This is a genomic window from Asticcacaulis tiandongensis (genome assembly GCF_006475605.1).
GTDB classification, from domain to species: domain Bacteria; phylum Pseudomonadota; class Alphaproteobacteria; order Caulobacterales; family Caulobacteraceae; genus Asticcacaulis; species Asticcacaulis tiandongensis.
The window spans coordinates 57,672-115,342 of the sequence record NZ_SSBC01000021.1 but is presented as its reverse complement, the minus strand read 5'-3'; the positions used below and the strand labels follow the sequence as shown (position 1 = coordinate 115,342).

The 57,671-nt window shown below is 55.8% G+C and carries 41 protein-coding genes (3 of these 41 running past the window's edge); 20 read left to right on the top strand and 21 right to left on the bottom strand.

The genetic code is table 11. The features are described 5' to 3' along the window. Positions 1-3 carry the 5' end (the start) of a SlyX family protein gene (locus E5201_RS13830; protein WP_140987039.1) on the bottom strand. Its footprint begins 1,281 nt before the window's first position, so only the first 3 of its 1,284 coding nucleotides appear in the window; it begins with the start codon at positions 1-3; the stop codon falls past the left edge of the window. Continuing rightward, positions 1-554 carry the 5' portion of a sigma-70 family RNA polymerase sigma factor gene (locus tag E5201_RS13825; RefSeq protein WP_140987038.1) on the bottom strand. 1 nt of this gene lie to the left of the window's left edge, so 554 of the gene's 555 nt are visible here — the first part of the coding sequence; it begins with the start codon at positions 552-554; the stop codon is cut by the window's left edge — 2 of its three bases fall inside, at positions 1-2. Before E5201_RS13825 ends, E5201_RS13830 begins: the two co-directional genes overlap by 4 nt. Positions 555-880: 326 nt before the next feature. After that, positions 881-2,506: a family 43 glycosylhydrolase gene (locus E5201_RS13820; protein ID WP_140987037.1), complete on the bottom strand. Its 1,626-nt coding sequence runs from the start codon at positions 2,504-2,506 to the stop codon at positions 881-883. Positions 2,507-2,552: 46 nt separating this feature from the next. Beyond that, positions 2,553-4,145: a GH39 family glycosyl hydrolase gene (locus tag E5201_RS13815; protein ID WP_140987036.1), complete on the bottom strand. Its 1,593-nt coding sequence runs from the start codon at positions 4,143-4,145 to the stop codon at positions 2,553-2,555. A gap of 267 nt (positions 4,146-4,412) precedes the next feature. Then, positions 4,413-7,487, bottom strand: a complete 3,075-nt coding sequence (locus E5201_RS13810) for a TonB-dependent receptor (RefSeq protein ID WP_140987035.1) — start codon at positions 7,485-7,487, stop codon at positions 4,413-4,415. A 130-nt stretch (positions 7,488-7,617) separates the two neighbouring features. Continuing rightward, positions 7,618-10,818, bottom strand: coding sequence for a TonB-dependent receptor (locus tag E5201_RS13805; protein WP_181404648.1), 3,201 nt, complete (start codon positions 10,816-10,818; stop codon positions 7,618-7,620). A 202-nt stretch (positions 10,819-11,020) separates the two neighbouring features. Next, positions 11,021-12,013 (bottom strand): FecR family protein, encoded by a 993-nt coding sequence (locus E5201_RS13800; protein ID WP_140987033.1) that lies wholly within the window; start codon positions 12,011-12,013, stop codon positions 11,021-11,023. Between the two features lie 12 nt (positions 12,014-12,025). After that, entirely contained in the window at positions 12,026-12,550 is a 525-nt protein-coding gene (locus E5201_RS13795) for an RNA polymerase sigma factor (protein WP_181404647.1), read from the bottom strand. Between the two features lie 256 nt (positions 12,551-12,806). Between E5201_RS13795 and E5201_RS13790 the strand changes: the two genes are divergently transcribed. The 6 genes from E5201_RS13790 (at position 12,807) to E5201_RS13770 (ending at position 23,289) form a co-directional block, all read left to right on the top strand. After that, positions 12,807-14,993: a putative bifunctional diguanylate cyclase/phosphodiesterase gene (locus E5201_RS13790; RefSeq protein WP_140987029.1), complete on the top strand. Its 2,187-nt coding sequence runs from the start codon at positions 12,807-12,809 to the stop codon at positions 14,991-14,993. Between the two features lie 413 nt (positions 14,994-15,406). Beyond that, entirely contained in the window at positions 15,407-15,547 is a 141-nt protein-coding gene (locus E5201_RS14825) for a hypothetical protein (RefSeq protein WP_181404646.1), read from the top strand. A gap of 20 nt (positions 15,548-15,567) precedes the next feature. Next, positions 15,568-16,620: an alpha/beta hydrolase gene (locus tag E5201_RS13785; protein ID WP_140987027.1), complete on the top strand. Its 1,053-nt coding sequence runs from the start codon at positions 15,568-15,570 to the stop codon at positions 16,618-16,620. A gap of 56 nt (positions 16,621-16,676) precedes the next feature. Further along, positions 16,677-18,590 carry an NPCBM/NEW2 domain-containing protein gene (locus E5201_RS13780; protein WP_140987025.1) on the top strand — a complete coding sequence of 638 codons (1,914 nt, stop codon included), beginning with the start codon at positions 16,677-16,679 and terminating at the stop codon, positions 18,588-18,590. Between the two features lie 77 nt (positions 18,591-18,667). Then, positions 18,668-20,626 carry a glycoside hydrolase family 43 protein gene (locus E5201_RS13775; RefSeq protein WP_246050805.1) on the top strand — a complete coding sequence of 653 codons (1,959 nt, stop codon included), beginning with the start codon at positions 18,668-18,670 and terminating at the stop codon, positions 20,624-20,626. Positions 20,627-20,973: 347 nt separating this feature from the next. After that, on the top strand, positions 20,974-23,289 hold the full coding sequence (locus E5201_RS13770; protein ID WP_140987023.1) for a glycoside hydrolase family 2 protein: 2,316 nt from the start codon (positions 20,974-20,976) through the stop codon (positions 23,287-23,289). 30 nt (positions 23,290-23,319) lie between these two features. Here E5201_RS13770 and E5201_RS13765 read toward each other — a convergent pair whose 3' ends face one another. From E5201_RS13765 to ada, 7 genes are all read right to left on the bottom strand, one after another. Further along, on the bottom strand, positions 23,320-24,846 hold the full coding sequence (locus E5201_RS13765) for a response regulator (RefSeq protein ID WP_140987021.1): 1,527 nt from the start codon (positions 24,844-24,846) through the stop codon (positions 23,320-23,322). Next, on the bottom strand, positions 24,839-26,641 hold the full coding sequence (locus E5201_RS13760; RefSeq protein ID WP_140987018.1) for an ATP-binding response regulator: 1,803 nt from the start codon (positions 26,639-26,641) through the stop codon (positions 24,839-24,841). Before E5201_RS13760 ends, E5201_RS13765 begins: the two co-directional genes overlap by 8 nt. Continuing rightward, entirely contained in the window at positions 26,638-27,639 is a 1,002-nt protein-coding gene (locus tag E5201_RS13755; RefSeq protein WP_140987016.1) for an ATP-binding SpoIIE family protein phosphatase, read from the bottom strand. The genes E5201_RS13760 and E5201_RS13755 overlap by 4 nt, the downstream gene beginning before the upstream one ends. Next, entirely contained in the window at positions 27,630-28,028 is a 399-nt protein-coding gene (locus E5201_RS13750; RefSeq protein WP_140987013.1) for an anti-sigma regulatory factor, read from the bottom strand. Before E5201_RS13750 ends, E5201_RS13755 begins: the two co-directional genes overlap by 10 nt. Then, on the bottom strand, positions 28,015-28,410 hold the full coding sequence (locus E5201_RS13745; protein WP_140987011.1) for an STAS domain-containing protein: 396 nt from the start codon (positions 28,408-28,410) through the stop codon (positions 28,015-28,017). The genes E5201_RS13750 and E5201_RS13745 overlap by 14 nt, the downstream gene beginning before the upstream one ends. Positions 28,411-28,420: 10 nt before the next feature. After that, positions 28,421-29,296: an STAS domain-containing protein gene (locus tag E5201_RS13740; protein WP_140987009.1), complete on the bottom strand. Its 876-nt coding sequence runs from the start codon at positions 29,294-29,296 to the stop codon at positions 28,421-28,423. Positions 29,297-29,424: 128 nt separating this feature from the next. Beyond that, a complete protein-coding gene (ada, locus tag E5201_RS13735) occupies positions 29,425-30,543 on the bottom strand; it encodes a bifunctional DNA-binding transcriptional regulator/O6-methylguanine-DNA methyltransferase Ada (protein ID WP_246050803.1) in 1,119 nt (372 codons plus the stop codon). A gap of 100 nt (positions 30,544-30,643) precedes the next feature. On the opposite strand from ada, the gene E5201_RS13730 reads away from it, so the two are divergent. Beyond that, a complete protein-coding gene (locus tag E5201_RS13730) occupies positions 30,644-31,273 on the top strand; it encodes a DNA-3-methyladenine glycosylase family protein (RefSeq protein ID WP_140987005.1) in 630 nt (209 codons plus the stop codon). Positions 31,274-31,282: 9 nt separating this feature from the next. Here E5201_RS13730 and E5201_RS13725 read toward each other — a convergent pair whose 3' ends face one another. Beyond that, on the bottom strand, positions 31,283-32,131 hold the full coding sequence (locus E5201_RS13725) for a DeoR/GlpR family DNA-binding transcription regulator (protein WP_140987003.1): 849 nt from the start codon (positions 32,129-32,131) through the stop codon (positions 31,283-31,285). Between the two features lie 147 nt (positions 32,132-32,278). Continuing rightward, positions 32,279-33,724: an FGGY-family carbohydrate kinase gene (locus E5201_RS13720; RefSeq protein ID WP_181404645.1), complete on the bottom strand. Its 1,446-nt coding sequence runs from the start codon at positions 33,722-33,724 to the stop codon at positions 32,279-32,281. Positions 33,725-33,890: 166 nt separating this feature from the next. On the opposite strand from E5201_RS13720, the gene E5201_RS13715 reads away from it, so the two are divergent. The 4 genes from E5201_RS13715 to E5201_RS13700 all read left to right on the top strand — a co-directional run bounded on the left by E5201_RS13715 (position 33,891) and on the right by E5201_RS13700 (position 39,659). Beyond that, positions 33,891-35,990 (top strand): bifunctional rhamnulose-1-phosphate aldolase/short-chain dehydrogenase, encoded by a 2,100-nt coding sequence (locus E5201_RS13715; RefSeq protein WP_140986999.1) that lies wholly within the window; start codon positions 33,891-33,893, stop codon positions 35,988-35,990. 94 nt (positions 35,991-36,084) lie between these two features. Continuing rightward, positions 36,085-37,410 carry an L-rhamnose catabolism isomerase gene (rhaI, locus tag E5201_RS13710; protein WP_140986997.1) on the top strand — a complete coding sequence of 442 codons (1,326 nt, stop codon included), beginning with the start codon at positions 36,085-36,087 and terminating at the stop codon, positions 37,408-37,410. A gap of 60 nt (positions 37,411-37,470) precedes the next feature. Next, positions 37,471-38,247: a DUF1961 family protein gene (locus tag E5201_RS13705; protein ID WP_140986995.1), complete on the top strand. Its 777-nt coding sequence runs from the start codon at positions 37,471-37,473 to the stop codon at positions 38,245-38,247. A 65-nt stretch (positions 38,248-38,312) separates the two neighbouring features. Then, complete coding sequence (locus tag E5201_RS13700; protein ID WP_140986993.1) at positions 38,313-39,659, top strand: oligogalacturonate lyase family protein; 1,347 nt, start codon at positions 38,313-38,315, stop codon at positions 39,657-39,659. 56 nt (positions 39,660-39,715) lie between these two features. Here the strand turns inward: E5201_RS13700 and rnk are convergent, their stop codons facing one another. Together rnk and E5201_RS13690 are read right to left on the bottom strand one after the other, a co-directional pair. Continuing rightward, positions 39,716-40,123 carry a nucleoside diphosphate kinase regulator gene (rnk, locus tag E5201_RS13695; RefSeq protein WP_140986990.1) on the bottom strand — a complete coding sequence of 136 codons (408 nt, stop codon included), beginning with the start codon at positions 40,121-40,123 and terminating at the stop codon, positions 39,716-39,718. 356 nt (positions 40,124-40,479) lie between these two features. Further along, positions 40,480-42,438: a rhamnogalacturonan lyase gene (locus E5201_RS13690; protein WP_140986988.1), complete on the bottom strand. Its 1,959-nt coding sequence runs from the start codon at positions 42,436-42,438 to the stop codon at positions 40,480-40,482. Between the two features lie 871 nt (positions 42,439-43,309). Here E5201_RS13690 and E5201_RS13685 point away from each other — a divergent pair. The 9 genes from E5201_RS13685 (at position 43,310) to E5201_RS13645 (ending at position 56,651) form a co-directional block, all read left to right on the top strand. After that, positions 43,310-46,987 carry a TonB-dependent receptor plug domain-containing protein gene (locus E5201_RS13685; RefSeq protein ID WP_140986986.1) on the top strand — a complete coding sequence of 1,226 codons (3,678 nt, stop codon included), beginning with the start codon at positions 43,310-43,312 and terminating at the stop codon, positions 46,985-46,987. A gap of 207 nt (positions 46,988-47,194) precedes the next feature. Further along, the gene (locus E5201_RS13680; RefSeq protein ID WP_140986984.1) at positions 47,195-49,918 is read left to right on the top strand and encodes an exo-rhamnogalacturonan lyase family protein; all 2,724 of its coding nucleotides are present in this window, start codon (positions 47,195-47,197) and stop codon (positions 49,916-49,918) included. Continuing rightward, entirely contained in the window at positions 49,915-51,078 is a 1,164-nt protein-coding gene (locus tag E5201_RS13675; protein WP_140986982.1) for an SGNH/GDSL hydrolase family protein, read from the top strand. The genes E5201_RS13680 and E5201_RS13675 overlap by 4 nt, the downstream gene beginning before the upstream one ends. A 191-nt stretch (positions 51,079-51,269) precedes the next feature. Next, positions 51,270-52,517 carry a polyhydroxyalkanoate depolymerase gene (locus E5201_RS13670; protein ID WP_140986980.1) on the top strand — a complete coding sequence of 416 codons (1,248 nt, stop codon included), beginning with the start codon at positions 51,270-51,272 and terminating at the stop codon, positions 52,515-52,517. After that, on the top strand, positions 52,507-53,253 hold the full coding sequence (locus tag E5201_RS13665) for a M48 family metallopeptidase (protein WP_140986978.1): 747 nt from the start codon (positions 52,507-52,509) through the stop codon (positions 53,251-53,253). The genes E5201_RS13670 and E5201_RS13665 overlap by 11 nt, the downstream gene beginning before the upstream one ends. A gap of 40 nt (positions 53,254-53,293) precedes the next feature. Continuing rightward, positions 53,294-54,562 (top strand): DUF2336 domain-containing protein, encoded by a 1,269-nt coding sequence (locus E5201_RS13660; protein ID WP_140986976.1) that lies wholly within the window; start codon positions 53,294-53,296, stop codon positions 54,560-54,562. Positions 54,563-54,864: 302 nt separating this feature from the next. Next, positions 54,865-55,296: a Ros/MucR family transcriptional regulator gene (locus E5201_RS13655; RefSeq protein WP_140986974.1), complete on the top strand. Its 432-nt coding sequence runs from the start codon at positions 54,865-54,867 to the stop codon at positions 55,294-55,296. A 191-nt stretch (positions 55,297-55,487) separates the two neighbouring features. Continuing rightward, positions 55,488-55,994, top strand: coding sequence for a motility/cell cycle regulatory protein MopJ (gene mopJ / locus E5201_RS13650; protein WP_140986972.1), 507 nt, complete (start codon positions 55,488-55,490; stop codon positions 55,992-55,994). A gap of 231 nt (positions 55,995-56,225) precedes the next feature. Then, positions 56,226-56,651 carry a helix-turn-helix domain-containing protein gene (locus E5201_RS13645; RefSeq protein ID WP_246050801.1) on the top strand — a complete coding sequence of 142 codons (426 nt, stop codon included), beginning with the start codon at positions 56,226-56,228 and terminating at the stop codon, positions 56,649-56,651. 10 nt (positions 56,652-56,661) lie between these two features. On the opposite strand, the gene E5201_RS13640 is transcribed toward E5201_RS13645, so the two are convergent. Continuing rightward, positions 56,662-57,072, bottom strand: coding sequence for a SufE family protein (locus tag E5201_RS13640; RefSeq protein ID WP_140986970.1), 411 nt, complete (start codon positions 57,070-57,072; stop codon positions 56,662-56,664). Positions 57,073-57,249: 177 nt separating this feature from the next. After that, positions 57,250-57,671, bottom strand: partial view of a sensor histidine kinase gene (locus tag E5201_RS13635; protein WP_140986968.1) — the 3' portion only. 358 nt of this gene lie beyond the right edge of the window; the window shows 422 of its 780 coding nt (coding positions 359-780); its start codon lies beyond the right edge, outside the window; its stop codon occupies positions 57,250-57,252.

Here is a 57,671-nt window from a genome sequence, read left to right as displayed (position 1 = left end):
CATTCGGCAGGTACCTCAATCAAAATACAGTTGGTCGGGTGAGCTTTGGTATTCGCAGACAGCTTTTCAGGATGGGGCGGGCCATAACCCAGTTCACTAAGCTGTTCGCGGGCGCGGTTGATGCGGCTTTTGAGTGTGCCCACAGGGCAATGGGCCGCCTGCGCCGCTTCCTGATAGGACAGGCCTCCAATGGCCGTCATTACCAGCGCACCACGCGTTTCCTCTGGTAAGCTGTCCAGCGCCGTCAGGGTATCTCTGGCTTCGAGAGACCATTCCTGAGAGGCGGCGACGGACTGTCTGGCGGCGCATTGTCCCTCGACATCCTGTATGGTGTCTTTTTGCCGGTGCCAGCGGCGGTAGGCGCAGTTCTGAGCGATGCGACACAGCCAGGCTTTCATATCCGTGCCGGCGACAAAGCTTCCGCTGTATCTCAGGGCCCTTGCCAGAGCCTCCTGAGTAAGATCATCGGCGTCGTTGGGACCCGCCAGCCTGATTGCAAACAGGCGCAAGTCGGGGATATTCGCCACAATGGCGTCATGGAACGCTGAGGACATGACGGTTCCTTCTGCGGGCAAACAAGGCCTGCAATGGCGGATCAAAGCCCGCTCTGTAATGCGTTGAAAAATCTAAAAATGAACTGAATTCAGGTTAACGCCTGAAGCGTTATGTCCTGCGCACGCAGACAATACTTACGCGATGAGCTGGTTTGATTTTACCTTGCTCATCAATATTTTGGCGGTAAAATGAGTATCAAACCCGCAGTAAGTATATTGTTGTTATAAAGGTTAACGTTGTAAATTATTGGCAAGGCCTGCGCATGATAGCGGAGCGCAAAAATCAGGGGTCGCAGGATGTACCCTGCGGCCCGTAATCTGTATGATCAGATCGCCTTATAGGTAAAGTCCGTCAGGCGCACCTGCCCTTGTCCGGCGCAGTAAATCCCGACCTTGAGGCTAAGGAAGCCGCCAAAGACATTATGGTGCATGCCTGAGACTTCCATGCGTGTAGGGTGTCTGATCCAGTTCTGCCCGTTGTCACTCGAATAGTGATAGGTGATGACATTGTCATCATTGGTCAGACGTACCCGAACGCGACGGGCTTCGATTTTTTGCCGGTTCCAGCCCTGATCCTCGGCATATTGCCAGGTTCGGGTTTCCTTGCCGTCAAAGCCAAGGCCGACAAAGGCCTTGGGGTTATAAAACAGCAGGATACCGGCATGGACATCCCCCTCAAGCTCAAGGGTGACCTCAACCTCATAGGCGCGGTCAGGTACGCCACAGGTCAGGGGAGAGCTATCGATTGGTGACGTGCCGCGACCGGTCAGGGTCAGGCTTTTGTTCACACGGGTTACACGTGACATCTCATCCGGCTTGGGGTCATGAAACGCCCACTGAATGCCGAAGCGATTGGTTGAGAAGTCGTCAGATAGCGCCTGTCCGTTGGGGCTGGTTTTGCCGCCCTTTGGTTTGGGCAGGGGGGCTGAGAGGTCGCCGCCCGTCGCCTTGAACCAGCCGTCCGGTGTCCATTCTATCGGTTCCAGCAAGGTCTGGCGACCCAGTGTCCGGTAGCCTTTTTCATAACCGTGATAGACCGTCCACCAGTCACCGGCGGGACCTTCGATAAGGGTGGCGTGGCCGCGTGACCACCACGGTTCATCCTCGCTCTCGGAACGTATCAGCGGGTTTTGCGGGTGATGCTCCCAAGGCCCGTGAATGGATTTGGAGCGGGCGGCAATGACCATATGTCCGGTCACCGGCCCGGCGGTTCCCCCTACGGCGGTCACAAGGTAGAAATATTCACCCCGCCGCAATAGCTTTGGACCTTCGGGAGCGAAGTTCTCGGTGATCCAGTGATCCGGATATAACCACGGGCTATAGGCGTCTTCCATCTGGCCATCGGTGGCCAGCCCGTCGTCTGTCAGGCGGATTTTACGGATACCATTGACGAACAGATAGCGCTTGCCGTCTTCACCGACCATATGGCCCGGATCAATGCTGCCCCTGATTTTCAGATCGACCGGATCGCTCCACGGGCCTTTGATGTCGTCGGCCCAGATGGCATAGATCGACCATTCGCCGCCATCTGGGGCCGCGGGAATATAGATGAAGTAACGATCATTGTGCTTGCAGATATCCACCGCCCAGATCGTCCCCAGCGGCTTGAACAGGGATGGCCCGACCGGTGCCCAGTTCACCAGATCGGTGGAATGCCAGATGATCAGCCCCGGATAGGAATAGAAGGACGAGAACGTCATATAGTAGTTCTCGCCGTCCTTGAGGATGGTCGGGTCAGGGTGGTCGCCCGGAACGATCGGGTTCTGGAAGAAGCCGTTACCCAGATCAGCCTTGCGCTGGCCTTCGATGCCCTTGCCCCATGTTATGTCTTCAGGCCTTATACAGGCTTGAGTAGGCGCGGGCGCTTTCGTCTGCGCCAGAGCGACACCCGGTGCGAGGGCGGCACCAGCCAGTGCCGACTGAAACAGGTGGCGACGTGAAAGTTTAGACATATTACGGCTTCCCCAGAACAGTTTTTATAAGTGTATCGATATCGGATCAGACCGGCTCAAGTCCGACCAGAACAATATCATTGCTATGCATATTCAGGCTGATTTCGACCGTTCCGCTGCGGCCGACCGTAAGGGTTTGCTCACGTTCAGGCAGATCGCGCGTCGCATTTTGCAGCGTTTTCAGTTGTGACGCATTCAGTTCGGCAGGCGAGCCCATTTCAATATACAGGCTATGGGCGTCATTGTTTTTATAACCGGTGCGGTTGATTTTCAGCCGGTGACGACCGGATGACAGGCCGTTCAGCTTTAGCTTGACCGGTGCAGAGGCGCTATTGGGCACCAGCTTGCTGAAGAAGGTGCCATTGCTGCGGCCCTTCTGATCGGGCAACTGAAAGTCCCAGACAACGGCGTTGACCCGGCCCTGATCGACAGCGGCCCAGACCTGCGTGTCGGATGTCGGGATCTCATTGCCTGTAAGTGCATTCAGGTATTTGTAGGTAAACCATGAAGCCTTACGGATACCATCTTTGGTCATCAGGCCGAAACCGCCGTGGAAAGGCGTGCTGGGCGGGCCGGGTTCTTCGAACAGGTCAGAATAGACCCAGTAGCTCATACCCTGCACCAGTCCCTGCGTGCCTCTCAGCTTGCTGATAATATAGGGGGCGGCCACATAGGAGTCGTGGCTGAGATCGCGGGGATTATAGCTGGTGCTCCATTCGGTGAAGAACAGCGGCAGGCCCGGCTTATGCGAGGCCTCAATCTCGTTACGCACCTTGCGCACATCGCCGATGATGGCGTCCGGGTTTTGCGACAGTTGCAAATCCATCTTGCCTTCTTCATCGAGGTAGCCGTAATCGACACCATAGGTATGGGTGGTGGCAAAATCGATGGGCGTGTTGGTCTGTTTGCAATAGGCCAGAAGCTCAGGGACCCATGCCGCACCGGCGGTCGAGGGGCCGCCGACGCGCAATTGCGGATCGATGGCTTTGATGGTGCGCGCGGTGACGCCATAGAGCGCGAAATAGGCTTCCTGATCGGCATATTGCCAGAAGCCGTCAAGATTGGGTTCGTTCCAGACCTCGAAATACCAGCTGCGTACCTCCTCAAGGCCGTAACGTCCGATCAGATGACGGGCAAAGGCGTCAATCAGTTGCTTCCACAGATCAAAGCGAGGGTGCGAGGTATTGCCTTTCCAGTAAAACAGGGTCTGTTCCGACGTCCGCATGACCGTTGGCGTGAAGCCCAGTTCGATGAACGGTTTGATGCCCATTTTCAGGAAGTTGTCGTAAAGATAATCGATCTTCGTCCAGTCATAGACCAGCTTGTTATCGACCATTTTCACGGTGCCCAGTTCATCGTGAAAGATGTCGTGGAAACGGATGTAGCGGAAGCCTAATTCCTTAGTGGCGGTGCGCAGTTGCGCCAGATTCGCCTCACGGATCGTAACGCCCGGATAGTCGGCCCCGACAGACAGATCAAAAAAGCGGTCAACGGGTTGCGTCGCCTGACGAATATCAAGATCCACCTGTCTTGGGGATCGGGTCTGGGCCAGGGCACCGGTGGCCAGAGCGCCGCTGGACAGGCCTGCGGCGCCAAGAGCGAGGGTTGAAACGACCGTGCGTCGGGATAGCAAATTCATGAAATTTCCCTGTATGTTGGAGCGCATCCGAACTGTTGTGTATTCGGGCGATCTGTGCCGCCTTCGACAACCATACATATGATTTAAAATCATACCAATCGATAATGTTAGCGGTATCTTTTTCGTTAGCGCATACAGAATATGCGGGTGGCGCGCGGTATTGGGGATGCTTTTTAAGGGGGGAAGTGTTGGGATCGTGCCGTCAGGTGGAATGTTCCGCGGCGCAAAAAAAATGTCGGTCTGATTAAAATCAGACCGACACAGATTTTAGTATTTATAGGATAATCCGAAGATTACCGTTCGACCGACGCGGGTCTCAAAGATTGTATCCTCACGCGTACTGTCGATATACAGGCGCTTTTGTTCATCGGTCAGATTCGACGCTTCGACGGTGAACTTAAGCTTGTCAGATACGGCATAGGAAGCGGAGCCATCCAGATAGAAGCTGGAATCATTCCCGTTCATATTGCCAACCCCACCCCCTTCAGGCGGGATATTGTACATGAACTTGTCGCGGTAAGACCCCGTGAAGCGCACGCTGAGCTTTTCATCTTCGTAATAGAGTGTCCCTGAGGCCGTCCGGCGCGATAGCCCCAGAAGGTCGTCAGTGGTGGTCAGGGTCGGGACACCGCCGCTGCTGGCCAGTACGTAGTCGATTTCGGAAGTAATGTAGGTGATGTTACCCAGGACCCCGAAATTGCTCCAGATACCCGGCAGGAAATCAAGCTCGGCCTGAAGGTTCAGCTCGATGCCGTGCAGAGGGCCACCCGGCGTATTGACCGGACGACTGACGGAGAAGAGTTCCGTCGGTGCCGCCCCGCCCGGAACATCCAGAAGCGAGTCAGGCAAGCCAAGCTGATTATATGGCACCTGTTCATTGACGGTCTGAATATAGGTGTCAATGTCCTTATAGAAATAGGCCACCGATACAACCGATCCCGGACGATAGTACCATTCAAGGGCCGCATCAAACGTCTTGGCGCGGAACGGTTCAATGAACGGATTATTTACGCCGCCGATACGGGTGACCGGATTGACGGTTGTGGTTGGAATCAGGACCCCGAGTTCAGGACGCGACATCACCTTGGCTGCGGATACACGGGCCAGCAGGTCGGGTGTCAGTTCAAACACCACATTGGCCGAGGGGAGCAGGTCATGATAGTCGCGCTCGACCTCGTTTTTCAGACCCACGCGCGCGTAGGCTGAACCGGCGGGGGCATTCACGGGAATATGCCCTACCGAATGCTGTTTCGTGTAGACGGAGCGAACGCCAAAATCACCACGGACCGGTACGGGTAACCAGCTGTCGAAATTGAATTCGGTCATGAGATAGGTGCTCTTGACCTCTTCACGCACCTCGTTGTGGCCAGCCCCACATTCGACACCACACCATTTGAAGTTGTCGTAACCGACAGCATCCATCCACTTACTATGGTCGATAGCGGCCCAGCTTGCCGGCGCACCACGTCCCCAAAGGTCGTCCATACCGGAAATCTGACGGGTCAGGCTGGCGAGAGAGGTGCCCGCAGGCAGAGCCTTGAGGGCATTTTGCCCTGTGACCGCATGATCAACCCAGTCGGCCTGAAAGTGGCTTACGCGATACTGGCCACCAAATTTCAGGGTGAAATTATCATTGAGACCATAGATGCCGTTAAGGGCGAAGGTGGTGTTTTTTGTCTCGTTACGACCGGGTTTGCCTGCGGTGTTAAACAGACCCAGTACCGTTCCGTCAGACAGGCCCGGAGAATAAGAGAAATTAGCCGGATTTGAGACATCCATGCCAAAATCTATGACCGGGGTGGAGCCGCCATCGCGGTAATCAATGCTGACATTATCTACGTCAATGGCATCCATGGATACGGTCAGACGCATGGGGCTGTCGTAGACGGACTCAGAGACGCCCAGATAGCCGTTAATTTCGAAGTTGTCGCTGAAACGGTGCCGCCCGTGCAGGTTAATCTGTTTGAATTCTGTTGAGAACACATCCAGCAGAGCTTCGGAACGTACGTCCACGCCATCGAACAGCCCGTAACGCAGCGAACCGTGCTCATTGAACTCAATCGCCCGCACGGAGGTCATGGGGGAGCCGTTATTGCCGATGTTCCGTGCAAAGGAAATACCGGCGATGTAGTTGTCGCGGCGTTCCACTTCATATTTGGAATAGAGGATATCGACTCCCAGTTCCGTATTCGAGCCTGGGCGCCATTGCAGGGAGAGGCTGCCGCCCATACGTTCTGTTTCCTGCTCGGAATTCAGGTAACGTGGAATACGTGGGAAATAGGCGCCGCTGCCGGGGCCACCCTGAACCCCCTGTGCGTTGGTGCTGCGAAGATTATAGATGGTGTTGAAGGCGGTAGCGTCCGAGGTGCGTGGATTGCCGGTCGAGCAATTTGTCGCCGTGGCCCCCTTGGACGCATAAGTGGTTTGATCGGGGCTGTTAACATAAAAGCCATCAGGCGTGGTCCAGCCAATGGGCGAACAGAAAGGAATGTTGCGCGTCTGGATATTACCACTGCCATCCAGAACCGGATTGCCGGCTGAGTCGCGCAAAATAGCCGGTGCCGAGTTTGTCGCGCCCGACACGAAGGTATGGGACGAGAAACCCACCTCACGAATATTACGCTTCTGATAGGTCAGGGTGCCGAGAATGCCGAATTGACCATCACCGAACTTTTTGGCTGCCAGCAGGGAGAGGCGTGGATCGGTGGATTTCGACAGTTCGTTATAAACGCCTTTGGCGGTGACGCTCAGTACCTGATCATCACGATAATCGAAGGCGCGCGGCGAACGCAGATCGACGGTTGCCCCTAATGAGCCTTCTTCGACATCAGCTGAACTGGTTTTGCGCGTTGTAAGCGACGAAAAAATTTCTGACGGGAAGACGTTGAAATCAAAGCCGCGACCACTGTTGCCTGCGCCATAGATGTCCGAAGCGCCCGTCTGAGCCGCGCCTTCCATGCCGTTCAGGCGCACGCGTGTGAACCCTGCCCCGAGACCGCGAACGGAAATACTCTTGCCTTCGCCGCCGTCACCGCGTTGCAGCGCGACGCCCGGAATACGCTGCATGGATTCAGCCAGATTGGTGTCCGGGAATTTGGCGATATCTTCGGACAGAATGGAATCGACCGTCGCCGCGCTGGTGCGCTTGACGCTCAGGGCGCTGCGCAAACTGCCACGGAAGCCTGTGACGATCACTTCGGTAATGGGTTCATCTGCCGCGACGCCGCTATCCTGAGCGAGTGCGAATCCGGGCACGGATGCCGTCAGGCCAGCCACGGCAACTGTAACGAACAGTATCTGCTTCAGGCGCGGGGCATTAATAGGTTGGGGATATGGTCTCATGGGTCTCCTCTGACACTTTTCTTATTGAGGCCAGATAATCTGGCCCTACATAAGATCAGACGATCAGGGCGAAAAACCCCTCAAAGAATTTACTGTCTTCGGAAGAAATAATCATACTTAAGGCAAGGCCCTAATAGCGCATGGTCAGGCCAAAGCTGACCGTCCGACCGGAACGCGTGTCGTAAACCGTATCCTGACGTACACTGTCTATATATTGCCGGTTATGCTCATCGGTCAGGTTCTGGGCCTCGAAGAATATGCGTACGCCTGGGGTCAGGTCGTATGAGGCCGACGCATCAAGGAAAAAGGTAGGGGCGTTTCCCTGTATGTCACTGCCCGGGCCGGACGGAATGCGGCGGATGTAACCGCTTTTGTAGGTGCCCATCAGTCGGGCACTGAAGGTCTTGTTTTCATAATAGATTGTTGCGCTTGAGGAGTGGCGCGACAAGCCAATCAGGTCAGCCGTCACGCTTGTGCTGGCCAGACTGTTTTCGCTGGAGAGAATATAGTTAATACGTGACTGTGTACGGGTGTAGTTCGCGAGCACACCAAAATGCCTCCAGAAACCGGGCAGAAAATCCAGATCAGCCTGAAGGTTAAGTTCCAGACCGGTTAAGGGGCCACCGGATGTGTTGGCGAGCTGGGAGACGGTGAATATATCGGTGGGCAAGCTGTTGCTGTTATTGAGAAGTGACGTCGGCAAGCCCAGGGATTCAAAGGTGGCCTGACTGTTTATTCTTTGGATGTATGAGGAAATATTCTTATGAAATACGCCTGCGGAAAACAGCGATGTTGCTGAGAAGTACCACTCCAGAGACAGGTCGAAGGTCGTCGCCTGAATGGGTTTGAGATACGGATTGTTGACTGTGGCAATACGGGGAATGGCATTTACGACGGCATTGGGTGTCAGGGTATAAAGGTCAGGACGCGATATCACCTTTGCCGCTGAAACGCGCACAAGCGCAGTGTCTGAAATATCAAATACAATATTGGCGGAAGGCAACAGGTCCTGATAACTGCGCTCAGCCACGACCCGTTCGCTCGTCAACGGATGAACTGATCCCTCCGGGGCCGTGACCGGAATGTATCCGATGGTTAGCTGGTCGGTATGAAAGTATCTGATCCCGATATTGCCGCGTATGGGCACAGGGGCCACTGACTTCGTGTCAAACATCAGCATGGCGTAAACCGCCGATGTCGTCTCCCTGATGTCATTATCAGAGGTGCCACATTCCAGACTGCAATATTTAAAGCTGTTCCAGTCGACGGCCTGCGCCCATTTTTCAGGGTCAATGGCGACCCAGCGCGATGGTGCGCCATGACCCCAAAGCTTATCAAGGCCCGATATTCCCATCGCCATGTGGCTCAGATCAAGTTTGGACAGCACGGGCGTTTGCGCAGGTATCAGGCTGAAATATCGACTTGAGTAGGCCTCTGTACGATGCTCATACCCGGCTTTGATAGAAAAGGACGTCCATGGCGTCCATTTGGCATCTGCCGCCAGTGTGCGATTGACGAGGGTAGTGGTCAGGGGTTTGCTTTGTGTGGAAAACCCGCCAAGAACCGTGCCATCCGTCAGCGGCGGTTGATAGTGGAACGACCCGATGTCGTTCACATCCAGCGGACCAAAGGAGAGGTGTGGAACGCCACGGTTATTGCCGTGAAAATCGATTGCGAAATCAACCGTATCAATGGCGTCCATAAACAATTGCAATCGCTTTGGATTGTCATAAACCGTGTCAGACGCGCCCAGAAAACCGGTGACCTCCAACGTCGGCGTAAATCGACGGCGAAAGGAGAGGTTGGACTGGGTGAAGGTCGTTGAAAACTTATCCGTCAAGCCTTCGGAGCGGATATCAACCCCGTCGAAAAGGCCATACAGCAGGGAGCCGTCAGAGGTGAACCTGATGTCTTTTACGGACATCATGGGCTGACCATTTGCGGTGGCGGATCGGGCGAAAGAAATCGCCTCGATATAGTTGTCCTGACGCAAATTATCATAACGGGTATAGATTACGTCGAAGCCGATGTCGGTATCCATGTCCGGACGGTACTGGAAACTGAATGTTCCTGCCGTACGGATCTCGCGCTGTGTAGAGTTGAGGTATCGCGGCAGGCGCGGGAAAAACGCACCACTGGCCGGCACGTGCGGGGCGATGGGGCTGCGTAAATCCATAATCGTCTTATAGGCAGACAGACTGCCGGTCCGGGGGTTGCCGGTCGAGCAGAAAAGTTCGCTTGTACCCTTAGGGACAAAAAGGGCCGGATTGGGACTTATGACCGGATAACCCATGGGCGTGCAAAAGGGCTGAACCTCAGCGCCGGTGCCTGTGCCGTTGCCGCTCAGACCCGCCGATAAAATATCCGCAGCCGAATAGCCGACTTCACGTGTATGGCCATTCTGATGTGAAGCGGTAGCCAGTAAGCCGAAGCGTCCGCCGCCGAATTTTTGCGACACAAGTACAGAAGCCCGGCCATCCCGTAACTGACTTATGGTATTGCGGCTGGTGCGGGTCGATACTGAGATCACCCTGTCTGCCTCGAAATCGAAAGGCTTGGGCACATGAAGGTCGACCGTCGCCCCGAGAGAGCCTTCCTCGACATCACTGACGGCCGATTTGGTAACGATCAGCGCGGAAAAAATATCGCTTGAGAAGACGTTGAAATCAAAACTGCGGGAATTGTTGTTCGGCCCGAATTTATCAGAGGCCCCCGTTTGGGAAGCGGCCTCCATACCGTTTATGCGTACACGTGAGAACATAGGGCCTAATCCGCGAACCGTTATGTTCCTGCCTTCGCCGCCATCACCGATGATCAAGGTAACGGACGGTATGCGCTGCATGGCTCCAGCCAGATTGGTATTGGGGAATTTTGCCACATCTTCGGCGAAGATCGCATCTATATTCGCTTCACTGTGCCGCTTGAGAGAAAGGGCCTGACCAAGGCTGGTGCGAAAACCGGTAACGACCACTTCGGTGACAGGTTCAATATATTCTTCGTATTCGTCCCTCTCGTCCGGGTGGGCGGCCACAGCCGTCGCGGGGGCGGCTTTCGTCGTCTTTGGTTCCGGTTCCGGCACGATCAGAATAACACCACCCTGAGTGATCCTGTAGGTCAGACCGGTGCCTCTCAGTAATCTGGCTACGGCATCCTTGTCTGTGAAATGGCCGCGTACGGCGGTGCTGTTTCGCTTGTTAACCAGCGCGCGATCAAACAAAACCGGCGTCTGCGCCAAAGCTGCAAAGGCATCCAGCGCCTGATCGAGTGACTGGGCTTCGATATCGAAACGTTGCCGCGTATTCTGTGCTGTAGCAGGCGAGGCAAGGAGCAAGAGGCTGCACATGCAAAAGCATGTCAGCAGGAAAAGGCCGCTGCCTGACTTCCCGTTTTTCATCCCTCATCCCTGTCGCTGGCCTGTCAGTCGCTGGTTTCATCCGCCAGACTCAGGCCAACTTGTTTTTTACTTCTGGGCCTTCTGTCATCTGATTGGCCGGTTGTGGCCGGATATATTACCAGATGAGGGCCGTTTCTTGTTATAAGCTTGATCGAATAGTTACGCGATTAGGTGAAATGTCTGCCTGTAGGGGGTAATAGGCCTGCAGGGCATCGATAAAGGCGTTGGTCTGCCCGACCATGAACATACCCGAAATTCTCATATCTGCGACATCCCTGTCGACGCTGATGCGGGTTTGCGTATAGTTGCTCATCCGTTCGGCGGCATCTGCCAAACGTTCATTATTAAAAATCAGCCGCCCTTCACGCCAGGCCAGATCCTGCGTCGCATTCAGGGGGCGTATGGCAAACCCTTCGGGCAGATCGCTGTGTAACCTCAGTTCCTGAAGCGGGGTGAGCTGATGTAATTTGCCGGACGCTTCGCCGACGCTGACCTTGCCTTTGAAAAGCGCTACGGTCAGGGCGCGCGGGCGGAGCTCAACGGTAAAATCCGTACCGAGAGCGGTCACGGTCTGATGACGGGCCTCGACCTGAAAGGGTCGGGAAGGGTCGTGGGCCACATCGAAGTGCGCACGTCCCTGTATCAGTTCGAGGCGTCGCAGGTCATGGCTATAGCTGACGATAAGTCTGGAATTGGCGTCCAGTGTGATCAGCGATCTGTCGGAGAGGACAAGGGTACGCATCTCTCCGATGCCTGTTGAAAACGTCTGATGATGGCTGCCATAAAGAAACAGGCCCGCACCTATAACCGCTGCGGCTGCCGCGCCGCCGCCAAACAGCAGGCTGCGGCGACCCAATTCCCCCTTAGACCACCGGCGTTGTTTGCGCTGGTAGGCGCGTTGCAGGACACGCGTGCGTAAGGCCAGCAATTCCGGTGCCGTCTGGTAATCGTCGAAGCTTGCCCACATGGATTGTACCCGCAGCCAGGCATCTTCATGGCGCGGATCTTCGGCCAGCCATTGGGTAAACGCGACCTCATCAAACAAGGCATCTGTCTGACGCTTTTGCAGCCAGTCGGCAGCGGCAGTCAGAATGTCCGGAGGGAGGGCCAGAGGAGGGAGATTCGAGGGCAAGTGTCTCAGGCCTTAAAATTCTGCATAACGGGCGAGGTGGGCAATAGCACGGATCATGTCCTTTTCGATAGAGGAGACGGACAGACCATACATGCGGGCAATATCAGCATATTTCATGCTTTCGAGCCTGTGCAGAATGAATACCTCTCGCGCTCTTTCATCAAGTTTCTCCAGAGCCAGCATTATCCGCTCAAGTGACTGTTTACTAATTAGAACGCGTTCAGGTGAAAGTGCCTCAATATTTTTTTCGGTGCTCAGGGTCTCGGAGAGGTAACGTGTCGCAATATGGTTGTGCCGTGCGCGATCTTTAAGCGCGTTAGAGGCTGCGGTAAAAAGGTAGCCTTCGGGGTTTTCCATCTTCTCTATGTCCGACTGTCGCGCCAGCTTCAGCAGAAGATCATGGGTCATATCCTGCGCTTCTTCACGACTTCTGACGCGGCGCATGAAGAACTTTTGCAGACTGAGGTTGTATTGCTTATAGAGGTGCGAAAGAGAGGCCGTTTCCCCTGTGGGGGTCTTATGTGGATGCGGTGTCATTAGCCCCTCCTGACCGGCATGCTTTCTGATCTGGTAACCGGAAAGGGCAGGCCGTTCGCTCATCTTTTTTTATTATGCCCAAAGCGTAGCACACGGTCGCATTTCGTCAACACGGAGGCCCGTGCCTTGATGTTCTTCTACACCAGCCGGCATTGTGGGTAGGGAGTGCCCGCGCAGGTTGTTAAGGTATCGATCATAAATTCCCGATAGGGTTTCGGAAGTCCGACAGGTAAACATACAAACCGGGAGGTTTTGGGTGCGTTGTCCGAGCCAGATCAGAGACGAAAATCAGCGCATACACGCGTTGAACCAATATGGCCTGAAAGACGGAAGTCCACTGCCCAGTCTGGATTCGGTTGTTCGGATTGCGGCGCAGATGTTCGACATACCGGCGGCTGCGGTAAACATGATCGGAAGCGATACGGTTTTCCTGGCAGCGAACCATGGGGTTGGCGACTTCGATAACAGCCGTGACGTCTCCTTCTGTGCCCATGCCATTACGCAGGATGACGTGTTAGTCGTGCCCGATACCCATCTCGACGAGCGCTTTCATGACAACCCACTTGTGACGGGCCCAGCCAATATCCGCTTTTACGCAGGCGTGCCGTTGCGCTCGCCAGACGGCCATGCCATCGGCGTGTTATGCGTAATCGACGGGAAGCCGCGGCAGGCTTTCCGGCAACAGGAACGTGAGAACCTGAAAGGTCTGGCCAGTCTGGCTGTCGATAAGCTTGAGCTCCGCCGTCTTGAGGTGGCTACCGGACAGGGCAAGTCGGATTTTCAGAAGATTGCTGTCAGTTCGCCAAACGCCATCGTCTGTTTCGATCAGGACCTTAAAATCACCGCCTGGAATCGCGCAGCGACACTCATGTTCGGCTATAGCGAAAACGAAGCGGTCGATCGGCAAGTCGAAATGCTTATGCCTGAGAGCAATCAGTTGGCGTTCCGTCAGGACATCGAGCGGATCGTTGCCTCCGGTGTGCCAGCGGTCAATTCCGCTGTGAAGGAGGTAACCGGCCTCAGGCAGGACGGTACGAGGTTTCCGATAGAGTTCTCACCTTCGTGCTGGGAGGAGGGCGGCCGGCTTCATTTCGGAGCAATACTGCTGGATGTCACCGAACGTCGCCAGCAGGCCGAAGCGTTGATGCGTATTGCGCACTTCGATGACCTGACCGGCCTGTCAAACCGGACCGCTTTTGTGGAGGCGCTTGCCGATCATTTAAAGGCAAACAGGCCAGCGTCTGTGCTTGTGATCGACATAGACGGCTTTAAGGATATCAATGACACGCTTGGCTATGGCATAGGCGACGCCATCCTTCAGGAAGTCGGCGAACGACTGAAGACTGTGCTGAGGGCGTGCGATCTGGTATCCCGCATAAGCGGCGATACGTTTGGTGTACTGCTTTCAGGTGTCGGGGATGTTTTCAGCGCCACGTCAGGCGCCAATGACGTTATGGCGGCTCTGGCCAGGCCGATTATACTGGATGGCAATGAAATTCGTATCACGGCTGGCTGCGGCGTGGCCATCTGTCCGTCGCATTCCACCGACCCCGATGAGCTGATGGCAAATGCCGATCTCGCCTTGTTCGAAGCGAAGAAGAGCGGCCATGGTGCGGTCAGCGTGTTCGTAACGGCCATGCGCATGGCGGCGCAGGCGCGGCGAATGTACGATGTCGAGTTGCACAGGGCGGTCGAGAACGAAGCGTTCGAACTCTTCTACCAACCGCAGATTCGTCTCAAGGATCAAAAGCTGGTTGGTGCCGAAGCGCTTATCAGATGGCGGCACCCGGATCGGGGGCTGTTGCTGCCGTCCGCGTTTTTACCGGCCCTTGAGGTCAGTCCTCTGGCGGCTTCCGTCGGTACCTGGGTGCTGGACACGGCCTGTGCCCAGGCGGCGGTATGGCAGAGGCAGGGGCACCAGATTCGTATGGGCGTCAACCTCTTTGCCGCGCAGTTCCGTGCCGACGATCTCGTGTCCCGCGTCATGACGGCGCTCAGGACATATGATCTGCCACCCGGCCTGCTGGAACTGGAAATCACCGAGAACATCATTCTCGATCGGGATGATCTCGTTCTTGAACCGTTGCAAAAATTACATGCCGCAGGTGTGGGCATTGCCTTTGATGATTTTGGCACCGGCTATGGCTCATTGAGTCTGCTCAAGCGCTACCCGTTGACGCGTATAAAGATAGACCGGTCGTTTGTCAGCACCATGTGCGAGGCAGCGAAGGATGACGCGATCGTCTCGAGCCTGATTGCGATGGCACAGGGTTGCGAACTGGATGTCGTTGCAGAAGGCGTCGAAACGGTGCAGCAACGCGACTGGCTGAATGACAAGGGGTGCGAAGAGGGTCAGGGCTTCCTTTTCGGAAAACCGGTACGGGCGTCCGAATTTGAGCGCCTTCTGTCCGGCGTGGGTATGCTCACAGGGCGACGGGCTTAGGGTCACCGCAGATATATCAAATAGCTGGACCATTTGATTTCCGGGGTTTCAGTATACAAAACCCCTAAAAAGCGGCCTTTATGCGTTGTAACAACCTTGGCAGGCTCAGATGGATCGCCGCTGCTACGATTTTATTGATCGGTATATGCGTCTAACCCCTCAATAGACGGCAATTGTTGCTGGCTCCGAAGTTCAGATATTCTCATGCAAATAAGGCCATATTCATTGTGGCTTTTGAGCTTTATCGAACATAACCAGTAAAAAATGATCATTTATAATGATCACATATGGTATTTATGGGTTGCATTGCCGTGTTGGCTGATATTTACTCAGACATATAATCCGGGAAACGGCTGCCGTAGATACAGGCAGATAATGCAGGGCAGCGCACTGATAATTGAAACAGGTTAAACATGAACGGTGAGCGCGCCCCATCTGTCCGTGCGGGTCTCTGGCTTGGCGCCCGCTTTAATCCGAAGCATGCGGTCATTGCCATCACGCCGGAAGACGCCAAACGACTGAATGCTTATTTCAGCCACGGGAACAAACACTAATTACATCAGGGAGAACAGGAATGCTCAGATTAAAGGCGGGGCTTTGCGCACTGTTATTGGCCTCAGGTGTGGCCTTTCCGGCGCTTGTGACATCGCAGGCCGTAGCCCAGACAGCGGCCCCAAAAGTCTCGGACGGGATCACTATCGAGCGTATTCAGGTGCACGGCAAATCGCTTGAGGGCAATCTGGAGGGTAATGACCCCAGTCGTGAGGTTTGGGTCGTGCTGCCGCCTGGCTATGGCACCGATACCAGCCGCCGTTATCCGGTCGTCTATGCGCTGCATGGCTATACGGGTTCTCCGGAAAGCTGGTTCAAGGCGGATAAGCTGGAAGACCGGATCAACAGCGCTTTCGCTGCCGGGACGAAGGAAATGATACTGGTCTTTCCCAACGCCTATACGCTTCATGGCGGTAGCATGTATTCCGTTTCGGACACTACGGGGGACTGGGAAACCTATATTACCCGTGATCTGGTTAGTCATATCGATGCGAAGTACCGTACACTGGCTCACCGTGACAGCCGTGGGCTGATGGGGCATTCGATGGGGGGATACGGAACGACCCGCATCGGTATGAAATATCCCGATGTCTTCTCAAGCCTTTATGCCATGAGCGGCTGCTGCCTGTCGGCACGCGACATAAGTCCGGAAATGGGCCGCACCGTCGAAGACATCACCACCAAAGAACAGGCCGTGGCCGGCAACTTCATGATCCGCGCCACGCTGGCGGTCGCCTCAAGCTGGTCGCCAAACCCCGGCAAGCCGCCATTTTTTGTCGATCTTCCGACCAGGGACGGCGTGGTGCAGGACAGCGTAATCGCCGAATGGGCGGCCAATGCGCCTCTGGCCATGGTGCCGCAATATACGCGTAACCTGCGCCGTTATAAGGCGATTGCCATTGATGTCGGCGACCGCGACAGCCTTATTGTGGATAATACGGCCCTGCATGAAGCCTTTGAGCGCTTCGGCATCAGGCATGTGTTCGAGGTCTATGACGGTGACCATGGTAGCGGCGTGTCTTCGCGCTTCGAGGAAAAGGTCATGCCGTTCTTTTCAGAGCATCTCAAGTTCTGATCAGAGGGCTGATCCGCCTCCGACGTCTCAAACGCATATTTCTTTACGGTGACCAGATGTTTCCCGCACGATTCGCCAAAGCCATTCTCAGCCTGACCGCAGCGTCGGTTCTTTCAGTCACGCCCGTGATGGCGCAATCGCTTGATCTGGAGCCTACGGGTCAGTGGAGCGCCAACACCAACGGCCGTGCGCCGGTCCCGCCTATGGGCTGGAATAGCTGGAACGCGTTCTATAGCGATATCGACGAAACCAAGGTTCTGGCTTCGGCGCAGATACTGGTGGACAGTGGTCTTGCGGAACTTGGCTACCGGTATGTAAATATTGACGATGGCTGGTGGATGAAGCGGCGGCAATCGGATGGGCGGATGGTCATACGTACCGACAAGTTCCCTTCGGCCAACATCGGGCCGGATGACCTGACGAGCTTTCGCCCCCTGACGGACCGGCTGCATGCGATGGGGCTTAAGGCGGGCATCTATTCGGATATTGGCCGCAATTCGTGCGGGCAGGTCTATACGCCCCATTTTGCCAATCAGCCCGAAGGCAGTCTTGCGGAACGCGAAGTTGGCCTGCATGGCCATGTCGATAAAGATATCCGGCTTTATTTCGAAGAATGGGGCTTTGACTTCATCAAGGTGGATGCCTGCGGCATTCGGGGTTTGGGGGCAGACACGAAACATGTCACTTCGGGCAATTACAGGGAATTTAAGCCTCTGATCGAAATGGGCGCGCTGGGGCGAACCGATATCGCAAAGGTGCGTGAACTGTATACCGAGGTTGATGAGGCCTTGCAGCGCTATAATCCTGATGGGGATTATGTCTATTCGCTCTGTCTGTGGGGGTCGGCTGATGTTCGGGCCTGGGGCAAGGATATGGGCAATATGTCGCGCACCAGCGATGATATTACGTCCAACTGGTCGCGTATGCTCACCAATCTCGATACCGCCTCCACCCGTGCACTGTATGCCCATCCGGGATCATGGAATGATCCTGACATGCTGTTTATCGGTGCCGGTGATTTTGATAGCAACCATATGACAGAGGCCCGCTCTCACTTCGCGCTATGGGCCATACTGAATGCGCCTCTGATCATCGGTTATGATCTGCGTAAGGCGACACCGGAACAGATGGCCTTATTTGGCAATGCCGAAATCGTTGCTCTGAATCAGGACCCTGCCGGACATCAGGCGGTGCTGGCCCATCAGTCGGGTGATCTGCAAATCTTCGTAAAAACCCTGAGCACTGGCGAAAAGGGCCTTGTGCTGTTCAATCGTGGTCTTGTGCCTTTCAACGCCATTCTGACGGCCGGTCATCTGAAATTGCGTGATGATGTCACGATCACTTTGACCAGTCTGTGGGACGGTGAAAAAACGGAATTCAGGGGCGAGCAAAGGCTTCAGCTCGCGCCGCGGGAAACGCTTATATATAAGGTTTCAGGCGAGCGCGTACTGGCTGACGGGCTTTATCTGTCGGAGCAGCCGGGGAATGTGAATCCGGCGGAAGACGGCGTTGTTGTGCCTCAGCATGACCCCTTCATTCACCGGACCGCCTGGCATTCACGCGGCCCCGGTGATCATCCGCAATATGGCGGCTGGGGCGGTGCGCAGGCAGATCGTACACCCTTCGGAGAACCGCTGCGTGTCGGCGGAAAGCCTTTTGACACCGGTCTGGGTGTGCTGGGGAATTCGCGTCTGGAGGTTCAGAACCACGGCTATAAAAGCTTCACGGCAGAGGTAGGCATCGATGACACGGCGGTGAACCGCAATGCGCCTGTTATCTTTGAGGTCTATGGCGACGGCCGGTTGCTCACGCGCTCAGGCCCCAAAGCCTTCGGCGAAGCCACTGAGAAAATGGTTGTATCGGTTGAGGGTGTCAGACTTATCGAACTGGTTGCCCGCGTCCAGAGCGATGCGAAAGATGCCGGAGCGACATTGCCCGTGACCTGGGGCAATGCCGCGCTTACGAAATAGGACGAGAACGCGCGCTTGGGCGCGTCGCCAAGCGCCTGAATGTTTACAGTGACGTCTGATATATACGGAGTGACACCATGCCCACCCTTGACACCTGCCTGAGATCGGGCCTTGCCGGTATGTGGCTCGCCTATGCCTCGGCGGCGGTGGCGCAGCCTGCCGCACCCATTACGCCGCCTGCGCAGGCACAGACTCAGACGGAAATTCAGGCACCCCAAACCCGCCCGCGTTGGCCGATCAGCAACCTGTTGTTCACCTCTTTCAGGGGCAGCGGCGACGGCCTGCACCTGTCGTTCAGCGAAGATGACGGGCGCACATGGCAGGATATGGGAAAGGTCTTCCTAAAGCCTGCGCTGGGCAGTGGCCTGATGCGCGACCCGCACCTGACGCGCGGCCCCGACGGGGTATTTCGTCTGGTGTGGACGACGGGCTGGAAAGACAAGGGCATCGGTTATGCCGCCTCGACCGATCTGGTCAACTGGTCACAGCAGACCTATCTGCCCTTTTTTGAAGGCGTTGACGGCACCCACAACGCCTGGGCGCCGGAAACCTTTTATGACGAGGCCACGGGACAATATGTCATCACCTGGTCGTCGGACATAGACGGGCGCTTTGCCGAAGCCCGCTCAGATGAGCGGATGAACAACCGCACCTATTATGTCACCACGAAGGATTTCGAGACCTTCAGCGCGCCGAAGCTGCTGATCGATCCGGGCTTTGATCATATTGACACCACCCTGATCAAAGACGGTGAGCGCTATATTGCGGTCTTCAAGGAAGGCGATCGTCAGGCGAGCCAGCAATGGGGGGCCATTCGCTGGGCCGTGGCCGATACTGTGCTGGGGCCATACAGGCTCATGCCAAACCCGCTGGTGTCGGGTCAGCGCGCCGAAGGGCCGACCCTGAGGACGCAGGACGGCAAGACCCGTCTCTATGTAGATTATTATGCCGATGGCCGTTACGGCGTTTTCGAAACGACCGACTGGGTCAACTGGGCGGATGTGTCCGCTGAGGTCACCGTTGCCAAGGGCCAACGCCACGGCACGGTCCTCAGTGCGCCGGCCTGGCTGGTCAGGGAAATGGAAACCGCTAAGCCGTCCGGGACTCCGGTGACTGTGGTTCCGGCCCCGCCAGCCGCACTTGACGGCTTTACGGCGGACCCATCCATCCGTGTATTCGGTGACACCTATTATATCTATCCCACCTCCGATAAGCCTAACTGGCAGACCACGGATTTTTCGGTCTGGTCATCCAAAAACCTTGTGGACTGGAAGCGTGAGGCCATGATCCTCGATGTGGCCAATGACCTTGGCTGGGGTAAGATTCAGGCCTGGGCACCAGATGCCATCGAACGTGACGGCACCTATTATTTCTATTTCTGCGCCGAAGGAAATATCGGTGTGGCCACGTCGAAATCCCCGACCGGCCCCTTTGTCGATGCATTGGGCAAACCCTTGCTCGCTAAAGGCACAGGTATCGAAACCAACACCATAGACCCCTATCCGTTCATCGATGAGGATGGGCAAGCCTATCTCTATTATGGCAATGGACGACTGGGTAATGTCGTTAAGCTTAAGCGCGACATGATCACGGTCGATGGGCCGGTCATGACTATTGAACTGAAAGACCACCGCGAAGGCCCCGTCGTCTTTAAACGCAATGGCCAATATTACTTCATGTGGTCGATTGATGATGCCCGAAGCCCGAATTACCGCGTCGGCTGGGGCGTGGCCGAGTCTCCGCTCGGGCCGGTTGTAACCCCTGACAAGGACTTCATCGTGCTGCAAAGAAACGGCCCGGCCGTGGGCACGGCGCACCACAGTGTGGTCAATGTGCCGGGGACGGACCGCTGGTATGTTGCCTATCACCGTCATGCTCTGCCCGAAGGTGGTGGCTATCAGCGCCAGACGGTTCTGGCGCGTATGGAATTCAATCCCGACGGCAGCATCAGGCCGATGGACCCGATGGTCGTTCCATTCAAGCCTGGTGATGTCGGTGAGCCTATTGTCAATGGCAGGGGCCGCATTGCCCCATAGGCTGTCGCCCAAAATAAGCCTGTTTAATTGTATTATATTTATGGTGCCATCAGTTGACGCAAGCGGGGCAGAAAGGCATCATAAGGCTATAATCAAAGTCATTAAAGAGATCCGCGCTTGCGGATCCTCAACAGGGAGAATAATGGCGGCACCCGATTCCAGATGACTTGCTAAATGTCCTGCCTATGCACGCAGGTGACAGTTTAGCGCGCCAATTCTTCTTTTCAGACCCTCCGATTTTCCTGAATCTGCATTTGCAGAGTCAGGAGGTGTGTCCAAATTCTGCGTGTATGTGAACAAACGACCTCAATTTGCCATTGGTACGACAATCCGTGAGGAACAAAAAAATGCCGAACCTGAACTTACGAAACGCGCTTATGGGCGCCGCCATGTCGATGTTAGTTTTGACAGGCGCACCGGCCCTGGGCGGCGAGGTCCATATCCTGACTGACAGCTGGTCATTTCATCGGGATGATGGCACAGGTATTAAAACGCCGGATGAGGTGCCATCTGATGGCTGGACGCAGGTTTCGCTACCGCACACGGCACGTATTGAAGACCGCATTCCTACCAACGCCTGGCAGGGCACGGCCTTTTACAAACGCTCAATTGTTAAGACCCTTAAGCCGGGTGAGCGGGCCTATTTGCGCTTTGAGGGTGCAATGAATGTTGCCGACGTCTGGTTGGATGGCAAGCATCTGGGGCAGCATCTGGGTGGCTATTTGCCCTTTACCTATGATGTGACCGACGCGCTGGCGGATGGCCGCGGTGAATTGCAGGTGCGCATTAACAACGAAGACAATGTCATAACCGGGCCAAAGCCTCTGAAAGATCTGGATTATATCCAGTATGGCGGCCTGTATCGCGGGGTTTCACTCACCGTAAAACCTGCGGTGCATCTGACTGACGAAATGTGGTCGGACACACCTGCCGGAGGCGGTATCTTTGTGACCTACCCCAAGGCGGACACCCAGTCAGCGACCGTTCGGGTCAAGGCCGAAGTATATAACAGCGCTAATGTCTCCAGATCCGTGAGTGTCAGTCACGCCATTGTCTGGCAGGGAAAAACGCTTGCTACAAAGCAAGTGTCGGCAACGCTGAACGCCGGTGAGCGGCGGCACTTTGAGGTGGATATAGAGGTCCCGAAGCCTCAGTTGTGGTCGCCTAAGTCGCCCGCGCTCTATGATCTGAAAACAACCGTTGCTTCGGGCAAGGACACGGACGAGGCGAAGACCCGCATTGGTATCCGCCGCTTCGCGTTTAATGGCGACAAGCTTCTGATTAATGGCGAAGAGACGTTCCTGCGCGGCGTGAACCGCCATCAGGAATATCCGTATATTGGCTATGCCTTGTCGGATGCCGCCAACTACCGCGATGCGCTGCTGATCAAGCGTGCCGGGTTCGACTATGTTCGCCTGTCGCATTATCCGCATTCAAAATCCTTTATGGATGCGGCCGATGAACTGGGTCTGATCGTTCTGGATGCCATTCCGGGCTGGCAGTATTTTAACAAGGACCCGGCCTTTAGTACGCAGGCTATCAAGACCTGTAGCGATATGATCCGGCGTGACCGCAATCATGCCAGCGTGCTGGCATGGGAATGTTCGCTGAACGAGACGCAGATGCCCGCCGAACTGATGCAGGCGCTCCACAGCACAGTTAAAACCGAATATCCGGGTGATCAGGGATGGTCGGCAGGCTGGAAGCCTGAGACTTATGACATCTATCTGCAGGCCCGTCAGCACCGCATTGGTCATAAAGAAGCTTTGCCTGATAAACCGCTGATCGTATCGGAATACGGTGATTGGGAATACTATGCCATGAACGCCGGTTTCAATCAGTCGGACTGGGCCGATCTGAAACCGGATGATCGTTCCAGCCGTCAATTGCTCGGCAGCGGTGAGACGCGTTTGCTGCAAATGGCGTCCAACCTCGCCGAAGCCCATGACGACAATTTCAACACCAAGGCTTTTGCTGACGGCTATTGGGTCATGTTCGATTACGGCCGTGGCTATGCGCCTGATCTCGAAGCATCCGGTGCCATGAGCATTGATCGCCTGCCAAAGTTTGCCGAAGCCTTCTTCCGGTCACAGCGTCCGGCTGATGAATCTTCACCTGTCTGGGGTGGTGGGGCAATGGTCGAGATCGCCAGTTACTGGAATGCAGAATCGTCTCCGCAGGTGCGGGTATTTTCTAACGCCGAAGAAGTTGAACTGTTCCTCAACGGCAAAAGCCTCGGCAAGAAAGGCGCGCCCTCAGCCAAGCACCCTAATCTGAAAAATCCACCCCTGACGTTTGATGCGGGCGCGTTCCAGCCCGGCGAATTGAAAGCGGTCGCCTATATCGGCGGTAAGGCTGTCGCCGAAGATGTTTTGGTCACTGCCGGTGAGGCGACGGGGCTTAAGCTTTGGATCGATGACCATGGGGTTAAGCCAACAACCGGCGACACTGTCTTTGTACGGGCGCAGGTCGTGGATGCCTCGGGCAGGGTGGTTCCGGTATCCGGTCAGGAGGTCACGTTTACGGTGACGGGTGGCTATGACATTCTCGGCCCTTCGACCGTGACAACAGAGGCCGGCATAGCCAGCCTTCTGGTGCGGGTTAAGGCAGACAAGGGGCAGATTCGGGCCACATGGAAGGGTGTATCGGAGGCACTGAAGTAAGAAGGCAGGCGATGTTTATGCCCACCTGTCTCAGTGGGCATAACGCGACATCACGGCTTTGAAGTGCGGGATGTTGATGGGCTTTGACAGGAAGTCGTCCATGCCGGCCGCCAGACATTTTTCCCGATCGTCGGCCATGCCAAATGCCGTCATGGCGACAATCGGGAGAGCGGTCTGCGCTGTGTCTTTTTCCCACTGACGGATGCGGCGGGTCGTCTCAAGGCCATCCAGACCTTCCATCTGTATGTCCATCAGTATGGCCTGTATTCCGCCAGCCTTGATGCGTTCGAGCGCTTCGGCGCCGCTATGGGCGATGATGACGCTAAAGCCCATCTGCTCAAGATAAGACTGCGCCACCAGAAGGTTGGCGTCATTATCTTCGACCACCAGTATGCGCATATCCTTGCCAGCGGCGATGTCGGCTGTCTGAGGCTCATCAGGCTGTGACTGCGCGTCTGTGCTGAGCATCAGGGGCAGGTGAAGTGTAAATACCGAGCCTTCTCCGAACCGGCTTTCGGCGCTCAGAGTGCCGTGCATCAGTTCCGCCAGACTGCGGGAAATGGACAGGCCCAGACCCGTGCCGCCAAACCGGCGCGTCGTGGAGCTGTCGGCCTGAACAAACTTGTCAAAGATCGTGTCGATCTTGTCCGGCGGAATGCCGATGCCGGTATCTGCCACCGTGATGGTGACGCTGCTTTTAGCGGCATGAATAGTTACGACAACCCCACCGGTTTCGGTGAATTTGATGGCATTGGACACCAGATTAAGCAGAATCTGGTGAATGCGCTGCGCGTCGCCCAGAAAATAGCGATCGGCACCATGGGCTTTGCACTCCAGCGTAACGCCTTTTTTAGTGGCGCTGACGCCCATGATATCGACCACACGGGTCACAAGTTCAGCGAGATGAAACGGTAATGTTTCCAGCTCCAGCTTATTGTCTTCGATTTTGCTGATATCCAGCAGATCATTGACCAGCATGGTCAGCGAGTCGGCGCTTTGTTGCAGGGTCGATACGAATTTTGTCTGCTTGTCATCGAGAGAGGTCTGGCCCAGCAAGGCGGTCAGGCCGACAATCGCATTCATAGGCGTACGGATTTCGTGGCTCATATTGGCCAGAAACTGGGTTTTGGCCAGATTGGCCTGCTCGGCCTTGTGCAGGGCCTGCCGCATGGCGTGTTCGGCTGAACGGATGCGCAGGAGCGCCTTGACGCTGGCGGTGAGTTCAAGGGAATCGATAGGGGTCGTCAGATAGCCTTCGGCGCCGCAATCGAAGCCCATGGCCCGGTCTCGCCCTTCGATAAAGGCCGCAGAGGTCAGGAGAATAGGGATATGGTTGAAGTGATCGTCACTTTTTAACCTCAGACAGATGTCGAAACCGTTTTCGTCACGTAACTGAACATCAAGAATAATCAGATCAATACTCTGCGCCGCCAGAGCCTCATAGCCACCGCGCATGTCGGTGGCTTCGAGTGTATCGAACCCCGCCTTGGTCAGCAGGCGCGAGAAGGTGTAACGGTTGATCTCGTTATCATCGATGATCAGAATGGTTTCAGGCATTGACCGTCTCCTGCGGCCGGAGGTTCTGGTGAAGCTGCCGGAACAGGCGGTCGATTTCGATCCGGCGTTCTGTGCGGGGCAGTGACTTGGATATAATCGCCGATGATCTGGACAAGAGGATGCTGTGCTCTTCGGGGGTCAGGGTTCGGCTGCTGTGGATAATGACGGGCAGGTGCGCAAGATCGGCGTCGCGCCTTATCTCGTGCAGAATGGCTTCACCGGAAATGTCCGGCAGAACCAGATCGAGGAAGATCACATCGGGCCGATGTTCGCGGATGGCCTGTAAGCCCTCAATACCGGTCGCCGCCTCAAGGATGACGCCGGTCTGATCGGCAAGGCATTTCTTGAGGATATAGCGATCCGATTCGCGGTCATCGATAATCAGCACGCGATTAAAAGGCCGGTTTTCTGTCGGACCTGTGTCATGGAACGGCATTTCTTCTGCGCCCCCGTATTTGCGAGGCAGGATCAGAGAAAAGGTCGAGCCGACACCCACCGTGCTTTCCACACGAATATCACCCCCAAGCAACTGAGCCAGTTTGAGCGAAAGAGGCAGCCCGAGCCCCGTGCCGTGAAGTTGGGACTGATGCGAGCCTTCGACCTGGGTGAATTCGCCGAAGATGCGTTCCTGATCGGCTTCGGCAATGCCTATACCGGTGTCACGTACACTGAAGATAATCGTATCGTCCGGGCCGGTCTCAACAGAGACCCGAACCTCGCCCCGACAGGTGAATTTCAGGCTGTTGGAAATGAAGTTGCGCAAAATCTGCGATACCTTGTCCTCGTCGGTTTCCAGCATCGGCAGATCCGCCATGTCCTCAAAGACCAGCTCAACCGAGTTGTCGTTTTTCAGTAACGGGCGCAACATGCCGCGCAGAACGCGGAACACATCACTGACTTCGAAATGTGAGGTGCGGATAGTCACCTTGCCGGCTTCGACCTTTGCCAGATCAAGCACATCATTGACCAGTTCGGAGAGGCCGCGCGCACTGTTCTGAATGAAACCTATCTGCTTTTCCTGTTCACTGGTCAGGTCACCATCCAGACGCTCAAGCAGTATGCCGGAAATGCTGATGATTGAATTCAACGGTGTGCGAAGTTCATGGGTAATATTAGAGAGAAATTCGGACTTGAGCTCTGAGGCGCGTTTCTGAAAATTGGCGCGTTGTTCCAGTTCTCCGGACAGGGCCATGACGCCCTGATTGGTTTCTTCAAGCTCGACATTCAACTCGGTCAGGCGGGCTTTCTGACGCTCCACCTCATCAAGCGCGGCCAGCAGTTCCTGATTCTGCTTTTGCATTTCTTCGAAAGGATTTTGCGGGTCTTCCTGCATCAGGGTTTTGGAAAGGGTGGCCGCAAGCGGGCCGCTTATTTCCGGTGCCGAACGGGGCAGGGCCGACCGGATTGAGATCACCGTGCCCTCGCTGCCGGTTTCGATATCGAAATGGTCAGTCAGGCGGCGGGCCCCCATAATCCCAAGGCCCATGCCGGTCTTAGACCTGTAATCACCAGCCAGTATTTCCTTCAGATTGGCAATGCCACGCCCGCGATCAGATACCGTCACAATGAGCTGACCGGACGTTGCGCGAGATTGCGCGGATTCTACGGAAAATTCGACGCGGCCGCCTGAGGTATATTGATATACATTGCGCGCCAGTTCAGATACCGCCGTGGCGATACGGATCTGATCCTGAACGTCGAAGCGCAGAAACTGGGCAATCTGGCGCGTTCGGCGGCGGGCCAGCACCACGTCCTGTTCGTAGCGAATTTCGACTTTTACCAGAACGATTTTCATGTCGCACTCCGACGCACGACCACGATTGTCGCGTCATCTCTGGCGCGCCGGAAATCACGGAAGAACACACCGGCAATAACCGAACAGGGGCGGTAAATCAGTCCCGGATAGTCCTCGATCTTCCAGTGCGGGGCCAGCCCGTCCGAATGCATCACCACAAGGTCATTGGCCACCAGCGGATAGGTGAAATCGGAGATGCGCGGTGCCTGATGCCCGACGATTCCATTGTGCGAAACCATACCGCGTGACCGCGTACCGGTATAGATATGTCCGCCAATATTACCGACACCGCAATAGACGACCGACTGAGGCCCCAGATCAGCCACCGATATGGCCGCGCCGCGTGTAGACTGTAAGGCGCTATGCAACTGGCGCAGCAGCTGATTGGCCGGAATACCTTCACGTGCTGCGAAGGTTGCCAGCGCCCGGTTGCTGGCTTCGGCCGCAAAGATACCGTGTCCCAGTCCGTCACAGACCATGATCTGAAGACCGTCGCCGGTATCCCTGATCATCCACGCGTCACCACAGTGTGTCTCACCTTTGATCGGCACACAGACTGCCGCGCAGTCATGCGGGGTTGGTCCCTTGCCCGTGCGCCAGAGCGTGGCAACCTGAACACTGCCGCGGGCGGGCAGGCTGTAGGTATAGAAGCTTTCGGACAGGCGCTCTATGGCCCCCATGCCGGTGCCAGCGCTGCCTACGGTCGAATAGCCGTCCTGCAGGGCGATCTGGGCATCAAAACCCGGCCCCTTGTCCAGGGACATAAGCTCAATGCCTGCGGTGGGCCCATCAAGGCCGCGCAGAATAAGCTCGCCGCCGCCGGCATGTTTCACCAGATTGGTCGCCAGCTCGGTCGCCACAATGGCCACCTTACCGGCCTCGGTTTCGGAGAAGCCGAGACGCGTGGACAGCGCTGTGGCCTGACGGCGGGCATTGCCGACCTCGGTCTGGGCGCGAATTCGCAGCAGGATAGACTGGCGAAAAGGGTTTACTTCCATTTCGCCACCGTGACCTTAGTGCCCTGACCTACAACGGAGACAATTTCAAATTCGTTGCACAGGCGTCGGGCACCGCTCAGGCCAAGGCCCATGCCAGAGCCACTGGTGTAACCGTCGGTCAGCGCCAGATTGAGGTCGGCAATGCCCGGCCCCTGATCTTCAAAAATCAGGCGCAAGCCTTTGCGCACACCGTTGGACAGCGGCTCTATGGTCACCGTCCCGCCGCCGCCATAAACCACCGTATTGCGTGCCAGCTCGCTGCAGGCCGTCACCAGCTTGGTGACATCTACCAGACTGAGACCGATTTCCGATCCGCGTGAGCGCACTTCACGGCGGGCAAAAATAATATCGGATTCATTCGTCAACGGAAGGGTTTCAGAATTCCGCATTGTCTTCGTCATCCCCTTCTTCGGGGACGTCGACAAGGCGTCTGAGCAGGGCCATGCCTTTTTCGACATCAAGGGCGGTCAGGACGCCGGGCAGGGTGAGGCCCAGCTCAACCAGCGTAATAGCGACGGCGGGTTGCATGCCAACGATGACCGTGTGGGCGTCCAGTATGCGTGACATGCCGGAAATATTGGAGATAATCCGACCAATGAAAGAATCGACAATCTCAAGGGAGGAAATATCGATCAGCACACCCTGAGCACCGGTTTTTGCGATGCGTGCGGTCAGGTCATCCTGTAAGGCCATCGCCAGCCGGTCGTGCATGTCCACCTGGATGGTGACAAGGAGATAGTCCCCCATGCGCAAAATGGGAATACGTTCCATGTGCGCGCCCTTAGATCTGCAATGCTGGCTTGGTTTTGACGATGCTGAGACCGCTTCGGTCAAGCGCCAGCTTGAAGGCACCGGCCAGTGTGGCCTTGGTGGCTATATCGCCCAGCTCGACCCCCAGATGGACAATGGTCTGAGCGATCTGCGGGCGAATGCCGCTGATGATGCAATCCGCTCCCATCAGCCGTGCTGCGGTCACCGTCTTGAGCAGATGCTGTGCCACAAGCGTATCAACCGTCGGCACGCCGGTAATATCAATGATGGCGATGGTCGATCCGGTCTCCATAATCGTCTGGAGCAGGGTCTCCATGACCACCTGTGTCCGCGCACTGTCAAGCGTGCCGATCAGGGGCAGGGCCAGAATGCCGGGCGCCAGCGTGACCACAGGCGTGGATAGTTCCAGCATGTCTTCCTGCTGGCGGGCGATGACGCCTTCACGGATCTTCGTATAGACTTCGGTCGTATAAAGTCCGAGGCGATCAAGCAAGGTGGTCGCTTCCCAGACCGCAGCCGCCAGCGCCTCGGCATTGCCATCGGCCATACGGGCCAGCGAGGCAAACAGGGGACGTTTGAACGAGAAGACAAAGGTCGCTGTTTCTGAAGGTGACAGCCCCATTTCGCCGCGTATTGTGGCGACATCCTCAAGCACGGCATAGGTGGCGCGCCATTCCGGCGACTGCATGTTGTCGAGATTGCCTTCACGGATTGCCGCAAGGAAATGCTGCAGGAAGGTCTGGCACTGTTGGGTCAGTTCCTGCTCTTTGGCTTGCCCGTACTGGCTCATCATTTTTTTCTGCTCGGCGATCCATTCGGTGAGGATGTTCGCCTGATCGGTTTCGATAGCGCTGTAGAGCGTCTTGTTCTGTTGCGTCGTTGTCACTGTGTATCCCCATGGTGCCTGGCGGTGCTGTCAGGCTTAACACTACCTGAAAATGTTACAAGCCTTTGAGGCGTATAAAAAATCCATAGGGATATGGGGCCGCCGCCGCGTAAACGGCCCGGGCGGCTTCAACGACCGGTCTTAGCCTCAGTCAGCAGCAGTTGCCGCTTGCGTTCCACACCCCAGCGATAGCCGGATAAGCTGCCGTCCGTACGCACGACGCGGTGGCAAGGGATTACCACCGCCAGCGCATTGGCGGCGCAGGCGCGGGCCACGGCGCGCACTGCCTTGGGGGTGCCCAGGCTGCGGGCGATGTCGCTATAGCTGGCGGTTGTGCCTGCCGGAATATCCCGCAGCGCCTGCCAGACCCGCTGCTGAAAAGCGGTGCCGCGAATATCGAGCGGCAGGTTGAGGCCGATATGCGGGGCATCGACAAAGCCTATGACCGTCGCAATCCATTGCTCATAGCCTGCGTCGTCGCCGATCAGATTGGCTCTGGGGAAGCGATCCTGAAGATCATGGATAAGTGGCTCAGGGCTGTCGCCGAGTGTGATGGCGCAGATACCTTTGGGGCTGCAGGCGATCAGTATCGCCCCCAAAGAACATTCCCCGACAGCGAAATGGATGTCCGTGTCCGTGCCGCCTTGTTTATAGGTTGTGGGCGTCATGCCTAATACCTCATTGGTTACCGCATAAAAGCGGCTGCTGGCCGCATAACCGGCGTCATAGACAGCGTCTGTCACTGTGATGTCAGGGTTAGACAGCACCTGACGCATTCTGTTTGCGCGATGGGCGTCGGCATAGGCTTTGGGTGTCAGGCCGCAGGCGGCCTTGAACTGACGGTGGAAATGCGAAGCGCTCAGGCCCGCCTCAGCCGCCAGCCGGTTCAGGTCGGGCGGCGTCTCTGCTGTTTCAATCAGGCGGCAGGCCTTGGTTATAAGCGTGGCTATGCGGAGGTCAGGTGAGGCCGCATCGGGATGGCAGCGTTTGCAGGCCCTGAAACCTGCGGCCTGTGCCTCAGACGAGGTTTCAAAAAAGCGGATATTCTCAGGCTTGGGCGGGCGGGCCGGACAGGACGGGCGGCAATATATGCCTGTGGTTTTAACGGCAAAAATAAACGACCCGTCGGCAGACGCGTCCTTTGACAGAACGGCCTTCAGGCGCGAATCGCCGAGGTCAGGGGCCACCGATAGCGTGCGTTTGGGCTTCATAAGATTCACTATAGTCCGGTTGCGGGGTGATCTCATCCTGATCCTTGCTTTTAAATTCGTTTTTCACCTGATCCATGATCAGAAACGGAGCGCCCTGATAACTCAGATGTTCTATAAACCGGATCAGGAGGCGCTTATGACGGTTTCAGACCCCTATATTGACGCGGTGGATTTTCTCAGAAATCTGGATGCCGACTGGGCGCAGGCGATTGAGCGTGTCGGCCCGTGTCGTCTGGATATCCGTGCGGCGCGCGAGCCGTTTGAGGCCCTGACGCGGGCCATTGCCTATCAGCAATTGTCCACGCGTGTCGGTGATGTGCTGATTGCGCGACTGAAGGCGCTATCTCCCGATGGCCCGTTTCCGACGCCGGAAGATATTGTTGCCACGGAATTTGACACCTTACGGGCCTGTGGATTTTCGGCACGCAAGATCGCCACGATAAAGCTGATTGCCGAGGGCACTTTGAGCGGGCTGGTGCCGACGCGCCGCGAAGCGCAGGCCTTAAGCGATGACGATTTGATTGCGCGCCTGACGACGATACGGGGGATCGGCCGTTGGACGGTCGAGATGCTGCTGATCTTTACGCTTGAGCGACCGGATATATTGCCGGTGGATGATATGGGCGTGCAGGAAGGTTATCGGCGTCTCAAAGGCCTGTCTGATCGCCCGAAACCGGCGCAGTTGCGCGAGATCGGGCAAGTCTGGTCACCCCATCGCACGGTGGCGTCATGGTATCTGTGGCGTTTGCCTCAGGCGGTGACCTGAGGCTTGCGCTTAGCGCTTTGATGCCTCGGTGGCCTTGATGTCCTCAGCTTCGACAGAGGCGATCCGCACGGTAATGCCCGCCGCTTCAAGCCAGCCCTTAGCCGCCTGACTGATGCCGTCATCCGTAATGACCACGTCGATCATGCTCAAGGGGCAGACCGAAAGCGAGGCAGGTGCGTCGATCTTGGAGGAATCCGCCAGCACAATCACCTGATCGGCACGTTCAATCAGGCGGCGTTCGGACTGAACCAGAAGCGTATCGGACTGCATCAGGCCGTTCTTGGTCAGGGCCTGACAGCCAATGAAGATGCGCGCCGCTGAAAAGTTTTGCAGCATGCCGTCTTCGTAAGGGTTGAGGATGATCCGCTGCTCGCGGAACAACTCCCCGCCCGGCAGGGTGACGCGCACCTTCGAGCGGTCAAGCAGGCGTTGCAGGATAGGGATAGAGGTGGTCAGAACATGATAGGATTCGTTGGCCATCAGCGAGGCCATGGTAAAGGTCGTCGTCCCGCCATCAATGATCATTGACGCGCCGGGTTTAAGATAATCAAGGGCGGTGCGGGCAATGGCGTGTTTGGCGGCGGCATTGACAATCGAGCTGTCGAGGAAGCTTGATTGTCCCTGAAGGCCCTGCGTGCGGCGGTCATCGGCAGCGGGTTTACCTGAGAAATGCTTACCTTCGATGCGCATGGCCCCGCCGCGCACGCGAAGCAGATGCCCCAGTTCATGCAATTCGTTCAGATCGCGGCGTATGGTTGCCGGTGATACCCCCAGACGCTCGGTCAGTTCATCGACCGATGTTACGCGGTCGTGGTTGAGTTCGTCAATTATCAGCTTCCAGCGATCCTGAAGATGCATACCAAGTCTCGTTTATTGTTTTTACGGTTGAAAGACATCGGCCGCACCCCCTGTATGATGCGTCCGTGATCGATTATGATTGAATCATATAAGCACGTTTTTTTCGTTTGTGAACCGCAATTACGGGTAATCCGAAAATTGAAATACTTATCGCGATTGCAGGGCCGTCAGCCAGTTTGCGCGATATTGCGAAATCTCTGTGATCAGATGCGGTTCAACGCGGTGATAGGTAGGCGGCGGCGGGGTATGGTCATTCAGAAAGGCCATGGCACCTGCGCCGCGTGTCACGCCGCTTGAGGACTCACAAAAGAAGACATCGCCAGAGCGTAACGCCGCCATAAGGGTGCAGAAGGCCGTATTATGCGCGGCCGGGCCTTCGATCAGCAAAGGTCGATCCGAAGGGGTGATCATCTCAAGCGACACGGTGGAAATCAGGGCGACATAGATCAGGCCCAGTGCCATGCGCGTCTCGGGGCTGTCGGATTGCAAACCGCGAATTTCGCCGCGCCGTCCGGGGAAGGGGCCGCCGGCGTCAACAAAGCTCGGCAAGGCCATGGCCCCGCTGAGGATCACTTCACGCACGGTATCAAGGCTGACGTCTGTATCGAGGGCGCCATTGGTAATCAGATCAAGTGCGCGTCCGCCCATAAAACGCGCGCACGGCACGGCATGGCCGAACACATCGATATTGATCAGGCAGTCACGGGCGGCATTCAGGTCTTCGGGCGGCGGCGGGGTCTCGGCACCGGGGGCCATGGCCACGTACCAGGTGCCGGTTGTCAGGATCACCGGCAGATCGATGCCGGTCTTGTCACTGTGGCGGGCAATGATCAGGGCCAGAGCGGCGTTGGAATCGTGCAGGCCGACGCAGATGCAGGTCTTTTCAGAAAGTCCGGTAATGGCGGCCAGCTCAGGACGCAAATGGCCTGCGGTTTCCCATGCCTTGCGCATAGGCGGGAAGCGTTCGGCCCAGCCTTCGGTGAGCGCGAGGCTTGAGAAGGTGGCGGCATTGGGGTTCCACAGATCGGTATGGCAGCCGAGTGAGGTGACTTCGGAGCAAAGCACGCCACTTAGCCGCCAGGTCCAGTACTGGGCATAGGGGACGATGTAGCGCACCTTCTCGAACAGCTTCGGGTCGCGGCGTGCGTGCCAGAATATCTGCGCCCCCAGATTTAGCCCGTTGGGCAAAAGCGGCGACAGGGTTTCGGCAAAGTCCGGCCTTATGTCACGATAGGCATTGAGATAGGGCAGGGGGATGCTGGATTCATAATCCTGCACCGGCTGCACCAGCTTGCCGTCGGCATCCAGAAGCGCACAGGCCGCGCCATGCGCCACGCTGATGATACGCCCGATGGGGTAGCTGGTCCCCAGAATCTTCAGCTGGGCGATGAACCAGTCAAACAGCGTATCGACATCCATAGCGGCATAGAGGCGGGTATGCAGATAGGGCGTCGCGGTTTGAACGCGATAAAGAATCTGGCCGTCAGCGTTTATGATGCTCGCCTTGGTATTGGTCTTGCCGACATCAAAAACCACACAGGTATCAAGCGGCGTGTCGGCTGAGGCCGCCGGTACGGCAGGTGTGATAGGCACGCGGTGATTCCCTAGTTTTGTGCAGATTTACTCAAAATTGATCGATTGAATTTGATCGAACGAGATTGAGTTTTTTTCATTTTCGTTTTAGCTTCCCTACATAAGAAAAACCGCCGGATTTTACAATGAGCGGCAACAATAATCATGTTTTCTACAGGCAGGCATTATGAAGCCTCTATCTTCGGACACCTTTGTCTCCAAGGCCCCGTTCGCCGTGTTGCGCTCACAATGGCAGCATACAGGCGAAATGACTGAGCCTGAGGCATTACTCTATCGTTCCAATCTGCTGGGGGCGGATTTATCGATTACCAACTTTGGCGGCGGCAATACCTCGGCCAAGATTATGGAAGCCGATCCCCTGACCGGTGAAGCGGTTGAGGTCTTGTGGGTCAAGGGGTCAGGCGGTGATCTGGGGTCGATGCGGCTTGATGGATTTGCCAGTCTTTATTTGTCAAAATTGGTAGCGCTAAAACCCCGGTATCGTGGCCTTGAGGCCGAAGATGAGATGGTGGATTTCCTGCCGCATTGTACCTTTGGGCTGAATGGCCGCGCCGCCAGCATCGATACGCCGCTCCATGCCTTTTTACCGTTTAAGCATGTCGATCATGTGCATCCCGATGCGGTTTTAGCCATTGCCACGACGGCGCAGTCCGAGGCGCTCACAAAGGCCATCTATGGTGATACGGTCGGCTGGCTGGGTTGGCAAAGGCCGGGCTTTGATCTGGGGCTGAAGCTAGAGGCAATGGTGGCGCAAAAGCCTCATTTGCGTGGCATCGTCCTTGAGGGGCATGGCCTGTTTAGCTGGGGCGAGACGTCAAAAGACTGCTATGACAATACGCTTTCGCTGATCTCTCAGGCGGCGGACTATCTGAATAATACGGGTGTGGGGACACCGTCTTTTGGCGGGCCTCTGACCGAAGCGGCGAATATCGCTGAGCGTCAGGCGTTTTTTGCTGAACTGAACCCACGGCTACGGGCACTGATGGCCCGTGACGTCGCGCCCAAGATTGCTCACGTCGTCGATAGCCCTGAGGTGCTGCAATTTGTCTGCGCGGCGGATATGGCGCGGCTGGCGGCCATGGGCACGGCCTGTCCCGATCATTTTCTGCGCACCAAGCGGCTGCCGCTCATCCTGTCGCCGGATGATCTGTCTGATGACGGTCTGCACACGGCGCTTGAGGCCTATCGCACCGCCTATCGGGCCTATTATGACCGCCACGCTGAACCCGAGAGCCCGCCGGTGCGTGACGCCGATCCGGTGATTATTCTGGTGGCGGGTTATGGTCTGGTCAGCTTTGCGGCCGACAAAACGGCGGCGCGGCTGGCGGCGGAATATTATAGCCATGCCATTCATGTCATGCGCGGCGCCGAAGCCGTCGGCACCTATCAGGGATTAGATGAGCGCGAGGCCTTCCGCATTGAATACTGGGCGCTTGAGGAAGCCAAGCTGAAACGCCAGCCGCTCCCGAAACCGCTGGCGGGCAAGGTGGCCCTGATTACCGGCGGGGCCGGGGGCATAGGCCGTGCCGTGGCCGAGCGTTTGTTGCGTGACGGGGCCAATGTCGTCATTACCGACATCGAGGCGGTGCGGCTTGAGGCGGTGTGTCAGGCGCTGGTGGCGGCCCATGGCGAAGATCGGGTGCGGGGGCTGTTGTCTGATGCGGCGGATGAGGCGGCAGTGGCGGCGGCCTATGGGCAGGTCGCGTTTGACTATGGCGGGGTAGATATCTTCGTCAACAATGCCGGTCATGCGGCGGCGGCGGCCATAGAAGATATTTCGCTGGCGCAGTGGCAGAGCGATTTTACCGGTCTGACTCAGGGCTATTTTCTGGGGGCGCGCGAAGCCTTTAAGGCCATGAAAGCCCGCGGCGGGGCGATGGTGTTTATTGTCTCCAAGAATGCCCTGTCGCCATCGGCGGGATCAGCGGCCTATAATGCCGCCAAGGCGGCGCAACTGCATCTGGCGCGCTGTCTGGCGGTCGAAGGGGCGCCGCACGGCATCCGCGTCAATGTCGTCAACCCCGATGCAGTGTTGCGCGATTCCCACATATGGGACGGACAATGGCGGGCTGAGCGGGCAGGGGCCTACGGGCTGGCGCCTGAGAAGCTTGAGGCCTTCTATCAGCAGCGCAGTTTGCTGAAACGTGAGGTTTTTCCGCAGGATGTCGCTGAGGCGGTGGCCTTTCTGGTCAGTGACGTTTCGGCCAAATCAACGGGCAATATTCTCAATGTCGATGCCGGTCATGCGGCTTCTTTTACAAGGTAACCGGTGTCTTCCCGCTTAGGTAATTTGACTATTTGTCTGTTCCGGCGCAGTTTGTTATCAGATAAAAATAACAGGTGCCGCGCGGGAGTGATCCATGGGATATATGACACACGATCAGACGCTTTTTGCGGTATCTCAGGACGCCATTGATCGTGACAACCAGCGTCTTATGGCTGCCCACCTCGAAGACTATGCCGCTCTGGGGGCGCGTCTGGCCCGTTCGAGCATCGATATTGAGGATGTGGTCGAAAAACTTCTGACGCTTGAGGTCGGTCTGCCGAGCTGGGGTATGGTATCAGGCGGTACGCGCTTTGCGCGTTTTCCGCTGCCTGGTGAGCCTAATAATGTCTTTGAGAAGATTGAGGACTGTTCGGTTGTCAATCAGCTGGCGGGCCTGACGCCGCGTGTGTCGTTGCATTTTCCGTGGGATCGCAGCGATGATTATCTGGCGTTGCGCCAATATGCCGAAGAACTGGGCATGGGCTTTGACGCCATCAATTCCAATACGTTTCAGGATCAGGCTGACCAGAAACAGTCCTATAAGTTCGGCTCCTTAAGCCACGCCAACCCCGCTACGCGTCAGCAGGCTATCGAGCATAATCTCGAATGTATCGAAATCGGCAAGGTGCTGGGTTCCGAAGCCCTGACGGTGTGGATTGGCGACGGGTCGAATTTCCCCGGTCAGGTCGAATTTACCGACACACTGGAACGCTATCTCGATAGCTTGCGGGTTGTATACGATGCGGTGCCCGATAGCTGGCGATTGCTGATCGAACACAAGATGTTTGAACCCGCCTTCTATTCGACGGTTGTGCAGGACTGGGGCACCTCGATCCTCTGCGCCCAGACACTCGGGCCAAAGGCGCAATGTCTGGTCGATCTGGGCCACCATGCGCAGGGCACCAATATTGAGATGATCGTCGCCCGTCTGGCGCAGTTTGGTAAGCTGGGTGGCTTCCATTTCAATGACTCCAAATATGGTGATGACGATCTGGATTCCGGTTCTATCAATCCGTTCCAGCTGTTTCTGGTATTCAACGAACTGGTCTATGCCGAACGTCGCGCCCTTGAACGCAAGACGACGTTCAATCCGGCCTATATGATGGATCAGTCGCACAACGTCACCGATCCGATCGAAAGCCTGCTCAATTCGGCGCGCGCCATTGCCGGTGCCTATGTCAAGGCGCTGATCGTGGATCGCAAGGCCTTGCGCGAATATCAGGAAAACAACGACGTCATCATGGCGCACAATTGTCTGCGTCTGGCGTTTGAAACCGATGTACGTCCGGCGCTGGCCATGGCCCGTCTGCGCAAGGGCGGGGCCATTGACCCTATCGCCAATTATCGTGCCTCAGGCTATCGGGCCGAGAAATCCCGCACGCGCAAGCCGCGACCGATTTTGAGCGGTGGCATCGTATAAGGCTTCAGGCCCTGATACGCTCAGGCCTCGGATACGAAACTGACGAAAGAGAGTATGTGTATGACTGTGAACCGCCGACATCTTCTTGGGGCCGGTCTAGCCGGTGCTGTGCCTGTGGCCGGGGCTTTGAGTGCCTGTGCAACCGCGGGGGCCGTTGCCCTGACTGAGGTGGGGGAACTGGTCTATGCCAACCCGCTCAGGAGTGCGGCGGATGTGGCGAATTTCAAAATGGAAGGCGATGCGTCGGTTGATTTCCCCAATGGCCGTATGCGTCTGAGCGCTTTGCGTGATGCCGCCGAAGGACAGGCGTCGAATTTCGTATTCTGGTGCGCTGAGGTCTTTCCGGACAATGTCGAAATAAGCTGGAATTTTTATCCCATCGCAGAACCGGGCTTGTGTATCCTGTTCTTTGCCGCAGGCGGGGTCAATGGTGAGCATATATTGTCACCGGCGCTTAAGCCGCGGGCCGGTATCTATGATCAATATACCCAAAGCGATGTGCGTGCGCTTCAGATTGCCTATTTCCGCCGCCGCTGGCCCGAAGAGCGGGCCTTCCACCTGTCTAACTTACGTTCCGCACCGGGCTTTGAGCTTCTGGCGCAGGGGCCTGATCCTTTGCCCGATGTTGAGGACGCGACCCCGCCCTATCGCATCAAGCTGCGTAAACTGGGCAATGAGGTCAACTTCCTGATCAATGACCTGCCGGTCGTCAACTGGGTCGGTGATGCGGCGCGACGCTGGCCCACCGAAGGCAGTATCGGGTTCCGCCAGATGGCCCCGTTGGTTGCGGAATATAGTGACCTCGAAGTGCGACGGATTTTGCGCAAATCTGCGTGATGATGATTGAGTGTCGGGCCGGATCAGCTATGGTTCGCCCGCACCATAATCACAGGAAGCGCACAATGAATAAACGTGAATTTTTGCTGGGGGCTACGGCGGCGGCTTTGGCTGTACCGGCGGGCGCGATGGCCCAGACAACGAGCCAGACGGCAGCAGGTTCAACCGCCTCAGGCCCTATCCCCCGTGAATGGGTCGACGCCGATACGGGACACCGCATTATCCGCCTGTCGGAAGAAGATAATTCCCGTTCGCTTTATTTCCACGACAGTGCCTTCACCGCCGATGGCAAATGGATGGTGTTCGATACCCCGACCGGCATAAAAAAGATTGAATGGGCAACCCGCCGCATCAGCCCGCTGGCCCCGCAGGGCTACACCTCGATCATGGTCTCGCGCACCAAGAACATCTGTTATGCGCGTAAAACCGGCTCCGTTGCCCGTACCGCCGATGACAAGGGCGCTGGCGGCATGGAATATGTCGCCATCAATATGGATACGGGCAAGATCCGCACCATTGCCAAAAACGTTAAGGGGTACATTACCTCAATCAATGCCGACGATACGCTTCTGGTCGGGCAATGGGCCGAACGTGAATATCAGCTTCAGCCGGGGCCAAAGATTGCCAATACCGATGGCGGCTATAATGCCATAGGCCCTGACGGCAAGCCCCTAAGCTTTCAGGCGGCCAAGGAGGTGCGTCTGGCCGAGCGTCTGGCGGCGCAGATTCCGATGGAAATCTTCACGCTCAATATCGAGACCGGTGAACGCAAGGTGGTCACGGCCTCAACCGACTGGCTCAATCACGTTCAGTTCTGTCCGGTTGACCCGCACCGCATCATGTATTGCCATGAAGGCCCCTGGCACGGGGTTGATCGCGTGTGGACGATCCGCACCGACGGCACGGGTAAGGAAAATGTCCACAAGCGCATGATGAATATGGAGATCGCCGGGCATGAGTTCTTCTCATTCGATGGCCAGCAAATACTCTATGATCTGCAAACGCCACGTGGCGAAGATTTCTGGCTCGCCTCCTATGACCTTAAGACGCACAAGCGCATCTGGTATCACATGGAGCGCGATGAATGGTCGGTACACTTCCAGATTTCACGCGATGGTTCTATCTTTGCCGGTGACGGGGGCGACGAAGATATGGTCGCGCGCGCCAAGGATGGTAAGTGGCTTTACCTTTATCAGCCGGAAATCATCGAGGACCTTGGGGTATCTGCCCCTAACGCCGCCGAACTGGTGCGTCCGGGTGTCCTGAGGGCGCAAAAGCTGGTCAATATGAAGGCGCATGATTACCGCGTTGAGCCGAACGTTCAGTTTACACCGGACGGCAAGTGGCTGGTGTTCCGGTCGAACATGCACGGCCCGATCCACGTCTATGCCGTTGAAGTCACCAAAGCCTAAAAGAAAACGCCCGATGGTCAGTTCATCGGGCGTTTTTGTTTTTCAGGCACCGTATTTCAGGCTTCAGGCTTTTCGACCCTGATAACGGTGACGGTCTGGGTGTCACCCTTGGGCGTCGTGAAGCTGATCGACTGGGTTTCCGACAGGCCGATCAGGGCGGCACCAACGGGCGTCAGTACCGAAATACGCCCTTCGGCAATATCGGCCTGATCAGGGAAGACCAGCTGAATGCGGCGCTTGGTGTTATCGGCATTCTCAAAGAACACGTAATCGCCCATGGAAACCGTGCCGGCTGGTACCTTGGCCTGTGCCACCTGTTTGGCGCGCTCCAGTTCGTTGACCAGTTGTTCGGCCGCGTCCGCCAGATGCCCGCCGACATTGTCAGCCAGCAGGCGCAGCGCCTTGAAATCTTCGTCACCGATAATGATGCGTGGCAGTTTTGCGGATTTGGTTCTGGTGGTCATGGGGATTCACGTGAGGAACAGGCGAACGCCGGACAGATGCGGCGCTAACGTATGAAAAAATGAAGGGTGGGTGCGCCGTTCAGGTGATGAGCAAGGGCTTTTTAAAGCCGGTCACCGAAGTGCAGGGGCGCGTACCTGACTTCGGGTTAGGTTCCTTTGACGGGAAACCCCTTCAGGGCCAGAATGATCTGTAATGTGGCTCGGATGCTCATGATCTATAGGTTAGTCCCGATGCGCCACTTGTCAAGGTTTTCGTCTGGGGATTGTAAGGGGGAATTGTAACGGAATAAAAAAAAGCCCCTGCGACCAAAACGGCGCAGGGGTAATCAGTTTTCGGGAGGAAGCCGGATCAGGCGTCAGGGTTTGACGATTCTGACCCGCGGTTCAGGTGGAGGCGACATGCCTTCACCTAAATAGAAAGACGGATGCGGCGGTTGGTTATAGGCCGTGTTCTGCCAGGCGACCGCAGAGCGATACTGAGGATCGTGCATCAGCGTCGTAATGCGATATTGGGTTGGGATGTTGGTCGAATAGACGCGCAGCGCACTGCTGTCGTCGGCGCGCAGGATCACCTCTTCGCGCCAGTCACCGAACAGGTCAGCCTGAAGGGTCGGATTGGCCTTGCTGCCATTGTTGGAGGACGCGCCCTTGGCATCCAGAATGACGCGGCTTTCGCCTGCCTGCCAGTCCCACTTGTAAATCTTGTTGCCGTCAAGGATTTCGCGCAGCAGGTCACCGTCCCACCAAATGGCAAAGTTCATCTGGCGTGGGCGGCTGTCAGAAATGACGCGGCCACGGGCATTATAAAGCTTGCCGGAATTGGACGCCCAGGCCTCGGCACCGACATAGCGCGGATCGATATCGGCGGCGACGCCACGACCGGTATCCTTATCTGCGGCTGTGGACCACAGGATTTCACCGGTACCCGCATCCAGCATGACCGCGCCACGGTTGCCGCTGTCGCGCATACTCTCATGCACGCCGAAACGCTCAAGGCCTGGACGGGTCGGATCGAGATCACCAACGTGCATGGCGTCGCCATGACCCAGACGCGCCGTCCACAAGGGCTGGCCGTTGTCATCAATCGCCATCGAACCGTAGATAATCTCATCGCGCCCGTCATTATCGACATCGGCGACGCTTAACTGGTGATTGCCCTGACCGGCATAGCCCGCAGGGGCGGCGCGCGAATCAAACGTCCAGCGATGAACGATCTTGCCGTCTTTCAGATCAAAAGCGGCTATCACCGAACGGGCATAATAGCCGCGCGCAAAAACAAAGCTCGGGTGTTCGCCATCGAGGCGCGCGACACCCGCCAGATAACGGTCGGAACGGTTGGCATAACCATCGCCCCAGAGCTCTTTCATCTGGTCAACCGTCGGGCTGTGGGTATCCGGGTGACGCTGGGGTATATAGTCAACCGTATCAATAACGGCGCCGGTCAGGCCATCGAAGACGCTTAAATATTCAGGGCCGGTAACGATGCGCCCCTCAAGCTGGGCCATCAGCTTGCCATCATCGGTACGGCGCGAACCCGTGCGGTCGTTCTGCTCGATCTCACCTGCGGGGGACACCCAGTTGGCATTAGGGTCGCCAATCACCTTGCCCTGACCGTCAATCGTACCGTCAGCCGTCTTTACGGCGATTTCCGCTTTGCCGTCGCCGTCAAAGTCAGCGACCATAAATTGCGTGTAGTGCGCGCCGGAACGGATATTGGTGCCGAGATTAATGCGCCACAACTGCTTGCCTTCAAGCGTATAGGCATCAAGCAGGGTCGGGCCGGTATAGCCGCCAAAAGCATTATCCTTGGCGTTGGTGGGGTCCCACTTCAGGATGATCTCGTAACGGCCATCGCCATCCAGATCGCCGACACTGGCGTCATTGGCTGTATATTCGTAAGTTTCGCCGCCCGGAGTCGTGCCGCCTGCCGGTTTATTCAGGGGGATGTTCAGGTAGTCGCTGATGTTCAGCGCCTTATGACCTGCGTCTTCCTTACCGTTGCGAATCGCGCGGACTTCGTAGCTGGCCCCGGCGACGCCCTGAGCGTCAAGGAAGTTGCTTGAGGTTTTGACCGGCGCGGCATTCAGTTTCTGACCGTTGCGGTAAATGTTGAACCCAAGGCCACTGGGGTCGTCAGCGAGAGCCCGCCAGCTAACCAGAACGCCACTGTCTGCCGTCACGGCAACAGCCCCTCGATCGAGAAACTCAACGGCAGGCACCGTCTGTGCGGAAGTTGCAGAGGCAAGAGCGCAGGCGGCGGCACCCACAAGCCAGCCATTAAGGCGCAAACGTGAGCTATGTTTCAGGATAGGCATAATATTTCCCCGTATTTTTGCTTTTTTCTGACGGTATCAAACCATTTATCATACCAGAGAGGGGGTTGTCATGCCAAAAGCGGTTAAATTTGATTATTTTAGATTAATTATGATCAAATGCGGCGTGTAGCAACCGCAGGTGTCTTTGCGGCTTTTCGGTAATGATATTTTAGGACCATTGAATTTAACTGCTCAAATCAAATTGTTTTATATAGGCATTCTGCTGAGGTTTGGGCTTAAGGTGTGCTCTGTGTTGGCGATCTTATGTCCGAGTATTAAGGTATTGTCTCAGGATGTGAGCAAAAATCGCCATTGCTGAAGGCGTGGTTGATGGGCGCTTCTGATCGCGATTTAAATTGCAAATAGCATGATAAAAAATTATTTATAATCAATGCATTGGCTCGATTCTTAAAAGCCGTATCAGCAATGGCTTGTGTGATGCCTATATGGACGTACAGGGATGATCCTGTTTGGAATTGTGCTTTTTAGGTTACGCGTCTGCCTGAAAGTGGCGAATATATCGTACAATATGGCGAATGTGATCAAAATGTGGCTTGACTTATCATATTCAATCAATGAATGCTGATCCATCCAAAAGATTATGTGCCGTGAGACTCGCTAAAAAACAAAGGGTCCGGGCAGGGGAGTGTACCAGGAAGACGTTTTATCCGCTCGAGAAGTTGATGTAATTCGCGCGATGTAATCACATCGTTATGCGGACTGCGGCGGCTTTCAGGCAGATACTTCGATCTTTTCAGGATCATACAGGTGGCAGTTTCTGCGCCTGCTCTCTGAGTAATCTTTAAAGGAATTGAGCACTTTTAGGGGTAATCGCCGCACGCGCGGTGGTTCACGGAGAGGAACTATATAAATGCAGAACACACCAAAAAGGTCTTATGCCAAGTACCTTATGGGCGGCACAGGCATGGCCATGCTGGTCGCTTTCGCCGCACCTGTCGCCGTTCAGGCGCAAGAGGCAGCCGATGACGTGACCGAAGTTGTTATTGTTGGCGCCCGCGCCGCGCAGCAGTCGGCGATTGATCGTCAACGACGTGCGAAAACGCCAACCGAATCGATTGTCGCTGATGACATTGGTGATTTTCCGGATCGGAACATTAACGAAGCTATTTCGCGTATCGCCGGTGTGGCGCTTGACCGTAACGATTTCGGTGAAGGTGGTGGTATCAGTATCCGGGGTAATCAGCCCGGTCAGACGCGCGTCGAACTTGATGGCATGGGCGTTGCGAGTACACGCGGTGATTTTGCCATCAGCGGCGGTGACGCCCGCGGTGCAAGCCTTACCGAGTTGCCGACCGATCTGATCAAGAGTGTTGATGTGGTCAAGGGACAAACCGCTGACATGACCGAAGGGTCCATTGGTGGTGGTGTGCAGATCACAACGCGTAGCGGTTTGGATTTCAGGAAGCCTTACCTATCCTTCCGGGCCGGTGCACAACAAAATTCGTTGGGTAAGCGCTGGACGCCTAACTTCAACGTGATTGCTTCGCGTAAATTCCTCGATGACCGCCTCGGTGTTATCTTCAATGGTACCTATAGCGATCTTCAGAACAACGCACACAAGATGCAGAACGTCACTAGCGGCACCGAAGGCTACGCCCGTGACTTTGACTTTGACAACTCGCCAGACAAAACCTTCACCTTTAACCCCTCGACTGTGTCTGGTGATCTGGCCAATACGATAATGACTAACAGTTCCTATACGCCGCTTCAGATTGTGACTATGTCGTCACAAGCGGCTACGAAGGATGCCTGTTTGTCAGCGTTCCCGCTATTGCTGGGTACTGAGACCGCAGCGGTTAAGAACCAGCGCATCTATGAGCAGCAAACCTGTTTAAATCAATGGAATGATTATACGCCATCCCTGAACCGTAGCTTCATGAATGGCCAGAATGAAAAGCGTTACTCCGCAGACCTGCGTTTTGACTATCGGGTTAATGATCGCCTGACGGTTTATGCGAAATACAATCTCAATAATCGCGATATTCATGAGCGTACGCTTAACCGAAGCTTTGGTGAAATCGTTTTTGGTGGTTCTGCACAGTGGGAAGACGAACCTGTAAATGCTGACGGTGTGCGTATTCGTAATCTGAGGCCTACGGCTGAAGAAGGCTGGTACCACACCTCGGGTTTTGGTATCCCTAATCAGTATGTCACCGGCGTTTCAAACACAGGTGGGGTTGCGCACTGGGGTAACGTTATCAATGTTAAGCCTGGCAGTGTTACCGTGGACGATAACCATCACGTGACACAGTTCACGCTGGGTGGTAACAACATGACTATCGATGAAATCGATGTGCAGGTTGATATTAAGACCGAATATGCGCAGTTCGGTGGTACCTATAATGACGGACCACTTAAGGTCGAGTTTATGGCTGCCAAATCAAAGGGGCTTTATTCTCGTGACGATATGCGCACCAGTAGTTCCGCATATGTCGGTGATGTGACGTTTAGTATAACTCAGGGTGGGCTTTGGTCTCTGGCTTTGCCTGAAGGGTTTACTGAAGGTGATCCAGTAAATTATATGAAATTGTTCCAGTCTCCGGCCACCGGGGAGGTCATTGGCGACGTTCAAACACCTTATCGCCCAGCCTATACTGTCGCACAACGTCCTGCCATCACCAACCGTTCAGCTATTACGTTTGAACCGCGTTTACAAGAAAATGAAGAGCTCAGCGCTAAGTTCGATGTAAGCTATGACCTTTCACAGAAGGTGCCATTCTTTACCCTGTTTAAGGCAGGTGCCCAGTATCGCGACGGCACGACTTGGGCGTGGGGTGCCGGTGTAGGTAGCGGTTACGAGGTGCAATCCGCTCAAGGTACATACTATATGATGAATGGTACTGCGGTCGTACGTGACCCCGTCACGAACGAGCCCGTTCGTAATCCAGACTATGTAGCCCCTATCGTCGTACCAACGCTTAATCAGCGCGGTATTTTTTATGGCTGCCAAGAGACGCTGACCTCAATTGAACCGTGTAACTATGGTTTCCATCCTGGTGGTCTGAATAATAACGTCTATATACAGAATCAATTGGGTGGCGCTCTGACGGGTGTACATGTCATGACCGTTGAGGACTATGGTAACCTCATCAGTTCGACTTTCCGTGAACCAGATTCTGTATTCTTTGGTGACTATCCTGATCGTGGTGACATGATGTCGGGGTGGCCAGGGATTGATGTACGAAAGCGCTTCAACCTGCTTGAAGCGGCCCGTAACTTCAATTTCGATTGTATGAAGTCCTGTACGGCGAATGATGGCAAGGTCTATGACCAGCCTATGAAGAGTTTCAATGAAAAGACATTCGCTAGCTACTATATGGTTGAGTTCGAACAGGATCTTCCTTTAGGTCTGGTTTTCAATGGTAACGTAGGTGTTCGTCGCGTAGAGGTAGAGACATCTGGTACCGGTCAAATGGTGTTTAACACTATTCGTAAGACCGCTGGCTGGGATCCTGACTTCCCCGATCAGAATACACAGACGACAACAACGCGCCGGAATGTAAGCTTCAGCAGAACTTCTGTTGACTGGTTGCCAAGCTATAACTTTAACCTGTGGCTCATACCTAACGAACTGGTTGCACGTTATTACACCTCAAAGACTGTATCTCGTCCGAACGCCAATGATATGTTGCCAATCGCAACCTGTACAATTGATGAGCGTCGAGAAGCGAATTCGGGTGCAGCTACCGCTGGAGAGCCTGATACCTGCGGTGCTATGGGCAACCCTGGCCTGCGCCCTTATACTGCGTGGAACGAAAGCCTGAACGTCGAATGGTATCCTAACCGCGACACCATGTTCTCTCTGGCTTACCACAAGCTTGATGTGCGCATTGGAGGACGCCAAGGCAACGAAAATATCACGAATGCCTTTTTTGCTGGTACTGATGTAGTGAACCCGGTAACGGGCGCACCTCTTAATCAGGAGTTCGCATACGGTTTGGCTATGAATGGTGATGGTCAAGGTCGTAAGGGCTGGGAGTTCAGCACTAAGACCGCCTTTACTTTCCTGCCATGGTATCTGCGCTATACAGGTGCTGATCTAAACTACTCAAAGCTTGAAGGTGACGGTGGCAATGCGAATGCCATTGTGGATCCAAACAGCGGTGACGTCATGCGTCCGGTCGGTGAATCTGATTATTTTGCCAACCTCTCAGTCTGGTATGATGATGGCAGAACCAATGCCCGTATTTCCTATCAGGCGCGCGGTCAGTCGTTCGACTGTATTACCTCATGTCAGCATAATACGACCAACAACTATGCGGGTATTCCTTACGGCAGACAAAACACAGTGCCGTTTAACCCAGGCTATCCTAAGTTTACTGATGAAACTAAATACATCGATGCGAAAATCACCCATAAGATTCCATCGCGTAATGTCGAGCTTTTCATCGAAGGTCGTAACATGACCAAACAAGCTAAAACCTGGTCAGGTGGTAGCTATAATGCCTTTGCTGGTGGCGAAGCGAACCTTTTCGAAATCGCTTATGGCGGTCGTCGGGTTATGGTTGGCTTCACGTACAGAAACTAAACCAAACTTCTAGCCAAACTAAAAGCCGTCGCCTGTCTCTCTCAGGCGGCGGTTTTTTTTATGTCTGAAAAGCGCGGGCAGGTCATCACTTTCCATTGATTGATGTTGACCTTTTGTGCGTGATTTTGTCAGATGCGCCGATAATTTACGCTTACTCTGGCGCGGACAAAGATCAGAGTTTCAGATAAGCCAAAGGGCGGAAATCTCATGCCATCTCACTCACTCTCGCGTCGTCATCTGTTGCAATCGGTCACGGCTCTGGCGGCGATGTCTGCGGTGCCGTTTGCGGCTCAGGCGGCACCGGTAAAGCCTAAGCCGGTGAATGGCACAGACCTGCAATGGCTTGATGGCGCGGCACCCGCTCAGTTTGACGGGGCGACGTTCGGGGTTCCCTGGCCGCGGGGGACGTTGAAGGCCAACACGAATTTTCAGTTGGGCAATGTCGCTGTGCAATCATGGCCGCTGGCCTACTGGCCCGACGGGTCGCTGAAATGGTCAGCTCATGCGGTGCCTGCGGGCATTAGGGGGGATCAATTTGCGTTGGGGGCGGGTAAGCCTGCGGCTCCGGCAGAAGCGGTCAGTGTCACCGAGACACCTGCGCTTATCACCATCACTTCCGGCGATCTGGTGTGGCGGATACCGACTTCGGGTGAGCATCTGATTGCTTCGGCCAGTCGCTCGGGTCGGGAGACCCTAAAAGATATGAAGCTGGTGGCCTTAACGCAGGATCAGCCTGATCTTGAGGCAACCGGAACTATCAAACAAAGCCGCTACGTCAGCGCCGTGCAAAAGGTCATTGTTGAGCAGACCGGCCCCGTTCGGGCGGTTGTCAAAATCGACGGCGTTCACACAGACGGAACGCGGCAATGGCTGCCGTTTTCGGTACGTCTGTACTTTTACGCCGGTTCCGAGCAGGTGCGTATCGTCCACAGTTTCATCTTTGATGGCGATACTACAAAGGACTATATCCGTGGTCTTGGGGTGACGGCAAAAACGCCTATGACCGATGCGACCTATGACCGTCATATCCGTATAGCGGGCGAAGATGTCGGCGTGTGGGGCGAGGCGGTCAGGCCCCTGACGGGGCTGCGTCAGAACCCCGGTGATGCCTTTAAGGCTGCACAGATTGACGGCAAGGCCATCCCCGATCTGAGCGGCATGAACCCGATCCTGCGGGACGGGCTGAAATGGATTCCGGAATGGGGTGATTTTACCCTGTCGCAACTGACGCCGGACGGGTTTGAGATTAAAAAGCGTACGCGCGAAAATCATGCCTGGGTCATGTCCAATCGCGGCACGCGCACCAAGGGCCTGATCTATGTTGGCGGGGCGTCCGGCGGTGTCGCGCTGGGGGTCAAGGATTTCTGGCAGCGTTCACCGACGCAGCTTGATGTGCGTAATGCGGAAACGGAACTGGCGGAAGTCACGGCCTGGCTCTATTCGCCGGACGCGCCTGCCATGGATATGCGGCCTTATCGCTCGGTTGATGGCTCTGATACCCACGCCAAACAGATCGAAGCTATGGGCATCACCTACGAGGATTATGAACCCGGCTGGGATTCCGCCTATGGGGTGGCGCGGACCTCTGAGCTTAATCTGTGGGTCCTGAAGGGCACGCCGACCCATGACCGCTTTAGTGCCTTTGCCGAAAGCGTGGCCAATCCGCAGCGTCTGGTGCTGACACCGGAACGTATCCATGAGGCCGGTGTCTTCGGGGATTGGGATGTCGCCAATTCATCGACGCCGGCGCGCAAAATTCTTGAGGATCGCCTGACGCATCAGATTGATCATTATATCAACGAAGTTGAGCAGCGCCGCTGGTACGGATTCTGGGATTATGGCGATGTCATGCACACCTATGATGCCGACCGGCACATGTGGCGCTATGATATTGGCGGCTATGCATGGGACAATTCCGAGCTCTCTCCCGATCTGTGGATTTGGTACACCTATTTGCGGACAGGGCGCGCGGATGTGTTCAAATTTGCTGAAGCCATGACACGCCATACCGGTGAGGTTGATGTCTATCATCTGGGGCCGTGGAAAGGCTTTGGCACGCGCCATGGGGTGCAGCACTGGTCGGATTCGTCGAAGCAACCGCGGGTTTCGACCGCTGCCTATCGCCGCATCTATTACTACCTGACCGGCGATGAACGCGTCGGTGACCTGATGCGCGATATCGTCAATTCCGAATATACGCTTGAGAGCGTCAATATCTCGCGCAAGCTGGCCTCGGCTCCGCAACATGAGATTGTTGGCGGCATGGTATCGGCGGGTTTCGGCACCTCATGGAGCTCGTTCCTTGCGGCATGGTTGACCGAATGGGAGCGTACCGGCGACAAGCAGTGGCGTCAGCGCATTGTCAACGGCATGGAATCCATCGGCGCGATGAAAAAGCGCTGGTTCGCTGGCGGTGCACCATTTGATCTTAAGACCGGCAAATTTCAGGGCGACGGCGACTATGTCGGCATTTCGCATCTCAATGCCGTATTTGGCGCGGTGGAAATCCATTCCGAGTTGTTTCAGCTTGTGGATGTGCCGTCCTATCGCAAGGCCTGGCTGGAATATTGCCGCTATTATAATGCGCCCGAAGCCGAGGTCGCGGCACTTCTGGGGCAGCCGACACGCGGGCGCAACCTGCGTGACGCCCATTCGCGCCTGACAGCCTACGCTGCCTATCATGAAAAGGATCGGGCGCTAGCCTTGCGAGCATGGTCAGAGTTCTTCGGGCTTGAGTTGCGCGAAACGCACCCGGGCCTTAATCGCCAGACGACACGCATAGACGGGACAAAGGTCCTGCGGCCCATTGACGAAGATGCGACCCTGTACACAAATGGCGCGGCGCAGTGGGGGCTTGCGGCCATTCAGAATATGGCGCTGATTGGGGATACGCTTGAGGAAGCGGCAAAGAAGGAAGGCATAATCGGATGAGAAACGGGGGAAAGATCAGCCTGATTGCCCTTATGGGGGCGCTTGCCTTCACGCCTGTATGGGCAGAGACGGCTTCGCACTGGATGCGTTCATCCGCGGCAGCCGCGCGCCATGTTGATCCGGCCAAGGCGGCGACGGTGGAAAATGCGACCATCCGCCAGACCTTGCGTCTGACACAGGGCGGCAAGGCCCTTAGGGTGCGCGTGTCCAACGAACATGGCAATGTGCCGCTGAAAATCGGTGCGGCGTCGGTACGCATTGACGGGCAGTTTTATCCCCTGACCTTTTCCGGTCAGAGCGGCATATCGGCACCGGCGGGCGCACCGGTCTTAAGTGATCCCGTCGCCGCAGACATCGGGTTTCTTGAGGCGGTGGAGGTCAATCTCTACTTTCCCGAAAAGGCCGTGCTGTCGACCATGCACGGCGATAACCGCAATCCGGCCCTGACTTCAGGGGCAGGGGATTTTACGCAGACCCCGGACCTGCCGGTGGCGCAATCCGTTCGTCATCGCCCGTTCGTCACCGCCATTGAGGTTGAGGCCGCAGCACCGCTTAAGACCATTGTGGCCTTTGGCGATTCCATCACCGATGCCGATTGCACGATCGGGCCGGATCAGTGCCGCTGGAGCGAGGTTCTGGCCGAGCGCCTTCAGGCGGCGGGTAAGCCCTATGCGGTGGCCAATGCCGGTATTTCCGGTAATCGTCTCTTAAGTGATTCCTATGGCGTCAGTGCGCTGGCGCGCTTTGAGCGCGATGTTTTAAGCGTGCCGAACGTCAGTCATGTTATTGTGCTGATTGGTATCAATGATATTGGCGGCTCAAGCGTCGAACATCCGGTCACGGCGGCGGATATGATTGCCGGTTATAAGCAGCTTATTGCCCGTACCCATGCGCGGGGCCTGAAAATCTATGGCGCGGAAATCCTGCCGTTTCTGGGGGCCGGTTATGCCTCCGATGACAAGGAAAAGGTGCGCCTTGAGGTCAATGAGTGGATACGCAACTCGGGGGCGTTTGATGGTCTGATCGGATTTGCAGCGGCTGTCGCCGATCCGGCCGATCCGGCGCGGCTGGCGGGGCCGTTACAGACCGGCGACAACCTGCATCCCAACGTGGCTGGACAGCGGGCAATGGGGGCGGCGATAGACCTTAATCTGTTCTGAGGCGTGTTCGCTGCACTGCACAATAAATTGTGATCGCAATGTGAGATATGTAAGAATCTGTATTGATTGAATATTTTCCATATGCAGCTATATGTCGGATTAAATCAGTTGGCACAATTTACCTCTTAGGCATAGGTTAGCGGTGTAATGACAGCGCAAGTCATGCGTATCGAGGATAAGCGTAACCACACATGCTCTATATGATGCACGAAATGGCCTATTATTCCGCAACGCCTATGCGGCTGATGGCCAATGCGACACGGGATTTCTGGGGGTCCAAGGCTAATCCGGCATCGGATACGGCTCTGGGGCGCACGCTCTTTGCCTCTGCGGAACTGTTTTCCACGGTTACGCGCCGATATGGCAAGCCGGAATGGCGCATCAACAGCGTTACTATCAATGACCACGATGTCCGCGTTCAGGTCATTGAGGACTGGGCGACGCCGTGGGTGCGTTTGCTGCGGTTCCAGCGTGATCCGCGTGATTTGCGTCAGGCAGGTGTGAAAAAACCGGCACCGGCGGTGCTGATTGTGGCGCCCCTGTCGGGCCACTACGCCACCCTTCTGCGCGGCACGGTGCAGGAATTCCTGCTCGATCATGACGTCTATATTACCGACTGGGTGAATGCCCGTCAGGTGCCGGTGTTAGAGGGCCGGTTTGATTTCGCCAGTTTCGTCGATCACATCCGCGATATGCTTAAAGCGATTGGCGGGCGCGTGCATGTGGTCGCCGTCTGTCAGCCGGGGCCGCCGGTTCTGGCCGCCGCTTGCCTGATGGCCGAGGATAATGACCCGAACCGTCCGGCCTCCCTGACCTTTATGGGTTCACCCATCGATGCGCGGCTCAATCCGACCGTGACCAACCAACTGGCCGAAGACCGGCCTTTTGCCTGGTTCAAGTCAAACATGGTGCATAATGTCCCGCCGCCCTATCCGGGGGTCGGACGTCGGGTCTATCCGGGCTTTGTGCAGCTCTATTCGTTCATGAGCATGAACGAGGAGCGTCATAAGGATGCGCACTGGGCCTATTTCAACTCGCTGGTCGAAGATGATGGTGACGGTATCGACAAGCACCTTGAATTCTATGACGAATATCTTTCGGTGCTTGATCTGACCGAAGAATTCTACCTTGAGACCATTGATCTGGTGTTCCAGAAATTTGCCCTGCCCAAGGGGGATCTGACCCATCATGGCCGCCCTGTGCGCCTTGAGGCGATTACCGACATCGCCCTGATGACGGTTGAGGGCGAAAAAGACGATATTTCTGGTGTCGGCCAGACTCAGGCCGCGCACACCATGTGTCCGAATATCCCTGACGACAAGCGCGAGCTATACGTGCAGGATGGCGCGGGTCATTACGGGGTGTTTAACGGCAAGCGCTTCCGCCAGCATATCTATCCGAAAATCCGCGATTTCGTCGCCCGGAACGATGTGGTTTAAACCGCAAAAGACCTACAGCGCGGGCCAATTGATTGACTGCGGTGCGTTTCAGCTGCGCCTGAAGGTCAATGCCCGCGCGCGGCGGATCTCTTTAAGGCTTGATAACAAGACCGGCGAAGCGATCGTCAGTGCCCCGCGTGTGCGTGACTTGCCTCAGGCGGTGGATTTTGCCCTGAGCCGCTCGGACTGGATCGCGGGGCATGTGGCCAGCCGACCGGACGTGCAGCCGTTTCAGCCGGATATGGATATTCCGTTCCGCGGACGCACCTTGCGACTCACGCGGTCCCAGGGGCGGGCAGCGGCACATTTTGAAGGCGACAGCCTGTCCGCAGGCGGTGAGGGCGCGGCCTATCACCGGCGCATCGAGCGTTTTCTGCGCCTTGAGGCCATGCGCTTTGCCGAACACCACACGGCGCTCTATGCGCAAACACTTGGTTTCAACAGTGTGCGCGTCAGCCTGATTGACCCTAAGGGCCGCTGGGGGTCGTGTACACCTGCGCGTAAATCCATCCGCTATAGCTGGCGTCTGATCATGGCCCCGGATGAGGTCTTTGCCTATGTCTGCGCCCATGAGGCGGCGCACCTCAGGCATCCCCATCACGGTCCCGCGTTCTGGGCCGAGGTTGAGGCGCTTTACGGCCCCTACGCGCCCTTTCGCCAATGGCTTAAGCGTGAGGGGCAGAACCTGTTCGTCTATGCCACGCCTGAGGCGGCAATACCCTCAACACAAGATTAACGCCTGTCTGTTCATATATATATCCATGAATGCCGCGAACATGTCCGACACAGATATTCCGATAGACGGTTCGCCCTATGATGACGGGGCGGAGACGGAAGACTTTGCGTCCCTGCCGCTTGAGCTGGAGCCGGAGGTCGCGTCACAGGCCCGTCAGACCCTGCTGAAGCGTCTGGCGGATGTGGTCTGTCTGCCTGAAACGCGGGTTAACAGCTTTGAACGGGCGGTGACGGCTGATCTGCTCGTTGAGATGCTGCGTGAGGCGCAAACGCCTGAGCGCAGACGGGTGGCCAAACGCATCAGCGGCTTGAGCGAGGTGCCTAATTCTCTGGCGCAGCTGCTGCTGGTTGATGACATCGAGGTGGCAGCGTTACTGATCGAGAACTGTGAGACATTAAGTGAGGCCGATCTCTATTATTGCGCGCGTAACGCTACGCTGGCGCATCAACAAAAACTGGCGGCCCGCAAGGATATCGGCCCGATCCTCAGCGAGGTCCTGACCGAAACCGCAGATGTCACCGTCGTTGAATCTCTGCTGAAAAACCCGAGGGCGGTGTTGTCGCAAACGGCTATCGAAGCCGCCGTGGCCCTCAGCCAGAAGGCTCCGGAACTGACCGGCCTGATTATACGCCGTCCGGAGCTCAGGCCGTCATCGGCCTATGTCATGTTCTGGTGGGCCGAAGCCGAGGTCAGGCGCACCATACTCAGCCGGTTTGCGGTCAATCGTGAAATCATGCAGGATGCGGCGTCAGATGTGTTTTCCATGGCGGCGCAAGAAGGATGGCAGGACCCGTTGTCGCGCAAGGCCCTGCAATTCATCGAACGCCGCCAGCGAAATCGCGAGGCCACAAACCGCAGCCCCTATGAAAGTCTTGAGGCGGCCTTAAGTGAGGCGGCAACCCGCGGCCTGACGCGTCAGGCGGCAGAAGAAATTTCCTATCTTTCGGGCATAAAGCCGTCCACGGGCGCAAAGATTCTGCGCGACAAGGGCGGTGAAGGGCTGGCGGTGCTGTGCAAGGCCACGGGCTTGAAAAAAGCCTCGCTGCGTAATCTCTGGCAGGCCCTGCGTCGGCCTCTGGAAAAGGAAGGTGACATCCATCCTGATCTGGCGCGGGTGCTGCTGGTCTATGATCTTCTCGCGGTTGATCGGGCGCAAACAGTCTTACGTTACTGGAACTGGGCCTTGTCTTCGGCCCTGACGCCGGTGATGCTCAGGGCCATATCGACGGGCGAAGGTCTGGATATGGAGCAGTTGACTGTGCCGGAACGGGCCGCTTTGCTGGCGTTTGCAGAAGATCTCAAGACTTAGGAGCCTGTCGCCGGAATATATTTCAAATCTGCAATGATTTGATTTAGCAATAGCAATCAATAACCTGCAGAAAACGTAATCATAAGCTGAGGGCGTTTTTTTAGTCCCGGTTCTGCAGTTGCGTTCTGGAATCTATTGCTACATAGCCCAAGCATTCAAAATAAATATAACAGATGCTTGTGCACAAAAAGATATTGCCTTAGTTAAGGCGTCCGAATAATCAAATCATGAGTATTCAGCTTCATGTCCTGAAGCGGTGCGTAGAATCACCTAATTAATTTTGGCTGCTGAAGGGTAAGCTGATGGAAGATAAAAACAACGCTATAGATTTTACAGTTGATGTCGTTTCCGCCTATGTCGGCAACAACACAGTGCCGGCGGCTGAATTGCCTGCGCTGATACAAAGCATTTACCAGACACTGACCACACTGGGCAGCGTAGAAGAAGTTAAGGCTGAAACGCCAAAAGAACCAGCGGTTTCTGTCAAGAAATCGATTTCAAATGACTTCATCGTCTGCCTTGAGGACGGTCGTAAGTTCAAATCCCTGAAGCGTCACCTGCGCACCAAGTATAATCTCAGCCCCGAAGAGTACCGCGCCAAGTGGAACCTGCCGAAGGATTATCCAATGGTTGCCCCGAACTATGCCCGCGCCCGTTCCGAACTGGCCAAGCAAATGGGTCTGGGTCAGGGCGGTCGTCAGGCGGCTCGCAAAACACGCGGCAGAGCCTCTTAAGCCGCTTAAGCTCTGAATATAAAAAAGCCCCGACAGTCGTTCGGGGCTTTTTTGTTTCGCATATGTACGAAACTGTGCGTGAATTTGAAAACTATACATATCTAAACGGGTCGTTAACCCTTTTTTTCTTGCCAAGGAATCATCGGTTAAGAGATGGTGAATAAACGTGATTCGTAGGGTTTGTGGGTTTTATGGCGGGTATAGCTACCGAAATGCTGAGCGCTTTGCGCACGCATGAGGAAATCTTCCGCTATTGGAAGAGTTTGCGTCGGAGAGGCCGCTTGCCTTCGCGCGCCGATCTGGATCCGTGTGGCATTCGCAAGCTGTTGCCGACCGTTTCCCTGATTGATGTGCTTGAACCGCATCCGGCCAATCAGCCGCGTGCCTTCCGTCAGAGACTGGCGGGGACAGACCTCTATCAGGCCTATGGCCGTGAAATTACCGGCTGTTATTTTGACGAAATCTATAGCCCCGAAGAAGCGGCCTACTGGGCCGAAGAACTGAGCTTTGTCGTTGAGCAGCGTAAGCCGGGGGTGGGGCTGCATTCAATGGCCTGGCGCGGGGTCAAAGGCCTCAGCCTGTTCTGGCTGCGCTTGCCGATGTCCAATGACGGCGAGCGGGTAGATATGATTCTCGGCCATGACGCCCTGATCGGCCGGAGCGACGAACAAAGTCCTTCGGGGATTCGCGCCGCCTGAATCCTCTGGTCGCATGGCGGAGATAGGTGGAAACGCGGCCGAACGTTATTTGCAACCTAAAATAGTTATTATCCGTATTAATTTATCCTCTTGGGTTGAAATATAGGTAAATAAACCTATTCTTGACTTGAAATAGGAAAGTTATCCTCTCATTCTGACTCCTGCCTATGCTGAGAACAGAGCGGAAACACATCCCGTGTTAATCCGACAGGCAATGCAGGACAAATACGGATGAATATGCATCTTTCCCCGTCGCAAAGGGCGGCTCCCTATCACACGCCTTCGGCGTTAACCGTCGTTTGCCACAGGGATGACCGGGCGGCGGTGCAGTTTGTGATCGAACTGGTGGCGGTGACCACAGGTGTATCCTCGGATCAGATACGCACCTTTTCGCGCAATCACGCCCGCGTGGCCCGGGCACGTCAGATCGCCATGTATCTGACCAATATAACCTGGCAGTGGCCGCTGGTGCGCGTCGGTAAGGCTTTTGGCCGCGACCGGACGACCGTGGGGCATGCCTGCCGGCTGATCGAGGATCTGCGGGATGATCCGCAATTTGATGCAATGCTCGAACGTCTTGAGGCGTCACTGGAGACGGTGCCGAAAAAAGCCGGTGCCGCGCAGGCGGGGCCTGACTGGTTTGAGCGGACCTTTTGAAAATCTGTCCTCAGGCGACCTTTTTGATGCGTTCGACCATAGAGAGGAGGCCGTTGGTACGTTGCGACGACAGGGCCTCATCCAGACCGAGCCGGGTGAGCGTATCGCGGATGGAAAAATCACGGATTTCACTGAGGGGCAGACCATCGAGCAGGCGGATCAGCACGGCGATCAGTCCCTTGACGATATGGGCATCGGAATCGCCCCTGAATTTCAGAATATCTTCGGGGGCGTCATCAAACACCAGCCAGACCTGTGAGGCGCAGCCGCGCACTTTTGAGGTTTCGGTGCGTTCGTGATCCTCAAGCGGGGCTATGGATTTGCCAAGATCAATTATGTGCCGGTAGCGTTCTTCCCAGTCATCAAACAGGTCGAATTCTTCAAGCAGATCCTCAAAGCGGGTCTGAAAGCTGTCGGTCATAAGCGGTACCTCTCTCCGGAGAACGCTCTAAAGCACAATGACGGCAAAATGAATCAAATTCTGCGTCTAGAGCGTTTTCCCATCAAATAGAATTATTTGATGGATAGAAAGAGCGACAAAACAAAAACTTAGAGCAAATTTCGGATCAATCTGATCGAAATTTGCTCTAATATTGGCTCAGGCGGGTTTCTGAAGGCGTAAAATGGCCGTCAGGCCGACCTCCGGCTGGGATTTCACATAAAATCGCCCACCCATGTTCTGACAGGTGAGGCGCACAATGGCCCAGCCTAAACCGGCGCCGTGACGGGTGCGGTTATGGGCGGTGGCGCCTTGCTCAAACGGTTTCATCAGGCGCGGCAGGTCATCGGGCAAAGGCGCGGGGCCAGGATTACGGACGAGGATATCGACCCATTTCTCACCTTCGCTGACCTCTATGCGAATGACCTGACCCGCAGGCGTATAGTCAATGGCATTGAGCAGCAGGTGATCCAGACAGGTGCTCAGGCCTCTGGGGTGGAAAAGTGCTACCGGATCGCTGTCGGAGGTCACCAGTTCAAGGCGCACCTCATTGGCCCGCGCCCGTGCCTCATGCTTTTCAA

Coding starts and splice junctions, on each gene's coding strand:
- E5201_RS13820 (WP_140987037.1), bottom strand. CDS start 2,506: ATGTCTAAACTTTCACGTCGCCACCTGTTTCAGTCGGCACTGGCTGGT.
- E5201_RS13815 (WP_140987036.1), bottom strand. CDS start 4,145: ATGAATTTGCTATCCCGACGCACGGTCGTTTCAACCCTCGCTCTTGGC.
- E5201_RS13810 (WP_140987035.1), bottom strand. CDS start 7,487: ATGAGACCATATCCCCAACCTATTAATGCCCCGCGCCTGAAGCAGATA.
- E5201_RS13795 (WP_181404647.1), bottom strand. CDS start 12,550: ATGACACCGCATCCACATAAGACCCCCACAGGGGAAACGGCCTCTCTT.
- E5201_RS14825 (WP_181404646.1), top strand. CDS start 15,407: ATGAACGGTGAGCGCGCCCCATCTGTCCGTGCGGGTCTCTGGCTTGGC.
- E5201_RS13785 (WP_140987027.1), top strand. CDS start 15,568: ATGCTCAGATTAAAGGCGGGGCTTTGCGCACTGTTATTGGCCTCAGGT.
- E5201_RS13780 (WP_140987025.1), top strand. CDS start 16,677: ATGTTTCCCGCACGATTCGCCAAAGCCATTCTCAGCCTGACCGCAGCG.
- E5201_RS13775 (WP_246050805.1), top strand. CDS start 18,668: ATGCCCACCCTTGACACCTGCCTGAGATCGGGCCTTGCCGGTATGTGG.
- E5201_RS13770 (WP_140987023.1), top strand. CDS start 20,974: ATGCCGAACCTGAACTTACGAAACGCGCTTATGGGCGCCGCCATGTCG.
- E5201_RS13765 (WP_140987021.1), bottom strand. CDS start 24,846: ATGCCTGAAACCATTCTGATCATCGATGATAACGAGATCAACCGTTAC.
- E5201_RS13760 (WP_140987018.1), bottom strand. CDS start 26,641: ATGAAAATCGTTCTGGTAAAAGTCGAAATTCGCTACGAACAGGACGTG.
- E5201_RS13755 (WP_140987016.1), bottom strand. CDS start 27,639: ATGGAAGTAAACCCTTTTCGCCAGTCTATCCTGCTGCGAATTCGCGCC.
- E5201_RS13750 (WP_140987013.1), bottom strand. CDS start 28,028: ATGCGGAATTCTGAAACCCTTCCGTTGACGAATGAATCCGATATTATT.
- E5201_RS13745 (WP_140987011.1), bottom strand. CDS start 28,410: ATGGAACGTATTCCCATTTTGCGCATGGGGGACTATCTCCTTGTCACC.
- ada (WP_246050803.1), bottom strand. CDS start 30,543: ATGAGATCACCCCGCAACCGGACTATAGTGAATCTTATGAAGCCCAAA.
- E5201_RS13730 (WP_140987005.1), top strand. CDS start 30,644: ATGACGGTTTCAGACCCCTATATTGACGCGGTGGATTTTCTCAGAAAT.
- E5201_RS13725 (WP_140987003.1), bottom strand. CDS start 32,131: ATGCATCTTCAGGATCGCTGGAAGCTGATAATTGACGAACTCAACCAC.
- E5201_RS13715 (WP_140986999.1), top strand. CDS start 33,891: ATGAAGCCTCTATCTTCGGACACCTTTGTCTCCAAGGCCCCGTTCGCC.
- rhaI (WP_140986997.1), top strand. CDS start 36,085: ATGGGATATATGACACACGATCAGACGCTTTTTGCGGTATCTCAGGAC.
- E5201_RS13705 (WP_140986995.1), top strand. CDS start 37,471: ATGACTGTGAACCGCCGACATCTTCTTGGGGCCGGTCTAGCCGGTGCT.
- E5201_RS13700 (WP_140986993.1), top strand. CDS start 38,313: ATGAATAAACGTGAATTTTTGCTGGGGGCTACGGCGGCGGCTTTGGCT.
- rnk (WP_140986990.1), bottom strand. CDS start 40,123: ATGACCACCAGAACCAAATCCGCAAAACTGCCACGCATCATTATCGGT.
- E5201_RS13690 (WP_140986988.1), bottom strand. CDS start 42,438: ATGCCTATCCTGAAACATAGCTCACGTTTGCGCCTTAATGGCTGGCTT.
- E5201_RS13685 (WP_140986986.1), top strand. CDS start 43,310: ATGCAGAACACACCAAAAAGGTCTTATGCCAAGTACCTTATGGGCGGC.
- E5201_RS13680 (WP_140986984.1), top strand. CDS start 47,195: ATGCCATCTCACTCACTCTCGCGTCGTCATCTGTTGCAATCGGTCACG.
- E5201_RS13675 (WP_140986982.1), top strand. CDS start 49,915: ATGAGAAACGGGGGAAAGATCAGCCTGATTGCCCTTATGGGGGCGCTT.
- E5201_RS13670 (WP_140986980.1), top strand. CDS start 51,270: ATGCTCTATATGATGCACGAAATGGCCTATTATTCCGCAACGCCTATG.
- E5201_RS13665 (WP_140986978.1), top strand. CDS start 52,507: ATGTGGTTTAAACCGCAAAAGACCTACAGCGCGGGCCAATTGATTGAC.
- E5201_RS13660 (WP_140986976.1), top strand. CDS start 53,294: ATGTCCGACACAGATATTCCGATAGACGGTTCGCCCTATGATGACGGG.
- E5201_RS13655 (WP_140986974.1), top strand. CDS start 54,865: ATGGAAGATAAAAACAACGCTATAGATTTTACAGTTGATGTCGTTTCC.
- mopJ (WP_140986972.1), top strand. CDS start 55,488: ATGGCGGGTATAGCTACCGAAATGCTGAGCGCTTTGCGCACGCATGAG.
- E5201_RS13645 (WP_246050801.1), top strand. CDS start 56,226: ATGAATATGCATCTTTCCCCGTCGCAAAGGGCGGCTCCCTATCACACG.
- E5201_RS13640 (WP_140986970.1), bottom strand. CDS start 57,072: ATGACCGACAGCTTTCAGACCCGCTTTGAGGATCTGCTTGAAGAATTC.